Below are 55,890 nucleotides of genomic sequence, written 5' to 3' on the forward strand. Positions count from 1 at the left end.
AGGTGAGGGGGCTGCGTCGGAGGAGCCTCTTCCGGATTCGCCCCCTCACCTTCGGCTGCCGCCTCGACGCGCTCCCCGACAGGGGGGAGACGCGTCCCTCTCCCCGCAGGCGGGGCGAGGGGATGCGCACGGGGGGCGCTGCTTCGACGACGCCATTCGGCGGCGGCTTCAGACCGCGACCCTCGTCCGCGATCACCCTCTCCTGAAAGGCTACCGGATTCACACAAGTGCGAATGGGCCGATTCCATGCAGCGGCAGGCATCCGGATGCGGGCGGGAGGCGCACCGGGGCTCCCTCTCCTGGAAGGAGAGGGTTGGGGTGAGGTGTGTGAACTCTCCGGATAAGTCCCACACCTCACCCTGTCCCTCTCCTTCCAGGAGAGGGGACCCGAGCATCCCGCGAGATGTGTGAATGTCGTAGCCTGGACGGAGGGGGTTGGGGTCAGAGGCCTTTCGGCCGTCTCACACGGGCGGGGCCGTCCCGCGAGGGACAGCCCGTCATCGGATGTCAGAGTGCCTTGCTAAACGCCCGGCCCCGCCGGTTCTCGCCCTGGGCACGACGGGGCCGCGGGAGTTTCGTGAGGGACACTCAGTACGGCAGGATCTTGACGAACAGGCCCCACAGCACGAGCAGGATGCCGACCACGGAGACGCCCCAGAGGATCGACCGGACCTTGGGGATTCCGAGGCCGTAGACCGGCAGGTAGGCGAGGCGGCCGAAGAAGTAGAGGTAGGAGCCCAGCACCACCGCGGTGTTGTGGCGGCCGGTGGCGACGCAGGCCAGCACCAGGGCGGCGAAGATCGGGAACGTCTCGAAGAAGTTCTTCGAGGCCTTCTCCAGGCGCGACGCGGCCCCGGTCACCTCGGGCGTCCTGCCCTCGCGGTTGCCGGCGGCCCAGGTGAACCCGCCCCGCTGCTGCAGGCCGCTGTAGGAGGCGGCGATGATGTGGACGAGGCCGAGGAAGCAGGACCAGGCGAGGAGGCGGATTTCGACGGGCATGTGTGCGGTGTGTCCTTCGTGAACGGTGATCTCCCGTCCCTAAAGCATTGCGCCGACGAGGGGCACCCGCCGGTGCGAAACGTGAAACCGCCCGTGACTTGAGCCGGAACCCTCCGTATGAGACGCCTGCGCGGTCGGCTCGCCTTGCGGCGAGCCGTTGCGCGGGCGCTCCGGCCTTCGGGGCGGCCCGCACCGACCCGGCAGGGCCAACCGACAGAGTCATTACAGCGATGAGCGGCGTCAACGAGATCCGGTCGACCTTCCTCGACTACTTCGCAGCGGCGGGCCACACGGTGCTGCCGTCCTCGTCGCTGGTGCCGCGCAACGACCCGACGCTGATGTTCACCAATGCCGGCATGGTGCAGTTCAAGAACGTCTTCACCGGCGTCGAGAAGCGGCCCTACGACCGCGCCACCACGGCGCAGAAATGCGTCCGCGCCGGCGGCAAGCACAACGACCTCGACAATGTCGGCTACACCGCCCGCCACCACACCTTCTTCGAGATGCTCGGCAACTTCTCCTTCGGCGACTACTTCAAGCCGCAGGCCATCGAACTCGCTTGGGATTTGATCACCAAGGAGTTCGGCCTGTCGAAGGACCGCCTGCTGGTGACGGTCTATGCCGACGACGACGAGGCCGCGACGCTGTGGAAGAAGATCGCCGGCTTCTCCGACGACAGGATCATCCGCATCGGCACGTCGGACAACTTCTGGCAGATGGGCGACACCGGCCCGTGCGGCCCGTGCTCGGAGATCTTCATCGACCAGGGGCCGGGCCTGCAGGGCGGGCCGCCCGGTTCCCCCGACGAGGACGGCGACCGCTTCCTCGAATTCTGGAACCTCGTGTTCATGCAGTACGAGCAGGTGGAGCCGGGCAACCGCCTCGCCCTGCCGCGCCCCTCCATCGACACCGGCATGGGCCTGGAGCGCATGGCCGCCATCCTCCAGGGGGTGACGAGCAACTACGACACGGACCTGTTCCGCGCCCTCATCGACGCCGTCAGCCATGCCGTCGGCCGCCCGCCCGAACCCGGCACCGTCGCCTCCTACCGGGTCATCGCCGACCATTTGCGCGCCGCGTCCTTCCTCGTGGCCGACGGCGTGCTGCCGGGCAACGAGGGCCGCGGCTACGTCCTGCGCCGGATCATGCGCCGGGCCATGCGCCACCTCGAACTGCTCGGGTCCCGCGAGCCGGTGATGTACCGCCTCGTCCCGACCCTGGTGCGCGAGATGGGCCAGGCCTACCCCGAGCTCACCCGCGCCGAAGCCCTCATCGGCGAGACCCTGCGCCTCGAGGAGACCCGGTTCCGCCGCACCCTGGAACGGGGGCTCGCCATCCTCGACGCCGAGACCCGAACCCTCGCGCAAGGCCAGAACCTGTCGGGCGAGACGGCGTTCACCCTCTACGACACCTACGGCTTCCCCCTCGACCTGACCCAAGACGCCCTCAAGGCGCGGGGCATCGGCGTCGACACCGACGCGTTCGGGGCCGCCATGGAGCGCCAGCGCAAGGCGGCGCGGGCGGCCTGGACCGGCTCCGGCGAGGCCGCCACCGAGACCGTGTGGTACGGCCTCAAGGAGCGCACCGGCGCCACGGAATTTTTGGGCTACGAGACGGAGGCCGCCGAGGGCATCGTCACGGCGCTCCTGCGCGACGGCGCCGAGGTCGAGACCCTGGAGGCCGGCCAGACCGGCCTCGCGCTGGTCAACCAGACGCCGTTCTACGCCGAATCCGGCGGTCAGGTCGGCGACACCGGGACGCTGACGGCCGCCGGCCTCAAGGCGCGGGTGACCGCGACGGAGAAGAAGCTCGGCGACCTCTTCGTCCACCACGTCACCGTGGACGAAGGCCGGCTGTCCCTGAACCAGGCCGTCGAGCTCGCCGTCGAGGGCGGCCGCCGCGCCGCCATCCGGGCCAACCACTCGGCGACCCACCTCCTGCACGAGGCCCTGCGCCAGGTGCTCGGCGACCACGTCGCCCAGAAGGGCTCCCTGGTCTCGGCCGAGCGCCTGCGCTTCGATTTCAGCCACCCCAAGCCCCTCGACGAGGCCGAGATCCGCGCCGTCGAGGACATCGCCAACGCCGTGCTGCTGCAGAACACCCCGGTGGTGACGAAGCTCATGGCCCAGGACGAGGCCGTAGCGTCGGGCGCCCGCGCCCTGTTCGGCGAGAAGTACGGCGACGAGGTCCGCGTCGTCTCCATGGGCCTGCCCGGAGAGGGCAGCGGCAAGGCGTTCTCGGTGGAGTTGTGCGGCGGAACCCACGCGGCCCGCACGGGCGAGATCGGCCAGGTCTCCGTGGTGGGCGAGAGCGCCGTCGGCGCCGGCGTGCGCCGCATCGAGGCCCTGACGGCGGATTCGGCGCGGCGCTTCCGCGCCGAGGAGGCCCGGACCCTGGCGCAGATCGCCGGCCTGCTTAAAGCCGCCCCGGCGGACGTGCCCGAGCGCCTGTCCGGCCTCATCGAGGACCGCCGCCGCCTGGAGCGCGAACTCACGGACGCGCGGAAAAAACTCGCCATGGGCGGGGCCGGCTCGGGCGGCGACGAGGTCGCCGAGGTCGGCGGCGTCAAGCTCATGGCCCGCGTGGTCGAGGGCGTCGAGATGCGCGACCTCAAGAGTCTCGCCGACGAGGGCAAGTCCCGCATCGGCTCCGGCATCGTCGCCCTGGTCGGCGTCGCGCCGGACGGCAAGGCCGGCCTCGTCGTCGGCGTCACCCCCGACCTCACCGAGCGCTTCGACGCCGTCGCCCTGGTGCGGGCGGGCGCGGGCCACCTCGGCGGCAAGGGCGGCGGCGGCCGCCGCGACATGGCCCAGGCCGGCGGCCCGGAGGGCACGGGGGCGCAGGCGGCCCTGGACGCGATCCGGGCGGCCGTGGCCGGCTCTTAACGCCTTCCGTCGCGAGATCGCGCCGCGGAACGGGGCGTCGGGCGACCGGGCTCCGGTGAGGGGCCGGGTACGCGATGGCTCGGCATGATCCCACCGGTGCATGATCCCACCGTGAATGACCCGCCACAGGGAGACCGACTCCCTGGTCTCTTTCAGGGGGGCCGGGCTCTCAGGCACGGTGATCGACGCTGCGGTCGGCGCGGTCGCGGGGCCGAGCCGGACCGCGCGCTGATGCCCGGCGCAGCCGCCCGGCTACCCCGCGGCCGCCTCGGCGATGGGGACCCCCGCGCGGAGGCCGGCCGAGTCCGTATCCGCCTGAATCGTCCCGGATCGAGCGAGGCCAGGATGGTATCCGGAGGCCCGCGCGGCGTCCGGCGAAAGTCGAAATCCGTATCGCGGGGGGAGCCGCCAAACATCAAATGATAAAACCATCGGGCCTGACCGTGCCCGATGACGACACGTTCTGCGGGAAAACCGGGGCGGCGGTCCGGTGGAGCGCGCTTTAGCGTGCCATTAGGTTTCGGCATGCCAAACATCGGGTCACGACGACGAAGCCCGGAACGCTCGCCGATGGTCCTCCCGCCGCGCCTCGCGCGTCACGTTCACTCGGCGCGCACCTGGATCGTCCTCGGCATCCTGGCGCCCCTCGGGATGCTGGCCGTGTCCGGTCTGATGCTGCTCGACCTGCGCCGCGATGCCTGGGACAAGGCCGAGCAGACGTCGCGCAACCTGCTGCAGGTCATCGAGCGCGACATCGCCCGCAACGCCGAGATGTTCGACCTCTCGCTCCGGGCCGTCGTCGAGAACCTCCACGCGCCCGGCCTCGGGGCCCTCGACCCCGCCCTGCGCCAGCTCGTCCTGTTCGACCGCGCCGCCACCGCGCGGGACATGGGCGTGATGCTCGTCATCGACGAGAACGGCCAGGTCACCGAGGACATCGGCGCCGTGCCGCCGCGCAAGGGCAGCTACGCCGACCGGGAATACTTCCGGGTCCACCGCGACCGGACCGACCTCGGCCTGTTCGTCGGCGCGCCCATCGTCTCGCGCCTCACCGGCGAGCCGATGCTGCCGTTCAGCCGGCGCGTCGCCAAACCGGACGGCACGTTCGGGGGCGTGGTGCTGGGCAGCCTGAAGCTCAGCTACTTCGCGCACCTGTTCGACCGGATCGGCCTCGGCCGCGACGGCGCGATCAACCTCTACCTGCGCGACGGCACCCGCGTCATGCGCTATCCCTACGAGGCGACGGACATCGGCGTGAACATCGCCGGCGCCCCGACCTTCCGGCGGTTCCTCGCCGCGCGCAGCGGCACGTTCGTCGGCACCTCGGTCCGGGACGGGATCGAGCGCCACTACGCCTTCACCCAGGTCGGCGACCTGCCGCTCGTGCTCAACGTCGCCCTGGCGACGGGGGATATCGAGGCGCAGTGGCGGGCCAAGGCCCTCGTCCTCGGCGCGACGGTCCTGGCCCTGTGCGGGCTGACCATGGGCCTGTCGCTGCTGTTCGGGCGCGAGCTGAACCGGCGGGCGGCGATGCAAGCCGAACTCGCCCACCTGTCGTACACGGACGCCCTCACCGGGCTGCCGAACCGCCGCCGGTTCGACGAGGTCTTCCAGCGGACCTGGAAGAGCGCCCGCCGCACGGGCCGGCCCCTGGCGCTCCTCATCGTCGATGCCGACCACTTCAAGCGCTACAACGACCGCTACGGCCACGCCGTCGGCGACGCGGTGCTGAAGGGTCTGGCGCAGGGCCTCGCGCAAAGCGTGCATCGCCCCAACGACCTCGTGAGCCGGGTCGGCGGCGAGGAATTCGCCCTGCTCCTGCCCGAGACCGACGAAGCCTCGGCCCTCCGCATCGCCGAGGCCGTGCACGCCCGGATCGCCGGACTCGATGCCCGGATTCCGGGGCTCGCGGCCGGGACCGCCGGGACCGACGCCGTCACGGTGAGCATCGGCCTGGCCGCGACGGGCGGTCCGGCGTCCGCGGGCGATGGCGACGCGGAGGCCGCGGACCTCTACGGCCGGGCCGACGCGGCCCTCTACGCCGCCAAGGCCGGCGGCCGAAACCGCACGGTGCGGGCCCGCGGCCCCGACCGTGCCCGTCCGGGCCCCCTGAGGTCCATTCCCGTCGGCAGCACGGTCTTCCTGTAGGCCGGTGCGGGGGCGTCGCGGAGGCACCGCGACGCACGAAACGCGGACCGGCGGGACACCGCCCGTCCCCGCGACGGCCCCCTGCCCCGCGACCCGCGGCGGTTCAGTTCACCCGCTTCCACGTCTGGGTCTTGCAGAACACGCTCATGACGCAGCCGGAGACCTCGACCACGTCCGCGCCCTTGAGGGTCAGGCTGCCGGCGTAGGTCTTGCCGTCCTTGGGGTTGTAGAGCGCGCCCTCGAAGCCGTCCCCCTTGGCGCGGTCGGCGGTCATGATCCGGACGCCGACGAGGCTGCGGCCCCGCAGGGCGGCGTCGGGGTTCTGGGTGTCGAGGCCGGGGCCGGACACGCTGGCGAGGGTGCCGCAATAGCCCGCGCCGCAGCGGGCGATGCGGACCCGGGAGCCGCCGGTCTCCGTCAGCCACAGGCCGCTGGCGTCGGGCGTCGTCTGGGCCGCGGCGGACCCGGCGAGGCCGAGAAAAACGGCGCCCGCCCAGGCGCAGGCCGTCCGGTTCGTCGTCGTCATCGTGCGATCTCCCTTGAAACGCCCTGCGCGGGCGGGCGGCATAGCGCGGGCCCGACGCCCTCGGCAAGCGCGCCGCGAAACCGCTCAAGTCCTGTCCCAGCCTTGACAACCCGGCGCGAACCCCGGCCTAGGACGGTTCGATTTTGCGGAAGGCATTCACCATGCGGGTGATCGAAACGGAGATCGCCGCGGTCAAGCGCGTCGTTCCCAAGCGCTTCGGGGACGAGCGGGGCTGGTTCTCGGAAACCTACCGGGCCGATGTCCTGGCCGCGGGCGGCATCGACGACGTCTTCATCCAGGACAACCAGTCCTTCTCCGCGCCGCAAGGCACCGTGCGCGGACTGCATTTCCAGCGTCGCCCCATGGCCCAGGCCAAGCTCATCCGCGTCCTTTCCGGCGCCATCCTCGACGTCGCCGTGGATCTGCGCCGCGAATCGCCGACCTACGGCCGGCACGTGGCCGTCCGGCTCGATGCCCAGAACAGTGAGCAGCTGTATGTTCCGATCGGATTCGGGCATGGTTTCTGTACCCTCGTGCCCGACACCATGGTGGCCTACAAGGTCGCGGGCGGGATCTACAGTCCGGAGCACGACGGCGGCCTTCTCTGGAACGATCCCGATCTCGGCATCGACTGGCCCGTGGGCGAGGCCGACGCGCACTTGTCGGCCAAGGACAGGATCGCACCGCGGCTGGCCGAGCTTCCGCCCCTGTTCTGAGATGTTCTGAAACCGGGCCCAGCCCGATCCGACTCCGCGAGAGAGCGTTCCATCCCATGCGCATCCTGGTCACCGGCGGCTGCGGCTTCATCGGCTCCGCCCTCGTCCTGCATCTGGTTCAGGATCTGGGCCACGACGTCCTGACCCTCGACGCCCTGACCTATGCGGCCAATCCCATCTCCCTGCAGCCCCTGGCCGAGGACCCGCGCCATCGCTTCGCCGAGGCCGACATCTGCGACCCGCAGGCGGTCCACGCCCTCTACGCCGAGTTCCAGCCCGACGCCGTGATGCATCTCGCCGCCGAGAGCCACGTCGACCGCTCCATCACCGATCCGGGCGCGTTCATCCGCACCAACGTGGTCGGCACCCAGGTGATGCTCGACGGCGCCCGGACCTATTGGGATACGCTCCAGGGCGCGGCGAAATCCGCCTTCCGCTTCCTCCACGTCTCCACGGACGAGGTCTACGGCTCGCTCCCGCCCGACGGGTTCTTCACCGAGGAGAGCCGCTACGACCCGCGCTCGCCCTACTCGGCCTCGAAGGCGGCGTCGGATCACCTGGCGCGGGCGTGGCACGAGACCTACGGCCTGCCGGTGCTGATCACCAACTGCTCGAACAACTACGGCCCGCGCCACTTCCCCGAAAAACTCATCCCGCTGATGATCCTCAACGCCCTGGAGGGCAGGAACCTGCCCGTCTACGGCGACGGTCTCAACGAGCGCGACTGGATCCACGTGGAGGACCACGCGCGCGGCCTCGTCGCGGTGCTGACCAACGGGCGCCTCGGCGAGACCTACCTGCTCGGCGGCCGCTCCGTGCGCAACAACCTCGCGGTGGTGAAGGGGCTGTGCGCCGCCTTCGACCGCCTGCGCCCCGAGCACGCGCCGCACGACCGCCTCATCACCTACGTGGCCGACCGGCCGGGCCACGACCGCCGCTACGCCATCGACCCGTCGAAGGCGGAAGCCGAGGTCGATTGGGCGCCGACGAAGAACTTCGAGACGGCACTGGAAGAGACCGTGCGCTGGTACCTCGACAACGAGGCGTGGTGGCGCCCGATCCGCGAGGGCCGCTACACCGGCGAGCGCCTCGGCCTCGGCGCCGCGCCGGCGTCTGCGACGCAATCATCCGCCGCGAAGACGTCCTGAATGGATATCCTGATCCTCGGCGGCGCCGGCCAGGTCGGCACCGAGCTGCGGGCCCATGCCTGGCCCGACGGCGTGCGGGTCGATGCGCCGGACCGCGCGGCCCTCGACATCACCGACGCCGAGGCCGTGGCCCGCGCCCTCGACGCCAAGCCCTACGCGGCCGTGATCAACACGGCGGCCTACACCGCCGTGGACAAGGCCGAATCCGACGTGGTCGCGGCCTGGCGCCTCAACGCCCTCGCCCCGGCGATCCTCGCCGCCGCCACGCACTTACGAAAGATTCCCCTCGTTCACGTCTCGACGGATTACGTCTTTTCCGGCGACGAGGCGGGCGACTACGCCCCCGACGCCCCCGTGAACCCGCGCAGCGTCTACGGCGCCAGCAAGGCGGCGGGCGAGATGGCGGTGCGCACGGCCAACCCGCGCCACGCGATTCTCCGCACGGCCTGGGTGGTGAGCCCGCACCGGGGCAACTTCGTGAAGACCATGCTGCGCCTCGCGGCCGAGCGCGACGCGCTCACCGTGGTCGACGACCAGCACGGCTGCCCGACCTCGGCGACGGATCTGGCCGAGGCCTGCGCCGCCATCGCCCTGCGACTCGCGTCGGACGCCGATGCGCCCACCGGCACCTTCCACTGCGTCAATGCCGGCTCTACCACGTGGCGCGGCTTTGCCGAAGCCATCGTGGCGGGCTCCGCCGCCCGCGGCGGCCGCGCGATCCCCGTCACCGGTATCCCGACCAGCGCCTATCCGACCCCGGCCCGGCGCCCGGCCAATTCCCGGCTGTCGACGGCGAGCCTGACGGCGGCCTACGGGATCGCGCCGCGCCCCTGGGAAGCCGCCCTCGACGACATCCTCGACCGGCTCGTCGGGCCGTCCACCCAGAACACGGAGACCCGGGCATGAAGGGCATCGTCCTTGCCGGCGGATCGGGCACGCGCCTGCACCCGGCCACCCTGTCGATCAACAAGCAGCTGCTGCCGGTCTACGACAAGCCGATGATCTACTATCCGGTCTCGGTGCTGATGCTCGCCGGCATCCGCGAGATCCTGATCATCTCCAGTCCCGAACACCTCGACAACTACAAGCGCCTGTTCGGCACCGGCGAGCAGTTCGGCCTGCGCTTCTCCTACGCGATCCAGCCGCGCCCCGAGGGTCTGGCCCAGGCCTTCGTCATCGGCCGCGACTTCGTCGGGACCGACGACGTCGCCCTGGTGCTCGGCGACAACCTGTTCTTCGGCAACGGCATGAGCGAACTCCTCGCCCGCGCCCGGACCCGCACGAGCGGCGCCACGGTGTTCGCCTACCACGTCGACAATCCGGCGGCCTACGGCGTCGTCACCCTCGACAAGGCCGGGCGCCCCTTACGCCTCGTGGAGAAGCCGCCGGAGCCCGAGAGCCCGTGGGCGGTGACCGGCCTGTACTTCTACGACAACCAGGTCCTCGACATCGCCGCCGCCGTCACTCCGTCGCCGCGGGGCGAGCTCGAAATCACGAGCGTCAACCAGGCCTACCTCGAACGCGGCCAGCTCCACGTCGAGCGGATGTCGCGCGGCTACGCCTGGCTCGACACCGGCACCCACGACAGCCTGCTGGAGGCGGCCGAGTTCGTCCGCACCCTGCAGCACCGCCAGGGCCTGCAGGTCGCCTGCCTCGAGGAGATCGCCTACCTCCAGGGCTTCATCGACAAGGAACAGCTCATCGCCCGCGGCAACCTGTTCGCCAAGACCGCCTACGGCCAGAACCTCCTGCGGCTGGCCAGGGACGACGCCTACGCGGAGTTCGCGTCGCGCTGAGGCTTCGCGGACGATTACGGGCGGTTTCGCGAGGGGTGCGGGTTCCGTCCCGCGACGGGTAATCCCCACCCATCGCAGCGCGATGCGGCCCCCCCTTGTGGGGAGGAGTGGGAGGTGGGGGGGGTTGGGAGACCCTCAGCGCCCACGAAGGGATCGCGGGAGCGAGCCCGTCACCTGCGGAGGCTGGCGGAGCCACCCCCACCCCTAATCCTCCCCACAAGGGCAGGGCGATCGCAGATGACCACCGGTGTCATTCCGGGGCGCCGCAGGCGAACCCGGAATCCAGAACCGCCGAAAGCGCAAAACCTTGCAAAACCGGTGGTTCTGGTTCCCGGGTTCCGCTGCGCGGCCCCGGGATGACACAGCGTTGCGGGACGTCAAACGGTCCCCAAATGCCATCTGCGATCGCCCTCCCACAAGGGGGGGAAACCCGTGCTGTCTCGGACAGTGTCGCCGGTCGTCGGAGGTGCCATGCTGCCGATTACAGCGCGCTCGTCAGGTCCGTGTGGGTAAAATCTCGTCCCTTGAAGAGGATCGGGGCCCGTGCGGCGCGGGCGCAGGCATAGGAGAGACAATCGGCGAGATTGAGCTGCGCGGGGTGGCCGCGGCCCTTGCCGTAGCGCCGGAACGCTTCGACGGCGCCTCGGCCGATGCCGTCGTCGATGGGCAGGACGGTGATGCCGGCTTCCGTGAGGAACGCATCGAAATCCGCCTGGACCTCGACGGGGTCGCGATCGAGGCGGGTCGCCAGGACCATGCAGGTTTCGAGGCGCACCATCGGCGAGGTGCAGCGTCGCTCGGCGCGCTCGATACAGGTGGCCAGGATGTCGGCATCGGACTCGCCGCAGAAGATGGCCACGAACGCCGATGTGTCGATGAACACTCAGCGCTCCCAAAGGGCGTCGCGATCCGCCTCCGTGACGGGACGTGGATTCGGGCCTGCCTTGGACCGTGCGCGATCCGCGAGGGCCGTGAGGCGATGGGCGAGCGGGGTGGTGGAACGCTCGCGCTCGAGTTCATGCTCGAGGGCCTGAATCACGACCTCGGTGATGCCGGTCCTGCGGCGCTGGGCGAGTTCCCGGGCGAGTTCGTGGGCCCGCGGATTGCGGACGTTCAAGGTGGTCGCCATCTCAGCCCCTCATTACATGAGTATGATGATGTAATGATCGTCGCGTTCGATCAAGGCTTATCGTCTGGGCGCCGGGCAATGAACGTGAGGTCGGACGCCACTGCAGGTCGTTGAGGTCTGAACAAACAAAAAGCCGCCGGGTCACGGACCCGGCGGCTTTTCTCATTCAAGCGACATGCGGCAGGAACTCAGGCCTCGCCCTCGTCCAGATCGTCCTCGGTGGGCTTGGCCGTGTCGAGGATCTTGTCGGCCAGGACGCCGGAATTCTGGCGGATCGCGGCCTCGATCTTGGTGGCGATGTCCGGGTTGTCGCGCAAAAAGCCCTTGGAGTTCTCGCGGCCCTGGCCGAGGCGCTGGCTGTTGTAGGAGAACCAGGCGCCCGACTTCTCGACGATGCCGGCCTTGACCCCGAGGTCGATGAGCTCGCCGACCTTCGACACGCCCTCGCCGAACATGATGTCGAACTCGACCTGCTTGAACGGCGGGGCGACCTTGTTCTTCACCACCTTGACGCGGACCTGGTTGCCGATGGCCTCGTCGCGGTCCTTCAGGGTCGAGATCCGGCGGATGTCGAGGCGCACGGAGGCGTAGAACTTCAGGGCGTTGCCGCCCGTCGTCGTCTCCGGCGAGCCGTACATGACGCCGATCTTCATGCGGATCTGGTTGATGAAGATGACCATGCACTTGGAGCGCGAGATCGAGCCCGTGAGCTTGCGCAGGGCCTGGCTCATGAGCCGGGCCTGGAGGCCGGGCTGGCTGTCGCCCATCTCGCCCTCGATCTCGGCGCGGGGCGTCAGCGCCGCCACGGAATCGACCACGAGGACGTCGATGGCACCCGAGCGCACCAGGGTGTCGGTGATCTCCAGCGCCTGCTCGCCGGTGTCGGGCTGCGAGATCAGCAGGTCGTCGAGCTGGACCCCGAGCTTGCGGGCGTAGATCGGGTCGAGGGCGTGCTCGGCGTCGACGAAGGCGCAGACGCCGCCCTTCTTCTGGGCCTCGGCGATGGTGTGCAGCGCCAGCGTGGTCTTGCCCGAGGATTCCGGCCCGTAGATCTCGATGACGCGGCCGCGCGGCAGGCCGCCGACCCCGAGCGCGATGTCGAGGCCCAGGGACCCGGTGGAGACCACCTCCACCTCAGCCACCTGGGCGTTCTTGCCGAGCCGCATGATCGAGCCTTTGCCGAAGGCCCGCTCGATCTGCGACAGCGCGGCGTCGATCGCCTTCGCCTTGTCCTTGTCCACCATGGGAGCGTCCACAACTTTCAGCGCGGGCTGGGCCATTCGTCGGCATCCTTATGCATGGGGTGGGAGCAAGGCTCAATGCGCCCTGGATGACGATTGATGTACCTGTTTTGTTCTCATTGTGCAAGGCCGGCGCCCACGGATTCCCGCGAACGCCGGCAAAAAGCCCCGCAAAAGATCAGCGGGCGATGGTCTCCTTCACCGTCTCGACGAGCTGCTTCAGGCTGAAGGGCTTGGGCAGGAAGTTGAAGTCCTCGCCGTCGGGGAGGTTTTTGCGGAAGGCATCCTCGGCGTAGCCGGAGACGAAGATCACCTTGAGGTCGGGGTGGTGCTTGCGCAGTTCGCGGAGCAGCGTCGGCCCGTCCATCTCGGGCATCACCACGTCGGAGACGACGAGGTCGATGACCTGCGTCTTGTCCTCGATGATCTTGAGGGCGTCGAGGCCCGACGCCGCCTCCAGCACCGTGTAGCCGCGGGCCGACAGGGCGCGGCTGTTGACGGCGCGCACGGGGTCCTCGTCCTCCACGAGGAGGATGACGCCCTGGCCGGTGTGGTCGGGCGCCGGCTTGCGCGGGGACGGGCCGGCGAGTTCGGGCGTGCCCTTGAGGCGCTTGGCGGCGACCTCCGCCGTGGTGTTGCCCGCCACGAGGTCCGGCGCGGGCTCCGGCTCCGCCACCGGCTCGTGGCGCGGGAAGTAGATGCGGAAGGTGGTGCCCTCGCCCACCGTCGAGCGCACGTCGATGGTGCCGCCGCTCTGCTTGACGATGCCGAACACCGTCGAGAGGCCGAGGCCGGTGCCCTTGCCGATCTCCTTGGTGGTGAAGAACGGCTCGAAGATCTTCTCCATGACGTCGGGCGGGATGCCCTGGCCGGTGTCGCTGACCTCGATGAGGACGTGGTCGCCGGCCGGCATGCCGAGGCGGGCCTCCGCCGGGGTGGCGTCGTGGACCACGTTGGCCGTGCGGATGAGCAGGCGCCCGCCCTCCGGCATGGCGTCGCGGGCGTTGACGGCGAGGTTGACGATGACCTGCTCGAACTGGTTCACGTCGGCCTTGATCGGCCAGATCTCGCGCCCGTGCTTGAGGTCGAGGTCGACGCGCTCGCCGAGCAGCCGCTTCAGCAGCAGGGTGAGGTCGGACAGGGCCTCGCCGACGCTCATCACCTCGGGCCGCAGGGTCTGGCGGCGGGAGAAGGCCAGCAGCTGCCGCACCAGGCTGGCGGCCCGGTTGGCGTTCTGCTTGATCTGCATGATGTCCTGGAAGGCCGGGTCCGTGGGCCGGTGGCTCGCCAGCAGCAGGTCCGAGTAGCCGATGATCGCCTGCAGGACGTTGTTGAAGTCGTGGGCGATGCCGCCGGCGAGCTGGCCCACCGTGTCCATCTTCTGGGCCTGGGCCACCTGCTGCTCGAGCTGGCGCTGGGCGGTGGTGTCGAGGGCGTAGAGGATCACCCGCTCGCGGTCGCCGGATTCGTCCGGGCGGCCGCCCTCGGCGGCGCCCTCGACGCCGGCCGGGCTGAGCCAGACCCGGGCCGAGCGGTTGCCGGGCCCCGTCAGCATCACCTCGATGGGCTCGATGGCGGCGAGGCCCTCGGCGGCCTTGGCAAGCGCCGTCTCCAGGGCGGCGCGGTCGCGCTCGACCAGGGCGTCGCAGACCGTGGGTTCGGCCTCCAGGCTCCCCTGGCCGTCCGGCATGGCCTGGCGCGGGGTGCCGCCGAACAGGCGCGCGAACGAGGCGTTGGCCCGGGCGATGTGGCCGCCGTGATCCACGGTGGCGATGGCGATGGGGCTGTTGTTGAGGAAGCGGGCGAGGCGCACCTCCGCGGCGCGCTGGGGCTCATCGGTCTCGGCCCCGGCCGAGCGGTTGAGGACGATGGTGCGCGACGGGCCGGGCCGGCCGTCCTGGCCGAAGGCGACGCGGTGGTAGAGCCGGGCCGGGAGCGGATGGCCGTTGCGGCGGCGCAGATCGAGGTCGAACCGGTCGGTGCGGACCTCCCCGGGCAGGCCGCCCGTGGCCGTGAGCACGTCGGCGCCGGGCGCGATCTCGGGCAGGCGCAGGCCGCCGGAGCCCACGGTGGCGAGGTCGTAGCCGAGCCAAGCCGCCAGCGTCGCGTTCATGTAGACGACGGACCCGGCCGGATCGATGGAGAGGAAGCCCGCCGGCGCGTGGTCGAGGTAGTCGATGGCGTGCTGGAGCTCCTGGAAGACGTTCTCCTGGCGCTCGCGCTCGTGGGTGATGTCGGAGACGCTCCACAGGGCGGCGGACCGGCGCGGCCGGTCGATGGGCCGCACGGCGATGCGGTACCAGGCGAAGGCCCGGTCGCCGGCCCCGTCGGGGGGCGGCGCCATGCGGATCTCCTCGCCGTGGCCGAGCCCCTCGCGGGCGGCCTGGGCCAGGCGGTACACGGCCTCCGACACCTCCGGCGAGCCGACGAAGACCCGCTCCACGGGGCGCAGGTTGGCGAAGGTCTCGCCGCCGGCGATGCGCAGGTAGGCCTCGTTGGCGTAGATGAGCCGGCCGCCCTCCTCCACCACGATGGTGCCCTCGGGCGAGGCGTCGACGATGGCCTTGGTGATGTCGTCGCGCCCGGTCTGGCCGGCGAGCTGAAGGGCGCCGATGGCCAGGGCGAACAGGCAGAACACGCCCGCCATGGCCAGCAGCGCCAGGAGGCCGAGGATCAGCGGCTGGGCCTGCTCGTTGGCGACGAAGGACAGGCCGACGGCGGCGCCGACGAGGAGTCCGGCGAGAACGAGGAGCAGCCCGACGCGGCCGGGCCGCTCGGACCGGTCGATCGCGTTCGGCGCGGCCTTGGTTGGTCCGCTGAACTCAGCCATCCCGGGTCGATCCACCTGTCTTGTGACACCCGGTTAGCGCCCGGCCCGCCCGTGCGGCAAGGGTCATCCCGCCACGGCTTTCGAAAGATTACGGTGAAAGAGGTGCATAAACCGTGGCGTTCGTCCTACGCCGCCCGGCGCCGCAGGCGCATGACGAAGCCGATGACCTCGGCCACCGCGCGGTAATGCTCGGCGGGGATTTCCTCGTCGATGTCGACGGTGGCGTGGAGGGCGCGGGCCAGCGGCGGGTTCTCCAGCACCGGCACGTCGTGCTCCTTGGCGATGGCGCGGATGCGCAGCGCGAGGGAATCGACGCCCTTGGCGACGCAGATCGGCGCCTGCATCCCGGCCTCGTAGCGCAGGGCCACGGCGTAGTGGGTCGGGTTCGTGACGATGACGGTGGCGGTGGGCACGGCGGCCATCATGCGCTTCTTCACCCGCTGGGCGCGGATCTGCTTCATCCGGCCCTTCACCTCGGGGTTGCCGTCGCTCTCCTTGTGCTCCTGCTTCATCTCCTCCTTGGACATGCGCAGCTTCTGGCGCCACTTGAAGCGCTGATAGACGGCGTCGCCGAGGGCAATGGCGACGAACACCGCCAGCATGCCGCCCATGAGCTTCAGGCACAGGGACAGGATCGCCGCGAGGGTCGCCGACGGATCGAGGCGGACGAACACTTCGAGGCGGTCGCGCTCGCCCCACAGGATGGTGCCGCCGACGATGCCCACCATGGCGAGCTTGGCCAGGCCCTTGATGAACTGGAACAGGGCCTCCATGCCGAAGATGCGCTTGGCGCCGGCCATGGGCGAGACCCGCTCCCATTTCAGGCCGATGGCCTCGGTGGAGAACACCAGGGGGTGCTGGATCAGGCCGGCGGCGAGGCCCGCCACCACCACGAGGCCGATGGGGACGGCCAGGGCCTGGGCGTAGATCATCATCGTGCGCAGGCCCATGGCGGCATAGACGTGCGGGTCCGACGGGACCGCGTGGGCGTTCATGAGGAAGCCGCGCATGCCGGCCACGAGGTCGCGGGCGATGGACCCCGACGCCATCACCAGCGCGAGGGTGAAGGCCGCCAGGATGAAGAACGTGTTGATCTCGATGGAGTTGGGGACGTTGCCCTGCTCGATGGCCTTCTCGATGCGCCGCGGGGTCGGGTCCTCGGTCTTGTCTTCCTGCTCCGCGCCCTCGGACATGGCTCAGACCGTTTCGCGATGGATTGGCGGGTTCGCGCGGGCACGACGGGCCGCCCGCGCAATCCACGGGGAACCGTCGTCCGGCATGGCCCGCGACGGGCTCGCTCTCCTGGAAGGAAAGGGAGCCGTGCTGCCCGCCCGATCGACGAAGCCCATTGCCAGGGGCGGAAACACAAGCCCCGTCACCGCCCGGCCAGATCCGAGAGGTAGCGGCCGATATCGTCGAGAAACACGCCCATCATCACGCCGAGACTCCCGAGCAGGACCAGCATGCCGATGAGGACCGAGGCCGGCACGGCGACGAAGAACACCTGCATCTGCGGCATCAGCCGGGCCAGCACGCCGAGGCCGACGTTGAACAGGATGCCGAAGGCGATGAACGGCGCCGCAATCTGCACCCCGAGGGCGAAGCCCCGCGCGACGGCCTTGAGGGCGAGGGTCGCGGCCTCGCCGAGGCCCGGCACCCCGTCGGGCGGCAGCAGCACGTAGCTGCGGCCGATGGCGTAGAGGGCGACGTGGTGCAGGTCGGTGGCCACGATCAGGGTGACGCCGAGCAGGGCCAGGAAGTTGCCGATGGCGGTCTGCTGGCCGCCCTGCGTCGGGTCCACGGTCATGGCGTAGGACAGGCCGAGCTGCTGCGACACCACCACGCCGGCGACCTGCAGGGCGGCCAGCACCATCCGGACGGTGAGCCCGAGCATCAGGCCGACCAGCACCTCGCCGAACAGCAGCGCGATGAGTCCCGGCCCGGCGATGGCCCCGCCCTGCATCGGCAGTAGGGGGCGCACCACGGGAAACAGTACGAGGGACAGCAGCAGGGCGAAGGCCAGCCGCAGGCGCGGCGACACCAGCTGCTCGCCGACGCCCGGCATCAGCATCACCAGGGTGCCGACCCGGGCGAAGGTGAGCAGGAAGGCCGCCGCGATGCCGGGCAGGAGCAGGTTCATGCCCCGTCATAGCAGGCTTCACCCGCCGGCGACGATGCGGGCGGCGATGCGGGTCATGTAGCCGCCCATGGCGTCGCCCATGAAGGGCAGCATGAACAGCAGGGTGGCGAACACGGCGACGATCTTGGGCACGTAGATCAGGGTCTGTTCCTGGATCTGGGTCAGGGCCTGGAGCAGGGAGATCACGAGGCCGACCACGAGGGCGACGAGCATGATCGGCCCCGCCACCTTGAGGAACACGAAGATCCCGTCGCGCGCGACGTCGATGATGGCGAGGCCGGTCATGCTGTTTTCGATTCTCGTGTCCGAGGGATCATGGATGCCTTCCCTCCGCCGAGGGCGACCGTTTTGACGTCTCCCGCGGGTAGCGCGGGTCCCCTCTCCTGGAAGGAGAGGGACAGGGTGAGGTGTGCGAACCTTTCGGAGATGTCCCACACCTCACCCCAACCCTCTCCTTCCAGGAGAGGGGGCCTTTCGCGCTTTACGCCGACCCATCGGGGCTTGCGAAGGCAGTCGGCGAGCGCGTGTGTCACCCCGACCATGCCGGTGGGAGGGAAGCGGAAGGCGCAACGCGCAATGCCAAAAAACTAGATCTGCATCCGCATGATTTCCTCGTAGGCCGAGATCATGCGGTCGCGCACGGCCACCATGGTCTGGAGGGCGGTCTCGCTCTCGGCCACCGCCGTGACCACGTCGACGACGTTGGCCTTGCCGCCCGCCACCGCCAGGGCCTGGGCATCGGCCCGCTGGCCCGCGGCACCGACGGAATCGAGGGTGGAGGACAGGAGCGAGCCGAAGTTGATGCCCTGCGGGTTGGCGACGGGCGCCGCCTTCGCCATGGCGCCCTTAGCGCCGATGTTCTGGATCGCGGCGTAGGCGCCGGCGGCGAAGGCGTTGGTGGCCATGGCGGAGGGTCTTTCGGGCGCGGGGTCTTGTGGGCAAGGGGTGCGGAGGCGGATCAGGCCTTGAGGATCTCGAGGGTCTTGGCCACCATCCGGCGGGTGGCGGTGACCATGTTGAGGTTGGCCTCGTAGGAGCGCTGGGCCTCGCGCATGTCCATGTTCTCGATGAGCCCGTTGACGTTGGGCAGGCTCACGTCGCCCTTGGCGTTGGCGGCCGGGTTGCCCGGATCGTGCTTGACCCGAAACGGGGAGGAATCGCGGCGGACCCGACCGGTCTCGACCAGGGTCGCCCCGGTCTCGCGGTCGACCTGCTGGGTGAAGGTCGGGATCTTGCGGCGATAGGGGTCGCCGCCCGGCGTGGTCGGGGCCGATTCGGCGTTGGCGATGTTCTCGGCGATGACCCGCATGCGGCTCGACTGGGCCTTGAGGCCCGAGGCGGCGGTGGTGAGGGATTTGAGGAAGTCCATGGCGCTCTCGATGGTTCGGGCGACGATCCGCGGGGGGGCGCGGGTCAGCGCTTGCCGATGGCGATCTTCAGGGTCTCGAGGCTCTTCTGGTACATGGACGAGGCGAGCTGATAGTCGGCCTGGTTGTCGCCGGCCTTCATCATCTCCTCCTCCAGGTTCACGCCGTTGCCGCTCGGGCGGATCTCGAAGCCCTTGACCCGGCGCGGATCGGCGCCCGGCCCCTCCCCCGCCTGGGCCAGGGCGATGTGGGACGGGCTCGTCACGGCGAGGCCGGAGCCCGACGCCTCCACGGGCTGGGCCAGCGCCATGGCGCCGAAGCTCGCCGCCCCTCCCATGCCGGCGCCCGCACCCGCGCCGGCGCCGCGACCGAGATCGGGGTTCGCCAGATCGCGGGGCTTGAAGCCCGGCATGTCGGCGTTGGCGACGTTCTCGGCCAGGAGCTTCTGGCGGGTCTGGTGCCACTGCATCCGGGTGCGCAGCATGCCGAGGATGGGCAGGTCGGTGACGGACACGGTGCGGCTCCAGACCCCGCACCCGGTCGGATGTGCCGGGCGATGGGCAAAATCTGCCGCCTCCATGGTTAACGTCGCGTTAAGATCCGGCCTGCACCGGCCGTTGCGCTCGCCCGTCAAGGAGCTGTTAACGAAGTCTTAACGTTATTGCCCCTGGCCGGCCGGGGCGTGATAGTGCTGAGATCAGCGTTGCGTCGGGCCGGTGGCCCCTAAAAGCGAGAGACCCCGGTCTTGCCTTCGTTCTTCAGTTCAGACGGTTCCTCGACGATCCAGTTCGCGATCATCTTCCTCGTCATCTTCGCGGTGCTGGCGGCCGTGGTGTTCGCCTTCCGCCGCCTGACCGGACGGGGCCACGTCCTGTCCTCGAAGCTCGGGGCCCGCGGCCGCCAGCCGCGCCTCGGGATCGTCGACATCTACGAGCTCGACCGGCAGCGCCAGCTCATCCTGCTGCGCCGGGACAACGTCGAGCACCTGCTCCTCGTCGGCGGCCCCAACGACGTCGTCATCGAGCGCAACATCTCGCGCGGCGTCGGCGCCCGCCTCGGCACCGACGAGGCGGCCCGGCCGGAGCCCGAGGCGGAGCCGGCCGAATCCCTCGAGCCGCCGCGGTTCCAGCCGGCCTTCGAGCCCGCCTTCGAGATGCCCGTGGTGGTGGCCCCGCCCCTGCCCGGCTCGACGACGCGGCCGGCGAGCGTCGGCCGGCGCCTCGACCTGTCCGGGCCCGATGGCGATCGGACCGACCCGGTGCGGGCCCCCGACCCCCTGGAGATCTACGAGCCGCAGCCGGACTTCGAGGCGACGCGCGACTTCGCCGCCGCCCGGTCGTCCCACGCGCCGGTGCCCCCGCGCCCGCCGGCCGAGCCCGCCGCGCCGTCGCGCCCGGCCCGGCGCCTGCCGCCGTCCCTGGCCAACCTCGTCCCCGGCGCAGCCAAGCGCGCCCGCGCCGCCGAGGAAGCCTCGGCGCCGGAGGCCCCGCCGGAGCCCCGCCCCGAGGCGGCGCCCATCACCGCTTCCCCGGTTCCGGGATTTCCGGCTCGGGAGGCCACGGTCCGACCGCTGGCGGACCCTGTGGCCGCGCCGGCGCGCAGCTTCGACGCCGCGATCCTGTCCGACATGGCCCGCCAGCTCGAAGAGGCGGTGCGCCGTCCGTCGTCGGCGGTGATGCCGGCCCGCCCCGCCCCGGCCGAGACCCCGCCGCCCGAGCCGACCGCGACGGCCCCCGTCGCCCCCTCGGCCGCCCCCGTGCCGACCCCGCCGCCGGCCTCGCTGGCCGAGACGGCCCCGCAACCCGAGGTCGCTCCGGTCGCCGAGGTGGCGACCGCCGAACCGGCGTTCGTCGAGCCCCCGGTCCCGACCGCCGTTCCGGAGGAGCCGGCGCCCGCCGCCTCTCAGGTCGATTCGCAGGCCGACTCGCAGGCGGACTCTCATGTCGATCACCAGGTCGATCCCATGGCCGCCGCCATGGCGGCGACGGCGGAGGAGCCCGGCCCCGACCCGGTCCCGGCCGACGACCTGTTCGAGGCGGACCGTTCCACCCCCCCGGTGGACCGTTCCATGAACCAAGCGGACCGGTCCGCGCCTGCACCGGACGGACCGGCGCCCGACGTCGCGATTCCGGCGCCGCCCGACCCGGCGCCGGCCCGTCCGGCCCGACCGAACCCGGCGCCCAATCCGTTCTCCGTCGAGGAGATCGAGGCCGAGTTCGCCCGCCTCCTCGGCCGGCCCCTCGACAAGAAGAACTGACCCGAGGCCCTCGGCTCCGGACATATCCCCGGCCATCACGCCGACAGGTTTCCGGCGGAAGACGGTTCGCCCTGGAGCATCGCCCCACCCGATTCTCCAGGCTATCCCCGTCGGAAACCAGATGATTCGTCCTCCGCTCCGCCTCCCGCGCCTCGCCGCTCGTGCGATCCTCGCGGCCCTCGGCCTGACCCTGGCGGCGGGCGGGGCCGCGGCCCAGAGCCTGTCCGTCGATCTCGGGGCCGGCGGCGTCACGGAGCGGGCGCTGCAGCTCGTCGCGCTCATCACGGTCCTGGCGCTGGCGCCCTCCGTCCTCGTGATGGCGACCTCGTTCACCCGGATCGTGGTGGTGTTCTCGATCCTGCGCTCGGCCCTCGGCACCCAGAGCGCGCCGCCCAACGCCGTCGTCACGAGCCTCGCCCTGTTCCTCACGGCCTTCGTCATGGCCCCCGTCGGACGGGAGGCCTACCGCACCGGGATCGAGCCCCTCATCGCCGGCCAGATCACCCAGAGCGTCGCCTTCGAGCGCGCCTCGGCCCCGTTCAAGGCGTTCATGCTGAAGAACGTCCGCGAGAAAGATCTCAAGCTTTTCCTCGACATGGCCAAGGTGCCCACCCCCTCGGGGCCGGAAGCCATCGGCCTGGAGATCGTCACCCCGGCCTTCATGATCTCGGAGCTGCGCCGGGCCTTCGAGATCGGGTTCCTGCTGTTCATCCCCTTCCTGATCATCGACCTCGTGGTGGCCTCGATCCTCATGGCGGTGGGCATGATGATGGTGCCGCCCGCCACCGTGGCCCTGCCGTTCAAGCTGATCTTCTTCGTCCTCGTCGACGGCTGGACCCTGGTGGCCGGCTCCCTGGTGCAGAGCTACGGCACCTGAGCCTCAGCCGGGCGGCGTCGCCGGGCCGCCCTCCGCGTCGGCCCGGGTCTCGCCGTCGCGCCCGGCCCGCTCGGGCACGGCGCTGTCGGGATAGCGCTTGCGGTACTCCGTGAGGAACGAGCGCAGGGTCTCGGCGCTGGTGGCCTTCTGGGCGATCTCGCGGAATCCCGTGGTGCGCACGGCGTTGGGCTGGGTCAGGAGCGCGAAGGTGCGGGCGTCGACGCCCTCGGCCATGGGATTCGCGAACTTCGCCCGAAGGCGTTCCAGGCTGAGGGTCTCTTTCGCCAGGCCATACGCGATGGCGGCGCGCAGGACGTCCGTGCGGGCGGTGTCGTCCAGGGGCACGCGCTGGCGCCAGGCATCGCCCACCAGGGTCTCGTGCGCCTCGCCGGCCTCGCGCCAGCGCCGCCCGGTCCACAGGATGTCGGCCCGCAGGCGCGCAGCGTCGGCGCCGGGCTCGCCGTCGATGGTCTCCAGGGCGAGGTCCGTCCGCGAGAGGTCGGAGAGGGCGCGGGCCCGCAGGAGCGCGCGGGCGCGGCGCAGGTCCTCGGGCAGTTCGGGCAGGTAGGTCGCGTCGAGGACCTGGAGCGCGGCGAGCGGCTTCTCGTCCATGAGCCGGATGGTGGCCAGACGCGCGGCCACCTCGGCGCGGGCCGGCCCGGTCAGGCGGCGATCCACCTGATGCTGCAGGAGATCGCCGGCGGAATCGAGCAGGTCGATTTTCACGAGGCGGTCCGACAGGCGACGGACGATCTCGTCACCGCGTCGGTCGATGGGCGCGAAATCCTTGAAGTCGAAGTACAGCGCCAGGGCCTCGACACCGGACAGGTTCGCGCCGCGCTCGCCGAGGTAGAGCTCCTCGAACAGCGCCATGGCCGAATCGTGCAGGGCGCGGGCGATGGGCGACTGACCGCGCAGGACATCGGCCCGGCGCGCGGCGGTGAAGGCCTGGCGCCAGCGGCCGGCGTCCCTGTACAGGTTGGCGAGGGCCGCGATGGCCCGCGTCTCGATCTCGTCGCCGTGCCAGGTGAGCGCCAGGGCCTCGATGCGATCGATGGTCTCGGCGAGGGGCAGTTTTCCCGACGCATGGCCGAGGATCGCCGCCCGCAGGGCGGCATCGGCGGCTACGGGACCCCTGCCCGCCTCGGTGAGGCGCCGGTAGCTCTCCTGGGCGGCGACGGTCCGGCCCGTCACTTCATCGATGCGGGCGCGGAGCAGCAGGAGCCGGTCGCGCTCGGAGGCTTCGGGCGAGCGCGCACCCGCCAGGGTGAGGTGGCGGCTCGCCGAATCCCAGTCGCCGGCCTCGATGGCCGCCTCCGCCGCGGCGCTGCGCAGGAGGACCTGGAGGTCGTCTGGGTAACGCTCGAGGATACCGGACGTCTCGCGGAACGCGGCGTCCGCCTTGCCCCACCGCCCGGCCAGGGTGTCGAGGTACCCTTGCCACAGGCGTACCTCGGGATCGGATTTGAGGCCGTCGCCGTCGAGGATGTGCCGCGCTTCGGCGGTGTGCCCCATTCGGGCGGCGGCGATGGCGACGAGGAGGGCCACGTCGCGCTGCGCGGCGAGGACGGGGTCCTCGGCCACGGCCACCTTGAGAACGCCGTAGGCCTCGACGGTCAGACCATTGGCGAGGAAGCCCTTGGCCAGGGTCAGGCGCAGGGGCCCGCGCGCGACGCTGGAGGCCTCCGTGACGGCTTCGAGCTGACGGCGCAGGAGATCACGCACGTCGCCGCGGCGGGACGCTTCCCAGGGCGCGCGCTCGACGGCGAGGTCGCCGATGCCGGCAAGCGGCACGTCCACGGCGCGCGCGACGCCGGAGACCGCCATGCCGGCGTCGCGCCCGATGGCGACGCCGTCGATATCGGGCCGCACGAGCAGATCGTCGGCCCGTGCGAGGACGGCGACGCCCTGGCGGCTCGGCAGCAGTTCGAAATCGACGAATGTCTGCCGTTTGGGAATGCCGGCGGGCTTCGGGCCGTATCCGGTGACGACGGCGATGCGCTCGCCGTCGAGGTCGAGCCATGTCGCCCCGCCGGGGTTCGGCAGTTTCACGCCGACGCCGAGACGGCCGTTCGCTCCGGTCGTCCGGGTCGCCGACAGGGGCTCGCTCGCGGAGAGATCGGTCCCGGCCACCAGTTCCCAGCCCGTGGGGGCGTCGGCGGGGCCGGACGGCACGAGGTCGAGGAGGCGCTCGCGCGGCACGGGGAGGCGTATCGTGACGAAGCCGCCCGTCCGATCGGGGGACCCCAAGGGCGAGAGGACGGGATCGCCCGCCGGGATCGTGACGGATTCGGACGTCTCGAACACCAGGGTGGCGATTCCGGCCCGCTCGAACAGGGCCGCGGCCGGCATCTTCGTGAAGGGAAACACCAATCCGGGTCCGGCCGGGCGGATCACCACGGGATGCGACGCCGATGCCGGCGGTTTGACCGCCGCCGGTGCGATGGGCTTCGCCTCGGACTGGCCGGTCCCGGCCTCGCCCGCCGTCTTCCTGGCACCGTCGGGCGCGTCCGGAGCGCGCGCTTCGACCGGTTTGGTCTCGCTCGCCCTCGGCACCACGTCGAGGGTGGCACCGTCCGCGTCTCGGGCGGACCTGATCTCGTAGCCCTCGGCCGGGGTCACCAGGAGGCGCGCGCCGGTCGCGTCCTCCTCGACGGACAGGGCCGCGATGGCGGGCTTGAGGCGCCCGCGCGTGGCGGTGTCGTCGATCCGCCAGGCCCCGGGCAGGTCGAGTCGCGTGGCCGCGCCGTCGCGCTCGAATCGTGCGGTCGCGGATTCGGGTAGGCGCAGGCTGAGGCGTGCGAGGTTGGGGCGCAGGGCGAGTTCGAGGGAGAGGCGCGCGGGCTCGGGCGGCTTCGGCCGGGCGGCCCTCAGGGCAGCCTCGGCGGCCTGGGTTCGGGCGAACAACTCGGCCACCACCTCCGGCGGCAGCGGCGGCGGCAGCCCGGACCAATCGAGGGGCAGCAGATCGATGAAGGTGGTCTCGCCCGCACTCTGCACGTTGATGCGATACGGACGCTGCAGGGCGAGGCGCAGGCCCGTGCCATCGGGGTCGCGTCGGACCACCGAGACGTAGTCGGGCATCTGCGCGGCGAGCCGCTCGGCGAAGGCCGTGCTGCGCTCGGAGAAGGCGATGACGAGGACCGCCCCCGAGATGCGTGCCTTCACGGTCACGGCCGTGTCGAAGGTCAGGGTGATGCGGCCGTAGCGCTCGGCCTGGACCCCGGCGGCGGCCGTCAGGCGGGCCGCGGTGGCGGGACCGCACAGGACGAGCCCGGCGAGGATCGACGCTGCGGCGAGGCCGGCCCAGGGCCGACGCCGTCGAGTCGCGATACCGGCACCCAGACCCATCGAAGGATACGCCAAACCCGAGGGGCGCCCCGCCCGTTCGGCGAGCGAGGCACCTTACGCCACACAGTCCGGACATTGTCTTCGGTCTGGGCTAACGGGCGCTTAAGAGCCTGAACCCCCATCCGCTCGCTCGCCGCGGATGGAGTCTCGGCAGGTCGGCGCCGCCCCGAAGGACGATCGATGGCCGCCATCGCGACCCGATCGACGGGACGTCGTCCGCCTGCCGCTCTCGTCCGCGGGCCGCTAGGGTGCCGTGCGCTTGACGACGAGATTGGGAATCGTGGAGCCCGCGGCACCGAAATTGGTGTCGGCTCGGGCGCAGCTCCCGGGTGTATCCTTGGTGTAGACCTCCGTGTAGGCGCGCGAGCGCAGCAGCAGATCGCCCGCGGACAGATCCTCCAGGGTCACGCCAAGGCCGGCAACGACGTCCTTGAAGCGTGCGTAGTCGGGCTTGAGGTCCGGGCAGGCATTCTGAACGAAGTAGAGCAGGCCGGCGAGCTTTGCCGCGCTGTTGCGTTGGCGCTCGGCCTTCGTTTCGGGGGGGCGGGGCTCGGGAGCGGCGGCGGCGTCGGGCGGCGCGGTCTGGGCCAGGGCGGGCGCGGTCAGTGCGGCCACCAGCAGGCCGGCTGTCAGAAGTCTTCTCATCGGCGTTTCCTCACGGTTGGTCGTCGGTGCGGCGTCTTCGTTGATGGACGTTTCTTGGGACACGCCGCCGTTCGAGATCGGACTGCGGAACTCAGCCGGTCAGGGCGGCCGCGCGGGCGAGCGCCGGCCCGAAGCCGCCGAGTGGCACGGTGATGACCAGGGGCTCCTTCGCATCGGGTCTGGTGGCCGTCACGGTCAGGGCCTTCGCCGCCTTCATGGTGTCGGTGGCGAGGGTGGGGAAGCTGACGGGGACGATGCAGCCTTCCTGGCTGCAGCTCAGATAGGGCGCACCCTGCCCCAGGATCGCCTCGTCGAGCTTGAACTGGACGCCGCCCTCGATGTTGACGCCGAGCGGCATCAGGATCAGCCCTGCCGCCCGGCCCTCGGCCGGGGCGCGCAATTCGATGGCGAAGGAGCGGCGTCCATCGGTCTTCGAGCCCTGCGCCTGCATCAGGGTACAGGTGACCGGCCCGGCTCCCTCTCGCGCGCAGACCACGGTCCAGTCGCCGTAGACTTCGCTCACCGAACTGGCACCGACGGGCCAGACTGCCGCCGGGGCCGATGCCGGGGCCGGGGCCGCCGTCGTGGCGGCAGGCTTCGCCGCCGGCGCGGGCTTGGCGGCGGGAACGGGTTTCGGCCTGGGCTTCGGCTTCGGGGCCGCTTCTGCCGGCGCTTCCGGCTCAGCGGCGTCCTGGGCGAAGGTCGGCGCGATGGCGGCTGGCAGGAGGGTCAGGAGCAGGCCGAGCGCGGCGGCGGGGAGCGGTCGGAGCGGGCAGGGTAGCGGCAAGCGGGGCCTCCAGGGATATCTCGAGCATCGGAGACTCTCACGCGGCGCCCCACCCGCTGTCGATCGGGGGCGTCACACCTGATAACCTCTGAGCCTGCCGCCTAACCCCGACGCACCACGCGCGCAACCGTAAGGGTTTGCTGAGACTGGGTCGTCAGCGCTTCGGGTCGAGTCTGCCCGTGGATTCGATGGCCGGGAGCTCGTTGGGGCCGAGACCGGCGACCGACGGAGCCTGTGACGGCGGTTGGGTCCCGCGCGCGCGGTTCGCGAGGGCGATGGTGAGCTTCTCGGCGGGCTCCGACTGCATCAGCGCCAGGACCTCCGCCATCTTGCGCGGGTTCATGGCCAGGACGATGGGGACCAGCACCTCGAGGGTGAGGCGATCGAACACCCGTGCGGCGTCCTTGGGCTTCATCGTCTCGTACATGGTGACGATGTTCTTCAGGGCCGCCTTCTCGGCCTCGGCACGCTGATTGGCGCCCCCCTCGGCACTTCCCTCGCCCTGTTTGAGCGCATCGATGCCGGTCTCCAGCTTGCGCTCGGCGGTGCCGATGAGCTGCTCGCGCAGGTCGAGGGCGTCGCTGCGCTGCTTGAGGGTGTCGCGGCGGCCCGCCAAGCGCTCGAGGATCGCGCGCTCGGATGCGGGCATCGCCTCCGGCGGCGGAGGGGGGCGGAGTGCCGGCTTCTCGGGCTCGGGCGCCGGCTTCTCCGGCTCCTTCGCCGTGACCGAGCCGGTGGTGGCCGGATCGGACGGCTCGTAGCCCGTACGGGCCTTGGCCAGCACGCGGGCGAACTCCGGCAGGGGTGCGTCGGGCGCGGGTTTCGAATCCTCGATCGTGATCGCCGCGAGCTTCAGGACGAGAAGGCCGACGGCCGCGAGGGTGACGGCATCGATCAGACGCAGCTTGAGCGGGCGCGGTTGTGGAAGTCGCGCGCGCAGACCCGGCTTCCCGGTCTTCTTGGCCGGTCCCGGAAGCCGTGGGGAGACCGGACCGGTCATGCGGCCTTGCTCCGCAGGCGTTCGAGGGCCCGTTCGGACATGGCGAGCGCTGCAGCCGCGGCGGCTCCGAGGCGCTCGCCATTGGGGGTGCTCGGACCCTCCGGCGGGTTGCGGGCCTGGGGTTTTGCAGCCTGCGGGGCGCTATGGACGGGCCCGTCCGCGAGGCGCGGTGCCGGGCGGGCGACGCCGCCGTGAGCGCCGCCGGCCTGTGCGACGATGGCCGAAATCCGTCCGATCACGGCCTCGCCGGCCGTCACGTGGGCGGAGAGATCGGCGGCGTAACGCTCCGCGGTGGCGAGGCGGTCGGCGAGGGTCCGGTCGCATTCGTCGAGGGTGGCGCGCAGGCCTGCCACGGCGCGCTCCGCCGTGGCGCTGGCCACCACGAGGTCGCCGATGGTCTGGCGCATCCCCGCCTCGTCGGCCTTCATCCGGGAGATCCGCCGGCTCAGCCGCACGGATGAGACGATCGTGGCGACGAGCAGGATGGCGACGAGGATATCGGCGCCGAGGGTGGCGAGGAGACTCATGCGGCTCACCCGTCGTTGCGGTTGTTCATGGAGGCCTCGAAAGCCTGGAACGTGGTGCGGGACCGGCGCAGCGGCCGCGTCAGCTGCACGGCGATACTGTCGTCCACCCGGCCGATCCGCCCTTGAGTCAGGGCCCAGTCCCCGCAGCGGACGGAGATGAGGTCGGAGGGCTTGGTGTCGAACATCAGGGTGTCGCCCACCTTCAGGGACAGCACCTTCTTCAAGGGCAGCATCGTCTCGTGGAGTACGGCCTCCATGGTCGCGTCGGCCTGCCAGATCTCGGTGGCGAGGTGGCTCTCCCAGACGTGGTCGCGGCCGAGCTTCTCGCCCATGAAGCTCTGCATGAGCAGTTCACGGATCGGCTCGATGGTGGCGTAGGGGAACAGGATCTGGAGCAGGCCGCCGCGCCCGTCCATGTCGAGCTTGAGGCTGATCAGGATGGCGGCATTGGCCGGACGCGTGATCGTGGCGAAGCGCGGGTTGGTCTCGATCCGGTCGATGGCGAAGCGCACCGGCGAGAGCGGCTGGAACGACAGTTCGAGGTCGGAGAGGATGATCTCCACGAGGCGGCGGACGAGCTGCATCTCGATGGTGGTGAAGGGCCGCCCGTCGAGGCGCGTCGAGCTGCCGCCGCGCTTGCCGCCGAGCAGCAGGTCCATGGTCGAATAGGCGAGGTTCGATTCGACGGTGACGAGGCCTGAATTCTCCCAGGCATCGGCCCGGAACACGCCGAGCAGGGTCGGTAGGGGAATTGCGTTGAGGTAGTCGCCGAACCGCACCGACGTGATGTTGTCCAGCGTCACCTCGACGTTGTCCTGGAAGAAATTGCGCAGGCTTGTCGAGAGCAACCGGATCATCCGGTCGAAGACGATTTCCAGCATCGGCAGGCGTTCGTACTGGACGACGCCCGAATCGACGATGGCACGCACGCCGCCGGCCCCGGAGGCCGACAGCTCGCGTAAGGAGAAGCCGAGGACGCCGTCGATCTCGTCCTGGTTCAGGATGCGGTCGTTGCCGCTGAGCTCGGGAAGGTTGTCGGTCTCCCCGTCCTCGATCATCGTCGCCCATTCGGCGGCGACGTCGCTGGCGTGCGTGGTCGTACCCTGTTCGGCCAGGGCCGCGCCCCACTCGTCGGCGAGGGAGGAATCACCCCCGGCCTCGTTCTGCGCGATGAGGGCTGCGGCCCAGTCGTCCTCGTCGGCGTCGGCCATGGAAGTTCCGAATGCGGGTGTGAAAGGGGTCGGCGAGGGCTACTGGACGATGACGTCCTTGAAGAGCACCGCCTCGGCCCGGGCCGGGTGGATCGCGACGTTGACCCGCCGCAGGAGTTCCTCGCGCAGGCGGTAGAGGCCGGCGGAACCCGCCAGATCGCTGGCGCGCAATTCACGCATGTAGACCTGGAAGGCGTCCTCGATACGCGGCATCAGGGGCTTCACCTCCTGCTCCACCTTCGCGTCCTTGAGTTCGATGGAGATCTTGATCTTGGCGACGCGGGCCTTCTCCTGACCGGCTTCGCTCGACAGGTTGACCATCATTTCCCGCACGTCGAGGAACACGATGGGCGCCTTGACCTCGGCGACGGCCGGCGCGTGACCCTCACCGCCGGCTTTCTTCTTCATCAGGAAGACCCCGCCGCCGCCGAGCGCCAGGACGGCCACCGCCGCGATGATGATGAGCTTCTTCTTCGAGCCGGCCGGGGCCTCACCCTCTTCGCCCTCTACGGCAACCTTCTTGGGCTTCTTCGCCATCGATTCTGCCCTGACTGCGACGCCGTCGTCGGGTGCGATCGCCTCACCGCGATGCCCGTGCGATCGAGATATCGGCCGCGAGGGTTAACGCGCCGTTAAGGCGGCAAGAACTGCCGGGTCGGACTTGCCGCGCGGACCGGGCGTCGGCCGATGGTGCCGGTCGGATGTATCTTTAACCTACGGAAAAGACAAACGAAATTCCGGTTGCTCGGGGTGGCACGGCCTATGCGGATCTGTTCCCCAGTTACCGCTCGTCGCAGTTGGGTCGTGTCATGCAGAACGCAATGTTCGTGGGGGTCTCGAGCCAGGTCGCGCTTCAGCGCGAGCTGGAGGTGATCGCCAACAACATGGCCAACGTCTCCACCAACGGCTTCAAGGCGCGCAACTCGCGCTTCCAGGAATACCTGATGCCGGTGGCGAGCGCGGATTCGTTCCAGAAGCCGGATCGGCGCGTGTCCTACGTCATCGACCAGGGTACCGCCCTCGATCTCGGCCAGGGGCCCATCGAGCAGACCGGCAATCCCCTCCACATTGCGGTGCGGGGCGAGGCCTTCCTCGTCGTGCGGACGCCTTCGGGGGACCGCTACACCCGCAACGGCGCCTTCGAGACCGATGCGCAGGGCAACCTCGTCACCAGCGACGGCTACGCCGTGCAGGGCGATGGCGGCCCGATCCAGATCAGCCCGCAGGAGACCGGCATCGCCATCGGCCCCGACGGGACGGTCTCGACCAACCTCGGCATCCGCGGCCGGGTCCGGCTCGTGACCTTCGCCAACCCGCAGGCCCTCACCAACGAAGGCGCCAACCTCTACGCCTCCACCGCCGCGCCGACCCCGGCGGGTCTGGCCGGTCGCGTCGAGTCGGGCGCCCTGGAGCGCTCCAACGTCAAGCCGGTCATCGAGATGACCCGGCTGATGGACGTGAATCGCACCTACACCATGGTTTCCGGCGTGATCTCGCGCCTCGACGAGTTGCGCGGCACGGCGATCCGTCGCCTCGCCGACGTCGCTTAAGGATCAGCACCCATGCGCGCGCTCTACGCCGCCGCCACCGGCATGGCGGCCCAGGAACTCAACGTCCAGGTCATCTCCAACAACATCGCCAACCTTCGGACCACCGGCTACAAGCGCCAGCAGCCGCATTTCCAGGATCTGCTCTACCAGAACCTGCGCCGGGCCGGCTCCTCGACCTCGGACCAGAACACCCAGCTCCCGGCGGGCCTGGCCATCGGCTCGGGCGTCAAGACCACCTCGACGGCCCGGGTGATGTCGCAGGGCACGCTCACCTCGACGGAAAAGGACTACGACGTCGCCATCCGCGGCGAGGGCATGTTCCGCGTCACCATGCCGGACGGGCGCACGGCCTATACCCGCGACGGCTCGTTCGACCTGTCCGCGCAGGGCCAACTCGTCACCCGCGACGGCTACCTCGTCGATCCCGGCATCACGGTGCCGAACAACGCCACGTCCGTGACCATCAGCGCGCAGGGCGCGGTGCAGGCGACGGTGCCGGGACAGACGGCGCCGCAGGCCCTAGGGCAGTTCCAGTTGGCGCGCTTCGTCAACAAGGTCGGCCTCGAATCCATCGGCGACAACCTGTTCATCGAGACCGCCGCGTCGGGACCGGCCATTGCCGCGACGCCGGGGTCGGAGGGGTTCGGCAACCTGCAGCAGAGCTACCTCGAAGAGGCCAACGTCAATGCGGTCACCGAAATCTCGTCCCTGATCGCGGCCCAGCGCGCCTACGAGATGAATTCGAAGGTCGTCACCGCCGCCGACCAGATGATGTCCACCACCTCGCAGATGTTCCGCGGTTGATCGGGAGCGCTCCAGCCATGTACGCCCTGAGATGTGTTCACCCGACCATTCGACCCCGTGTCGCGCCGGTCAATCCGGCGATGGTCGTTCGCGCTCTACTCGCGCTCCTGGCGCTTGGACTTCTCACCCTGCCGGTGCTGGCGGAGGGGCCGGCGCAGCGCCTGCGCCTGCGCGGCGACGTCACGGCGCGCGGCGACGTGCTGACATTGGGCGATCTCGTGGAGGGTGCGAGCCCGGATCTCTCGGCGCGCCCGCTGTTCCGCGCGCCGTCACTCGGGGCCAGTGGAACGATCCAGGCCCGGCGCATCGCCGAGGCCGTAACGGCCCTCGGGCTCGGTGAGATCGAGACCGGCGGGCGCGTTCAGGTCGCGGTCCAGCGCGCGGCCCGGCGCGTCGCCCAGCCCGAGATCGAGGCCGCCCTGAAACGGTCCCTCGAGACGGCCTACGGACTCGACGGCCGCACCCTGGCGATCCGCCTCGACGGCGATGCCCCGGTGCTGCTCGCCCCCGTCGACCTCGACGGCCAGGCCACCGCCCTCGACCTCACCTACGATCCGCGCTCGCGGCGGCTCGCCGCCCTGGTGACGCTCGGCGAGCGCCAGGCGTCGCTCCGGGTCACCGGCCTCGTCATGGAGATTCGCGAGGTCGTCGTCCTCGGCCGGCAGCTCAATCGCGGCGAGGCCATCACCGCCGCCGACTTCACCCTCGAGCGCCGGCCCAGGGAAGCGGTCCCCACCGATGCCCGGACGGGTGCGGCAGACCTGCCCGGTCAGGTGGCGCAGCGGGCCTTGAGCACCGGCGCGATCCTGCGCGGCGGCGATGTCGCGCCCCCGGACCTCGTCCTGCGCGGCGAGGCCGTCACCATCGTGTTCGACGCACCCGGCCTCGCCCTGTCCCTGCGGGGGCAGGCCAACGAGAGCGGCCGCCTCGGCGCCACGATCACCGTGACCAATCCGGTCTCGAAGAAGGTGCTGCCCGCCACCGTCACCGGACCGGGCCGGGTCTCCGTCGGCCCGGCCCCCGCACCGGTCCAGCGGCAGGCCAACGCCGCCCTCGACGGCGCCCGGTGATCGCCATGGTCCACAACGCTTCCAGCACGGTCCCGATGACCCACCGCGTTCGCCCCGCCCTCGCCGTCGCGCTCCTGTGCACGGGCCTGGCCGCCTGCAACACCGCCGACCGGCTCTCGCAGATCGGCGCGACGCCGGCCCTGTCGGCCATCGAGGACCCGACGTCCCAGGCCGGCTACAAGCCCGTGCGCCTGCCGATGCCCGAGGTCCAGCCGGTCTCCTACGCGCCGAACTCCCTGTGGCGCACGGGATCGCGGGCGTTCTTCAAGGATCAGCGCGCGGCCCGCATCGGCGACCTCGTGACCGTGAAGGTCAACGTCACCGACAAGGCCAACCTCAACAACGAGACCAAGCGCTCGCGCTCCAACGCCGAGGGGTTCGGCCTGCCCAACGCCTTCGGCCTGGAGAAGAGCGCCGGCATCGCCGCCGCCGGCATCGCCGCCGACAAGCTCCTCAACGCCACCTCGACCACGTCGAGCGACGGCACCGGCTCGGTCCAGCGCAACGAGACCGTCACCACCAGCATCGCCGCCATCGTCACGCAGATCCTGCCCAACGGCAATCTCGTGGTGGAGGGCAAGCAGGAGATCCGCATCAACTTCGAGGTGCGCGAGCTCATCGTCGCCGGCGTGGTCCGGCCCGAGGACATCGAATCCGACAACACCATCGAGTCGTCCAAGATCGCCCAGGCCCGCATCGCCTACGGCGGAAGGGGCCAGATCACCGACGTCCAGCAGCCGCGCTACGGCCAGCAGATCGTGGACGTGCTGCTGCCGTTCTGAGGCGCTCGTCGGGACCGGCTCTCCAGTGCCGAGGGCGGAGCCGGTTTGCGGCCGGACGCTCCGCCGGGCTGCTCAGTGCTCCGTACCCGGACGGTTCGGGCGCGGGGCCTCGCCGTGATCCTTGACGAAGGCGGAGCGCTCGGGATCGTTCTTCTTCGCCGCGACGCGGGCGCGCTGCCACAGGGCGACGCCGATGACGAGGCCGAGGGTCACGACGGCGAGGACGAGGACGAGCACTTCATTGTTCATGGCGTTGTCTCCCGGACGATTCTGTTGTCGTCGGGAAGCCGGCTGGAAGTCCTAAGGTTCCACCGCCCCTGCGTCGGGCTTCGTCAAGTCACCGGATTGCGTCGAGGAAGTGATCGCGTTGCGCCCGATCAAAAGGGATCTCACGCAGCGCCAAGTGTTTGATGGGGACTGAATTCCGGCGCCGCGCCGCCTTCGGCCCTGTCCGACGAAAGCTCAATCGTCGCGGTAGACCCGCTCGCGGCGCTCGTGCCGTTCCTGGGCCTCCAGGGACAGGGTGGCGATGGGACGGGCGTCGAGGCGCTTCAGGGAGATCGGCTCGCCCGTCTCCTCGCAATAGCCGTAGGAGCGGTCCTCGATGCGGGCCAGGGCGGCGTCGATCTTGCCGGTGAGCTTGCGCTGGCGGTCGCGGGCGCGCAGCTCGATGGCGCGGTCGGTCTCCGACGAGGCGCGATCGGCGAGATCGGGATGGTTCTCGTTCTCGCTCTGGAGGGCGACGAGGGTGTCCTGCGCCTCGCGCAAGATGTCGGATTTCCAACCCAAGAGTTTCCGGCGGAAGTACTCGCGCTGCCGATCATTCATGAAAGGCTCGCTCTCGCTCGGTACGTAGCCGTCCTCGAGTGTGATCTTCGCCATTCGCGCCCCTCGCAAGTCCGTCGCGGTCAGTCTGCGGCGATATTTTGCGTGGCTATAATGCAGGGAACGGTCCACGACAACGCGGGGATACCACAGGGAGGCAGGATCGTAACAGATGGAGCGTGCGCTGCGGCAAACACGCAACGGCTGTAGGGCGTGCCGGCGCCTCCCGGCCAAGGGTCCGGGCGGTCGGATCAGAACTGAAAGTAGATGAAGGCGTAGTTCGCGTCCTCGCCGATCCGCAGCAGCAGGGCGACGAACAGCAGGCCGAAGCCAAGGGCCGCGAGGCGGCCGGGCGGCGTGCGCTGCACGACGGTCCAGGCCGTGGGGCCGAGGCAGGCGAGGGCCGCCGCCGGCGCCAGGGTGCGCCAGGACAGCCCGGTGCCCAGGGGCGCCTGTCCGACGAGACCGCCGAGGATCCGGAGCGCCGTCGGGAGATCGGGGGCGCGGAACAGCACCCAGGTCACGGCGACGAAGCCGAAGGTGAGGCACCAGCCGAGGGCCGCCGGCATGGCGAGCCCCGCCCGCCGCCACAGCAGGCCGAGGCCGAGGCCGAGGCCATGGGCGGCGCCCCAGGCCACGAAGGTGAGGCCGGCGCCGTGCCACAGGCCGCCAAGGGTCATGGTGGCGCCGAGGGCGAGGAGCTGGCGGGCGAGGCCGCGGCGGTTGCCGCCCAAGGGAACGTAGAGGTAGTCGCGCAGGAAGCGCGACAGGGTCATGTGCCAGCGCCGCCAGAACTCCCGCAGGGAGGTGGCCCGATACGGACGGTCGAAGTTCGGCGGCAGGACGATCCCGAACATCAGGCCGAGCCCCAGGGCCATGTCGGTGTAGCCGGAGAAGTCGAAGTAGATCTGGAAGGTGAAGCCGAGCGCCGCCTGCCAGGCCTGTGCCACGGTCACGGTGGCGCCGGACGCCGCCAGTTCGAAGACCGGATTGACGATCCCCGCGAGGGGATCGCCGAAGAACACCTTCTTCGTCAGCCCGAGGCAGAGCAGCATCAGCCCCTGCCCGACGCGCTCGGGCGCGACGGGCGCGCGCTCGGCGAACTGGTGCATCACCTCGCGCCAGCGCACGAGGGGCCCGGCGAGCACCTGCGGGAAGAACGCGATGTAGAGGGCATAGGCCCTGAGGCCGAAGGCGGGGGCCCGGCCGGCCCGGAGGTCGGCGAGATACATGCAGTGGTGGAAGGTGAAGAACGAGATGCCGAGCGGCAGGGCGAGGCCGGCATGGCCGAGGTCCACCCCGGGAATCCAGGCGACGAGGTCGGCGAGGAAATCAAGGTACTTGAAGACCGCCAGGGCCGCGAGGTTCAGCGCGATGGCGAGGGGGATCAGACCGTGCGGGCGCTTCCGGAGATAGGCCCGGGCGACCAGCCAGTTCGCCAGGATGGACACGGCCAGCAACGGGACGAAGCGCGGGTCCCACCATCCGTAGAACACGAACGACAGGAGAAGCAGGCAGTCGGGCCGCGCGGCCGGGCGCCACCGCAGCACCACGGCGTGGAGCCCGAGGGCGACGGGCAGGAAGCCCAGCAGGAAGACGATGGAGTTGAACAGCATGTGCGCCGGCCCACGGGTGCGACGGATCGCAGCCCGTCCGCGTGTCCGGGTTCAGGGATGGTGCGGCTTGTCGGGGATCGACGCGGGGGCGTCAACGGCAGGCCCCGCCGGGATCTCGTTTCAAGCCCCGCCGGGGTCCCGTTTCAAGCCCCGCCGGGGATCTCGTTTCAGGCCCCGCCCAGGATGCCGATTCAGGTCGGGCCGGGATCTTGTTCAAGCCTGCCGGACACATCGGTTCAAGCCCCGCCGGGGAACGCGGCCATGCCGTCCTGCGACAGAATCCGCCCATCCCCCGTCATCCGCCGGCGGCCAGGAACCATGCCCGATGGGCCACGTTGGGCTCGGCTGAAACAGAGTGGTGATCATGAGCACCGAAGACATTCGCGAGCACATGCCCGTCATCGGATCGGATGATGTCCACGTCGGAACCGTCGATCATCTTGAGGGACAGCGTATCAAGATGACGAAGACTGACGAAGATGCGGGCGGTAAGCACCATTATCTTCACATCGATTCCATCGCATCGGTCGCGGACGGGCGCATCACGCTCAATCGCACGGCGGCGCAGGCCAAGGACGAGTGGGCCACGGCCGACTGAGTTTCCCTCGTCTTTCGGTGATACGCACGAAGGATCGCACTGATCTATAAAACTCGGTAGCAAGCTTGTGTCTTGTCGTGCTCTGGTGCGACGAGCCGGCATTCCCTTCGCCGGAGGGCAGGTCAGATCCGGCGCCGCAATCCATCGCTCCAACCTCAGAGAGACCGAACCCATGGCCGCCAAGCAGAAGACCCTCGCGGACGCCTTCTACGAGACCCTGAAGGACGTGTACTACGCCGAGAAGCAGTCCGTCCGCGCCCTCAAGAAGTCCGCCAAGGCTGCGGAGAACGACGAGCTGCGCCAGGCCTTCACCGCGCATGCGGAAGAGAGCGCCCATCAGGTCGAGCGGCTCGGCCAGGTGTTCGAGATCATCGGCAAGCCGGCCCGTTCCAAGACCTGCGAGGCGATGCAGGGCATCACCTCGGAGATGGAAGAGGATCTTGAGGATTTCGGCGACAGCCCTGCCGCCGACGCCGTGCTCATCGGCTGCGCCCAGGCGGTGGAGCATTACGAGATCGCCCGCTACGGCACCCTGAAGACCTGGGCGCGCCAGCTCGGCCACGAGGACGCGGCGAAGCTCCTCGAAGAGACCCTCGAGGAGGAGAAGAAGACCGACGCGCTCCTGAGCGAGATCGCCGAGCGGATCAACACGGAGGGCTCGGAGACGGATGCGGCCGACGGCGACGCGCCGCGCGGCAAGGCGGCGAAGGGCAAGGCCAAGGCCGACGAGGCCGATGACCTGGAAGAGCCGGCCAAGGGCACGAAGGCGAAGACCAAGGGCTGATCCTCGGTTCGCAGCACGACGAGACGCGGCTTCAGGCCCTACCCGATCCGCGAGGATCGGGTAGGGCCTTCGTGTGTCTGCGGGCGTCGCGGGTTTCAGGCGGCGCGGGAGGCCGAAAGCTTGGCGAGCTCCACCGCCGCCCGCAATTCGATGTCGGCGATGAGGCCGTCGAGGCGGGGGTCGCCGCTGTCGCCGCTCCGCTGCGACAGGCGCCCGGCGATGGCCTGGAGGTCCCGGGTCGAGACCCGGCCCATGATGAGGGAGGCCTTCAGGCGGTCGAGGCCGTCGAGGAGGTCGTGACCGCGCCGGGTCGCACGGCGGCGGCGCTCCTCGGGCGTGTCGGCGTTGGTCTGGAGGGTGAGGATGGCGTCGAGGCCGGCCAGCGACGCGGCCGGTGTCGCGGCGGCGCTCGTGGTCGTGGCCGGGGCCTGTCCGAGGGCGAAGGCCGGGCCCCCTTCCGGGCGGCGCGGCGCGGCGGCCGCACCCGTGGGCGCCGCGGCGAAGCGGGGGTCGATGCGCATGGTGGGACGACCGTTCCGAACCCGCGCGGCCCCTCCATCCGCCCCGGACCCGCGCGGCACCGGAGGGCGGCCGATCCGGTCCCCGCGAAGCGGGAACCCAGGATCGGTGCGAGACGGCAGAATCCGGCCGGGATGGTTAAACATCCGTGAACATCCCGGCAGAACCTGCCGGGTCGACACGGAGCGTGCCGGGTCGGATCGATGGCGTGCGCCGCAGGGCCTGGAATAATTCGTTCAATTCCAAGGGTTTACAGAAACCCCATGGTTGGCACGCTCCTGGCACGTTGGGGGAACTCGACCCCTCATCGAAGCGCACCATGCGAATTCAGATGCCCTCCTCGACGTTTCGGCCTGCCTGGCGGTCGCCTCGCCGCCTGGCCCGGTGCCTCCTGGCCCTGGCCTGCGTCCTGACGCTGGCGGTCCCGGAGCGGGCCTTCGCCCTGTCGCGGGTGAAGGACATGGCGAGCATCGAGGGCGTGCGCCAGAACCAGCTCGTCGGCTACGGCATCGTGGTGGGCCTCAACGGCACCGGCGATACCCTGAACAACATCCCGTTCACCAAGCAGTCGCTCCAGGCCATGCTGGAGCGCCTCGGCGTCAACACCCGCGGCGCCACCATGCGGACCCAGAATCTGGCCGCCGTGATGGTGACGGCGAGCCTGCCGCCCTTCGCCACGCAGGGCAACCGCATCGACATCACCGTGTCGTCGCTCGGCGACGCCAAATCCCTCCAGGGCGGGACCCTGCTGGTGACGCCCCTGCTCGGCGCCGACGGCGAGGTCTACGCCCTGGCCCAGGGGTCGGTGGCCATCGCGGGCTTCTCGGCCGAGGGCGACGCCGCCAAGATCACCCGCGGCGTGCCCACCAACGGGCGCGTGCCCAACGGGGCGATGATCGAGCGCGAGATGGCGTTCAAGATGAACGACATGCGCTCCCTGCGCCTGTCCCTGCGCAACCCCGACTTCACGACCTCGAAGCGGATCGCGGCCGCCATCAACGACTTCATGGGCGCCGACACCGCCGAGCCGACGGACCCCGCCACCGTCACCCTGCAGATCCCGCCGAAGTACAACGGCAACATGATCCGCCTCGTCACCGAGATCGAGCAGCTCAAGGTCGAGCCCGACCAGACCGCGCGGGTCATCGTCGACGAGCGCTCGGGCATCATCGTCATGGGCCGGGACGTCCGGGTCTCCACGGTGGCCATCGCGCAGGGCAACCTGACCGTGACCATCACCGAGCAGCCGCAGGTGAGCCAGCCCGCCCCCTTCTCCAACGGCCAGACCACGGTGGTGCCGCGCACCGGCGTGAAGGTCGATACCGGCGAGGGCAACAAGCTCGCCCTGGTCAAGGAGGGCGTGACCCTGCGCGAGCTCGTCGACGGGCTCAACGCCCTGGGCGTCGGGCCCCGCGACCTCATCTCGATCCTCCAGGCGATCAAGGCCTCGGGCGCCCTCCAGGCCGATATCGAGGTGATGTGATGCTCCCCCCCTCCCCCAGCCCGAGAGGTTGACCATGCTGTTCGCTCCCCTCGCCGCCTCCGCCGCCCTCGGCGTCGGCAAGGCCATCGTCGGCGACATCGCCAAGACCGTGGCGGGTGCGTCGAAGACCGCCGCCGCCACGGCGGCCCCGAAGAGTGCCGCCGAGGCGAAGGCGCGCAAGGCCTCGAACGAGTTCGAGACCATGTTCCTCGAGCAGAGCCTCGACCGGCTCGCCCAGTCCGAGGGCACCGAGGGGCCGCTCGGCGACAACGGCACCGGCGGCGGCGTCTACCGCTCGATGCTCACCAAGGAATATGCCGGCCAGATCGTGAAGAGCGGCGGCGTCGGCATCGGCGATCAGGTGTTTCGCGAGATGATGAAGATGCAGGAGGGCAGCCATGGCGGCGTCAACTGAGAGCCCCTTGCGCATCGTCGACCGGGCCGGGGCCGGGGCCCTCGTCGCCCGGGTGATGGAGAGCCTCCAGGCCCTGGAGGGCGTGCTGGTCCGGGAGAGCGATCACATCCGCGTCGGGCGCCTGCGCGAGGGCCTGGCCGAGGCCGAGCGCAAGACCGGCCTGTCGGCGGCCTACCTCCAGGGCCTCGAGACCATCAAGGCCAACGCCATCGCCCTGGCGCGCTTCGCCCCCGAGGGCCTCGAGGCCCTGAAGGCGGCCCACCGGCGCTTCACGGCGGTGGTCGAGGCCAACCAGATGGTGCTCGCCACCGCCCGCGCCGTCTCGGAGGGGCTGGTGAAGTCGCTGGCCGAGGAAGTCGGCCGCGCCCGCGCATCGACCATCTACGGCCGCCCGGCGCATGCCCCCTCCCCCTATGCCCGCCCCGGCATGGGCGCCGGCCAGTCCCTGGTGCTGTCGCGCAGCCTGTGAGGGGTCAGGGCCGGCCGGTCCCCATGCGCACGAAGGCGCGGACGGGGCCGTAATCCGTGGTGGTGCGCGTGTCGACGGACAGGCGGCCCAGGGACAATGGCGCGGGGTTCCGCCGCTCCGCCGCGGGTCCGGCTGCAAGTCCGGCTGCAAGTCCGGCCGCGACCCGCCCGGACAGGCGCAGGCAGGTGGTGGTGCCCGGCACCCGGACGAAGCCGGCGCCCTGCGACGGGCACGGCCGGACTTCCCCGGCGGGCGCGACCGCCCGGTCGCGGGCCGAGACCGGTCCGGCGAGGCCGATCCCCAGTCCGAGGACGACGCGGAACCCTGTGGCCGACGCTCCCGGCATGAAATCCCCCCGAACGGGTCGCAGGATGAACGGTGTCCGCGCCCCCGGGTCTTTACGCCCCGTTATCTCACTTCTGTCTAGGCTCGGGGCGCGGACATCACGGGCCACGATCATGCGCGCCAAGCGGACGACTCTCGTCCACCTCATCTACTTCTCCCGGCTCAACCTCGCGGCCGATGCGCCGACGCGCGCCCGTCAGCTCAACGAGATCACCCGGCACGCGCAGAAGAAGAACGAATTCTCCGTCATCACCAGCTTCCTCGTGGTCGAGCAGAACGTCGCCGCCCAGATCATCGAGGGCGAGCGCACCTCGGTCAACGACACCTTCAACCGGATCGCCGCCGATTCGCGCCACCGCGACGTGCAGATCGTGGAGTGGCGCGAGATCGTGAAGCGGGAATTCGTGCACTCGTTCTCCACCGGCGTCCGCGGCCCGGCCAACGACGCCATCTTCCTGAAGGCCAACCTGATGCCGATGTTCCAGCGCGGAACGCCGAAGGCCGGCGGCATCCACGCGCTGGCCATGCAACTGCAGACGGAATCCATGTCGAAGCAGGGGATCGATCACCTGTTCGTCTGAGCGCCTCCCACGAAACGCCCGTCGCACCCGCGCGCCCGGAGCGCGAAGCCGCGGTGACCGGGCGCTTCGCGAGAGACGCCGATTCCCGTCCGGACGACCTGTCGCCGCCACGGCCTGAGATCCACGATTCATGAGCGAGACGCCTCCGATCCTCATCGTCGACGACCAGGACAAGCTCCTGAAGCTCGTCGTCCTGCTGATGAACCGCCTCGGGTTCCCGGATGTGGACGGCGTCAACGACGGGGCAACCGCCCTGGAGCGCCTGCGCAGCCGCAAGTACGCCCTGGTGATCTCCGATCTCGACATGGAGCCCATGGACGGCCTGTCCCTGCTGCGCGAGATCCGCGCCGACGATGCCCTGATGAACACGCCCTTCATCCTGACCGAGGCCTCGTTCGACTTCGAGGACATCAACCTCGCCCACCAGGCCGGCGCCGACGCCTTCATCCTGAAGCCGTTCGACATGTCGGTGCTGAAATCGAAGCTGAAGCAGGTCATCAACCGCAAGCCGCGCCGGCGCGAGGCGCCCCTGGCCGCCGAATCGGCGCTCAGCGTCGATTTCCCCATGCTGGGCAAATTCTGAACTCGGCGCGTTCTGACGGACGGCTTCCGGCTTGAAGGCCGCTCCGGGACGGGACGCCGTCAGGCCGCCACGAGGCGGCGGTAGAGGTGCCAGGTGGCGTGCCCGAGGATCGGCATGACCACGGCAAGGCCGATGAAGAGCGGCAGCGATCCCATCACCAGCAGCCCGGCGACGACGAAGCCCCAGGCCACCAGGGTGCGCGGATTGCGCCGGAAGGCCGCAAGCGAGGTCTCGACGGCAGTCAGGGCATCGACGCGCCGGTCCACCACCATGGGCACCGAGACGAGGCTGACGGCCAGCACCAGCACCGAGAACGCGAAGCCCACGAGGTTGCCGAGGACGATCAGCGCCCAGCCGCGCGGGGTCGTGAGGATGTCGGCGACGAAGCCCAGCACCGTATCGGGCTGCGCCGTGCCGTAGAGCGCCCAGTACAGGCCCTGCGCGGCGATGAGCCAGGCGACGAAGATCACCGCCAGGATGAGGCCGAGGATACCGAGGGCGAAGGCCGAGTGCCGACCCAGGCTGGCGAAGGCGCGGCGCCCGTCCGTGGCGAGGCCGGCCGCGCGGCGGCGGCTGAGCTCGTACAGGCCGACCGCCGCGAACGGTCCGATGAGGGCGAAGCCCGCCGCCAGGGGAAACAGCATCGGTAGGACGTTGTTGCCGAAGGTGAGCCCGGCGAGGAACACCCCCGCCAGGGGATAGATCAGGCCGAGGAAAAAGACGTGGCTCGGCATGGCGAGGAAATCGTCCAGGCCGTGCCGGAGCGAGGTCTTGAGATCCGCGAGGCCGATCTCACGGATCGCCGGATGGGTCACGTCGCGCCCATGCGTGAATGTCTGAAGGGTCGCCATGGCTGTTCGCCCTCGATCGGGGTGACGCTCGCGACCGTCCACAGGCGAGACACACGAACCACGCTCGCAGATGTCGAGAGCAGATGGCCGGTAGACTACACCCGGAGCGGCGAGTTGTCCGCCCCATTCGATGGACGGAAACTTGGCTATACGGATGCGGCGCGCCGAAGATTGGAGTATCGGCACTGCAAAGCGGGCGCCGGATTCGGGGCAAGCCGATGCCTCGGGGCGGCGTCGCCGGACACGCCCTGCCGACCCGTCAGGCCTCCGCCCGCGTCCGGTCATCCTCGCTGTCGGTGAACTGCACGGCCTGAGCCCGCTCTTCCTCGCGGCGTAGGGGAAAAGCGGTGGTGACCATGGCGGCTGCGACGTTTCGGTCCGATCCAGAACAAAAACGGAACGGTACACCCGGTCGACGTCCCGCCCGAGACCCGTTGCCCATGTCCACCTCCGCCAAGTCCGCCCCCATCGTGTCCGCCCTTCCCTCGTCCGCCCCCGGCCCGTCCGTCCTCCGCTTCGTCCTCGGCGACCAGCTGACCCGCACCCTCCCGACCCTCGACGGCCTCGATCCCGGGACCGACACGGTGCTGATGGTCGAGGTGATGGAGGAAGCGACCTACGTTCCGCACCACAAGCAGAAGATCACCCTGATCCTCTCGGCCATGCGCCACTTCGCCGAAGACCTGCGCGCCGAGGGCATCCGGGTCGACTACGTGGCCCTCGACGATCCCGACAACACCGGGTCGTTCACGGGCGAGCTCGAGCGCGCCGCCCGCCGGCACCTGCCCGACGCCATCGTGGTCACGGAGCCCGGGGAAGCGCGGGTCCTGGCCGCCATGGACGGCTGGCGGACCCGTCTCAACGTCCCCGTCGAGATCAGGCCCGACACCCGGTTCTACTGCTCCCGCGCGGATTTCGCCGCCTGGGCCGGGGGCAAGGCGAGCTACCGCATGGAAACCTTCTACCACGCCATGCGCACCCGGACCGGCCTGCTCATGGAGGACGGGGCGCCGGTGGGCGGCCGCTGGAATTTCGACGCCGACAACCGCAAGCCCTGGCCGGCCGACCGGGCGCCGCCGCAGCGCCTGCGCTTCGCGCCGGACGCGACCACCCGGGCGGTCATGGCCCTGGTGGCCGCCCGCTTCGCCGGACATTTCGGCGATCTCGACGGCTTCACCTGGGGCGTGACCCGCGCCGACGCCCTGGCGGCCCTCGAGGATTTCACCACCGGCTGCCTTCCGGCCTTCGGGGACTACCAGGATGCCATGCGGTCGGGCGAGCCGTTCCTCTACCACGCCACCCTGTCGCCCTACCTCAACGCCGGCTTGCTGACCGCCCGCGAGGTGGTCGACCGGGCCATGGCCGAGTACCGGGCGGGGCGGGTGCCGCTCAACGCCATCGAGGGCTTCGTGCGCCAGATCCTCGGCTGGCGCGAGTTCGTCCGCGGGGTCTACTGGCTGCGCATGCCGGACTACGCCGACGGCAACGCCCTTGGGGCGGAGCGCGGGCTGCCGACCTTCTACTGGACCGGCGAGACGGGGATGAACTGCCTGCACCAGGCGATCGAGAACACCCGGCGCCACGCCTACGCGCACCACATCAACCGGCTGATGATCACCGGGAACTTCGCCCTCCTCGCCGGCATCCGTCCCGCCGAGATCGAGGAATGGTACCTCGTGGTCTATGCCGATGCCTACGAATGGGTCGAGCTGCCGAACGTCCACGGCATGGCGCTCTTCGCCGATGGCGGGGTGATGTCGTCGAAACCCTATGCGGCGGGCGGCGCCTACATCGATCGGATGTCGAACTACTGCGACGGCTGCGCCTACGGCCCCAAGATCAAGACCGGCCCCAAGGCCTGTCCGTTCAACTACCTGTACTGGGCGTTCCTGATCCGCAACGCCGACACCCTGTCGCGGAACCAGCGCATGGCGATGCCCTACCGGACCCTGGCGACGTGGGACGGGACACGCCGGGCCGCCCTGGTGGCGGAGGCCGACCGCTTCCTCGACGGGCTGGCGACGGGCTACCCCGCGGGGCCGGGGCACGGCTGATCGCCGCCGCACGGAACCGGGATCGGCCGGGTCTCTTGTCGAAGATCATGCCCACATCCATGCCTGATTCGCCGGTGTCCCCCGCCGCTTCCCGCCTGTGGCGGCCCGGCACCGTCCTCATCACCCGCGCGGCGCGGGGTTTCCCGCACGGGCGGGCCATCGCCGAGCGGGCCGCCGCCCTCGGGGCCGATGTGGTCGAACTGGCCGGTGACCGGCTCGCCAATCCGAAGCACGACGACCCGCGCGCCGCCTACCGCGCGGCCAAGGGAACCCTGGCGGTGGTGGTCGCGCCCCCGAGCAAGCGCCGGCTGCAGCCGATCCCGCCCTCCGCCGACTGGCGGTTCGACCTCGCCGAGGGCTGCCACGCCCATTGCCAGTACTGCTACCTCGCCGGTTCGCTGGGCGGTCCGCCGATCACGCGGGTCTACGCCAACGTGGACGAGATCCTCGCGGGCCTGCCGGCCCATCTCGGCACCGGCCAGGTCACCTCGGCCTCCCCCGCGCGGGCGCACGAGGGCACCACCTTCGAGGGGTCGTGCTACGCCGATCCCCTCGGCATCGAACACGTCACCGGCAGTCTCGCCGAAGCGGTGCGCTTCTTCGGAGGCTGGGAGGCGCCGGTCCAGCTCCGGTTCACCAGCAAGTTCGGCAATGCCGCGCCGCTGCTCGGCCTGCCCCACGGACGGCGGGTCCGGGTGCGCATGTCGGTGAACGCGCCGGCCCTGATCCGCTACGAGGGCGGCACCAGCCCGCTCCAGGCCCGCCTCGATGCCCTCGGGGCCCTGGCCCGCGACGGCTACCGGATCGGGCTCACGGTGGCCCCGATCCAGCCGTTCCCCGACTGGCCGGCAGGCTACGACGACCTGTTCGCCCGAACCGCCGCCGTCCTCGCGGACATCCCCGACCTCGACCTGACGGTGGAGCTCATCACCCACCGGTTCACGCCCGCTTCGAAGGCCGTCCTGCAGGATTGGTATCCGGGCAGCGACCTCGACCTCGACGAGCAGGCCCGCTCGCGAAAACTCACGAAATTTGGCTCGACCAAGTTCGTCTATCCCGCCGAGACCATGCGCCAGTTGCGGACATCCCTCACCGGCCTGGTGGAGCGGCACCTGCCCATGGCCCGCCTGCTGTACTGGACCTGATCGGGCCGGCGCGTCGATCTTCTGGAACGATGGTCGTACCGGGTGGTCGCGCTCCCGGACGGTCCGCATTCCACCGCCGAATGCGGCGCGCGAAGCCCTTGCCCCTTTTCGAGTACGCCATATTACGGGAACAGACAGTGAACGCTTAGGTCTCCGCAGCTTTCAGGAACCGGACGACCGCCCCATGGCCCGCTACTTTACTGGCAGAGCGTGTTCCTCTCCCCAGCGGACCTCGGGCTTGCCCGAGATCCGTCGAGCTTGCGGGGAGAGGTTAGGAGTGGGGGTGGTTGGGTGACCCTCGGGGTTCGGAGGCCAGCGGAGCCACCCCCACCTCCAACTCCTCCCCGCAAGGGGGAAGAGAGCCGCGTCGCGCTGACAATGTGTGAAATCCGGTAGCCTTCCGGGAGAGGGAGCCCCGATGCGCCTCCCGCCTCCGGATGCATGCCGCTGCACGGAATCGGCCCGTTCGCACTTGTGTGAATCCGAAAACCCCGACAGTGCGGGTTTGCGGAGCGGTGGAGGATCGTCGTCGGCGGGTTCGCAGGCCATGTCGAACGCGGCAAACTGAGCGTCCGTCGCTCGGGACACGCCCCATGCGGCATCATGGAGACCGGTCGGCAGCGAACCCGGGATCGCATCGGCCGGTTGGGGTGCCATGAGCCAGCCAACAACCGAATCCGACCCGCAGATCGTCGACGCCCGTCGTCGCGAGATGGCCATCGAACATCTGCTGTTCGGCACCCTGCGCTTCCTCGCGCAGCGCCATCCCGAACTGCTCGACGACCTCGACGCCAGCGTCGATCACCTCTGGGACAAGGGCCCGGACGCGGAGCGCGACGACGAGGCCGTGCGCCACGTCGCGCGCCGCTTCATCGGAAGCCTGCGGGCCGAGCGCTAGGACCGCGTCGCGCGCGCGTCTCAGGCGGCGCGCTTCTGGTAATCCTTGATGTCGGTGAACCGCACGGCCGGCGCCCGCTCCTCCTCGTAGCGGAGGGAGAAGGCGGTGGTGGCCATGAACACCGGCGCGCCGTCGAGATCGCTCGCCATGGCCGAGCCGTGGGTGCCGATGAATTTGTCGAGGTCGGTCTCCGCGTCGGATTCGATCCAGCGGCAGATGGAGAACCGGGTCGGCTCGTAGTCGATGGGCAGGCCGTACTCGGCCTGGAGCCGCTCCTTCAGCACGTCGAGCTGGAGGGCGCCCACCACCCCGACGATGGCCTGGGAGCCGTCATGGGGCCGGAACACCTGTACGACGCCCTCCTCGCCCATCTGCTGCAGGGCCTCGCGCAGCTTCTTCGCCTTCATGGCGTCGGTGAGCTTGATCCGGCGCAGGATCTCGGGGGCGAAGCTCGGCACCCCGCGAAACACGATCTCCTCGCCCTCCGTCAGGGTGTCGCCGATGCGCAGGGTCCCGTGGTTCGGGATGCCGACGACGTCGCCGGCGAACGCCTCGTCCGCGATGGCGCGGTCCTGGGCGAAGAAGAATTGCGGGGCCGAGAGCGACATGGGTTTGCCCGTGCGCACGAGCTTGGCCTTCATCCCCCGGCTGAGCCGCCCCGAGCACACCCGCATGAAGGCGATGCGATCGCGGTGGTTCGGGTCCATGTTCGCCTGGATCTTGAACACGAAGCCGGTCATCTTCGCCTCCGTCGGCTCGACGAGGCGCTTGTCGGCGTCCTGGCCGCGCGGCGGCGGCGCGAAGCGGGCGAGCCCGTCGATGAGGTCGCGCACGCCGAAGTTGCGCAGCGCCGAGCCGAAGAACACCGGCGTGAGGTGGCCCTCGCGAAACGCCTGCAGGTCGAAGCGCTTGAGGCCGGTCTCGGCGAGCTCCGCCTCCTCGCGCCAGGTCTCGACCTCGCCCTGCTCGGTCAGGAGCTGGTCGAACAGCGGATCGTCGACGCCCGTCACCGCCACGGTGCCGGCATCGTCGGCGGCGTCGAGGCGGCGGACCCGGCCGTTGCCGAGGTCGTAGGTGCCGGCAAAGCTCCGGCCCCGGCCGATGGGCCAGGTGACGGGGGCCACGTCGAGGGCCAGCACCTTCTCGATCTCGTCCAGGAGCTCGAACGGGTCGCGGGCCTCGCGGTCGAGCTTGTTCACGAAGGTGACGATGGGAATGTCGCGGAGCCGACAGACCTCGAACAGCTTTCGCGTGCGCGCCTCGATGCCCTTGGCCGCGTCGATGACCATCACGGCCGAATCGACGGCGGTGAGCGTCCGGTAGGTGTCCTCCGAGAAGTCCTCGTGGCCCGGGGTGTCGAGGAGGTTGAAGACGCAGTCGCCGTACTCGAACGTCATCACCGAGGTGACGACGGAGATGCCGCGCTCCTTCTCGATGCCCATCCAGTCCGAGCGCGTCGAGACGCGGTTGCGCTTGGCCTTGACCTCGCCGGCGAGCTGGATCGCGCCGCCGAACAGCAGCAGCTTCTCCGTGAGCGTGGTCTTGCCGGCATCCGGGTGCGAGATGATCGCGAAGGTACGCCGCCGGGCGACGGGGTCTCTTTTCGCGTCGGTCGGCTTGGCGTCGGTCTGCATCAGCATGGCGGGCAACGGTGTTCCGGGTCCGCGGCGGGCGGACGATGGCCGCCGGACGGCGACCTGCGCGAGGGGGCTGTGTAGGCGTTTCCGGGGGGAAGCGCAAAGCTGCGGGGTGCCGTCAGCCGCGGCCGATATAGGGCATCTTGGTCGCCAGCACGGTCATGAACTGGACGTTGGCCGAGAGGGGGAGCCCGGCCATGTAGACCACGGCCTGCGCCACGTGGGCGGCGTCCATCACCGGCTCCGGCTTGATGCTGCCGTCGGCCTGCCGCACCCCGTGCGAGAAGCTTTGCGTCATCTCGGTCTCGGCGTTGCCGACGTCGATCTGGCCGCAGGCGATGTCGTGGGCCCGGCCGTCGAGGGACGTGGCGCGGGTCAGGCCCGTCATGGCGTGCTTCGTGGCGGTGTAGGGCGCGGAGTTCGGCCGCGGCACCTGGGCGGCGATGGAGCCGTTGTTGATGATGCGTCCGCCCCGCGGGTCCTGAGCCTTCATCAGCCGGAACGCGCCTTGCGTGCACAGGAAGGCGCCCGTGAGGTTGACGTCGAGGCTCGCCCGCCAGTCGGCCAGCGTCACCTCGTCGACGGGCACCCCCGGCGTGAACACGCCGGCGTTGTTGAACAGCACGTCGAGGCGGCCATACGCGTCCCGCGTCCGCCCGAACAGGGTGGTCACGGCGTCGGGATCGGCGACGTCGGCCGCGACGGCCAGGGCCTCGCCGCCTCCGGCCCGCACCGCCTCGGCCACGGCGTCGAGCCGGTCCCGCCGCCGCCCGGCCAGCACCACGGCGTACCCGGCCCCGGCGAGCCCGAGGGCCACCGCCCGGCCGATCCCCGACCCGGCCCCCGTCACCATCGCGATCCGTCCCGTCATCCGCCCACCCGCTCCGGTTTCCGCCCGCTCATAAAGCCGCCCCACCCCTGTTGCCAGCCTCCCCCACTCCGTCTAGACACCACCCGGCCTTGCGCCGATGGGGCGTCGCCAAGTGGTAAGGCAGCGGTTTTTGGTACCGCCATTCCCAGGTTCGAATCCTGGCGCCCCAGCCAATTCTTCACCTAACCCATTCAGAACGCTCACGATTTCGCGTAGGTGCCCTGCGGAGTGAGCCGGTTGCTACATTCCGCTGCTACACAGGCCGCCCGCCCGGGCGGCGAGGGAGCGGAGTGGGGTCCATCGCCAATGTCGTCCTTCGGGGACGAATCTTCCATTTTCGGCGCCGTGTGCCGGACGGTCTCAGACCGACGCTGCGCCTGAAGGAACTGGTGCGCAGCCTTGAGACGACCGACCTTCGTGCTGCCAAGGCGAGATGTTGTCGGGTATACCTCGCCTCAGAAAGCCTGTTCACGGCCCTGTACGCGATGCCGATGCTGACCGACGACCAACTCGCCCGCCTCGTGCAGGACTTCTACGGAACGATCCTCGACGGGGATGAACAGGGACGACTGACGTACGCAGCGATCCCGGCCGATATGCGGGAGCGGCGCGTCACCCAGTACGAGATGATGGCAGCGCAGGCACGCGACGCTCTCGCCTGCAACCGGCTGGAAGAGGCAGGGTTCGTCACCGTCGCGATGCTCCGCAAGCAAGGCATCGCTGCAGCCGATCTCGAGCCGCGTGCAGTCGCGAAGGCACGGCAGGCGATGCTGCGGGCCGGCATCGACGTCGCCGAGGCACTCAAGGCCCGTTACGAGGGTGACTTTAACTTCGAGCCCCGCGACCGCCTGCTCAAAATGCAGCTAGCGGCACTCCACGAGGCTCCGAAAGCCCCGCGCACGGAGAACACGGCACCCCACCCGGCCAAAAAGGAAGCGGTGCTGCCGCACGCCACCGAGCTTTTTTCGGCAGTCGCTGCCGCGTTCCGAAACACGCAGGCCGCCACCAACACCTGGGACAACCAGACCGCGTCGCAAGCAGGCGCAACCTTCCGCCTGTTCGTCGACACCTGCGGAGACCGCCCCCTCGCCGCCTACACCCGCAAGGACGCCGGCTACTTCCGCAGCCTCGTGGAACGGCTACCGAACGACTACGGCAAACATCCCCGCTACCGAAACCTCACGGTGGACGAGATCCTAGCTGCACACGAGGCGCTGCCCGACAAGCAGCGCACACAGCCGATCACGCAGCGGACCGTGAAGCGGCACTTCTCGGCCCTGTCGGCGCTCTGGACGGCCGCGGTCGCAAGAGACGAGGCGGCAGCGAACATCTTCCTGGGCTTCCGCTTCAGCAATACCCGTAAGGCGAGCGAGCAACGCGCCATGTGGGAGCGGGACGAGCTCGCCCGCCTCTTCGCAACACCAATCTGGACAGGCTGCGCCTCCCCCGGCCGGCGAACCACACCGGGAACCCTCATCCTACGCGACGAGAAATTCTGGCTACCCCTGATCGCCGTGTTCTCCGGCATGCGCCAGGAAGAGATCTGCCAGCTGCATGCCGAGGACATCCGACAGGACGAGGGCATCTGGTTCATCGACATCAACGACCGACCTCCGCGGAAGCTCAAGAACGCGACGGCGGTCCGGCGCGTACCGATCCACTCGCAGCTGATTCGCCTGGGCTTTCTCGCGCATGTCGACGCGCAGCGGCGCCGCCGGCAAGACCGCGTCTTCCCTCTGCTTGAACCCGGAGGGGCCGACGGTCGACTGGGCCACGCCTTCACCAAGTGGTTCACCCGCTACCGACGCGACGTGAAGCTCTACCGGCAAGGGCTCGACTTCCACTCGTTCCGGCACACGGCGACGACGCTGATGCACCAAGCCGGCACAGCGACCGCCGTCATCGACCACGTGACAGGACACGTCACGCCGGGCGAGACCGCGCGGTACACCAAGCGTTCTTCCTTATCCCAGCTGAAGGCAGCCATCGAGACGATTGTGATCGAGCTCGGCCTGGCCCATCTGCTGCCAGAGACCGGCAACGGGTCGCGGTCCACCTCAAGCCGACCCTCCGCGGCAAAAGCCTAAAAATCGCTGCCACGAGACTCGACACGTCTGTAGTACGTATCTAAGGTCTCTGAGACCCTTGTACGGTGCAAGCATCAGGAGATGAACGTGGCTGCGTACTCTATGAAGCAGCGCGCGAGGCAGCTTTCCCGCTCCTCACCTACGCACGCTCAGCTTCAGACACTCATATCCGGGAAGCTTCTCGAAGCTGCACTCCTGGCGGCCGTGTCTGAGGGCAAGCCACCCGTCGGCGCCATAAGCGGGCACCTAATCGACCAGTTCGGCCTGGATACATTCAAATCGCCGCAGACTAAGCAATTCGTCGGAGTTGCGGTCGCAGCCAAGCTCGAAACACTTGCGTACGCTGCAACCGGCAAGCGCATCCGCATCACCAACGACCCAATCTTCACAACAGGCGGCCTCTTCCGGAAGGTGGCCGCTTCGCCGAGATCCTCGTCCCATGAACTGCTCGCGCGGTTCGTGGCCGCTCTGACCGAGGACGAAGCTCTGATCGTCGCGGAACTACTCGCACGCAGGCGCGAACGGGCTGAACTTTCGCGTAACCCGGAAGACTGAGCCGAAGACGGGCGCGCCTCCGCGCTGAACTGCGGTACAGGGCGGACGACATTGCGTCGATCCGCACAGACTTTCACTGCGGTCACTCACCCACCCTGACGCCCACACCGTGGTTCGTCGGTCGACGACCTGCGCCGCAAACTCATCGGGAGCGAGCCGACATGTCGAATGATCTTTCCAGTCTCGCGTGGCAACCACCTACCCCCGCACAGCCCACGGTCCTCGGTCGGCCACGCCGCTTTGAGGACGTGTCCGGTCAAGAGGACGCCGACAGAGACATCCAGGCTTTCCTCGAAGACGCGCTCGACCCAGCTCGTCAGAAGCCGCGCTGCCGGACACTGCTTCTCAGCGGCGTCGCGGGGATCGGCAAGACGACGATCGCGCGCATCCTGGGGAACATCGCTCTGTGCTGGAATCCGACTGAAGGCCATCAAGCTTGTGGCACCTGCGCCATCTGCAAGGCCTTCCAGGAAAACCCTCCGCGCGGCATCGACGACTACTTCGAGATCAGTGCAGCCGAATACTCCGGCGTCCACGCGATGTCGCACCTCGTGGCACTGATGCGCCGCGCGCCCCTAGGTCGCTTCAAGGTGGGCTTCGCAGACGAAGCGCATCGCGCTTCCCGCATGGGAAAAGACGCACTCCTGAAGGACCTCGAAGAGCCTTCCCCCTACGCAATCTACATCCTTGCCACCACAGAACCGGACAAGCTCGGCGCCGCCCTCCTATCGCGCTGCCACCACGTGCGTCTGCGGCCACCCTCTATGACGGACCGCCTGCACTTCCTCCGCCGGCGATGCGAGGTTGGATGGGGCTTGCCCCCCGAGAATTACGAACCAGCGGCACTCGAGCGCCTCGCCGTCCGAGTCGGTGCCAACTACCGCGAACTCGCGGCGGCACTCGACCGCTGTATCACCGCCGGCCCCCTGACGACCGACACGGTCGACCGCCTGTTCCCAGACCCGCTCGCCGCGTGCCTGAGTAGCGCCGAAGCCCTTCTCGACGACGATCTGTCCGGCGCCATCTCCGCCCTGGTGGAGGCGCCTGGTACCCCCGACGAAAAGCGGGCCGCGATGCAGAGCCTCCTATTGGGGCTCAGCCTCGCCTGCGTCCGAGGCGTCGTGACACCCTACGACCCGCTGAGCGACGTTCCTCTGGAGCGACGGCAGGCGTTGGTGGCGCGCTTCGACGCTCGACGCCCCCAGTCCGTGTCTCTCGCAACCTACCTAGAGGACTGTGCGCGATTCTGGGGGGCATCCCGGTGACTCAGGACGAACTCATCCTCCGCATAACCGCTTTCTATGACCTACTCGGCGCGATACGCGACGGATCGGAGCAGATCGGGCCTTCTGCTAACCGTGATCCCCCGCCGAAGGCATCGCGTATCCTCCCCCGGTGTCGTCGCAGTCTCGCGGCGCACGAGCGCGCGAACGCACGCTCGCACGACGGACGGCGGCATCTGTATCTCAACGCTGCGCAAGCCCATGCCCTGTACCGAGCCGCCTCCTTTCTCGCGCAGGGAACCGGACGCCTGCTCAACGTCCGAGTGACGTTCGACCATGGGCTCGACAAGCAGGATGCAGGTGCCGACGCGAGTAAGGCCGTCACGGACTTCTGCCGTCGCGCTCGGGCTCTCCTCCACCGCCGGGGCCAGGACGACTTTCCGTTCCTCTCCGTTCATGTAGTGACCGCCGAAGGGCACTTCGTCACCGAACTCACCGCGCATGTCGCCCCAGACCAGCGCCTCGCCCGCTTCACGACATGGGCAGAGGAAGACTTTATGACGACCCGCCGCCGCACCGCACCCAGGGTTCGAGTCGGAGCTTGCCGCGCAACAGCGCGGGCCGAGAGGGTCGCCTACCATGCCACGTCGCTCCGGCGGCTCCTGCGTGGCCTCGATCCAAACATCTACGACTGGGACGAGCAGAATGTCCGGCAGCCGCTGATCGACCTACTCGGTGTGCCCGTGTCGGAGCGTCGGACGATCGGCACGATCGACGCCGCGCAGCGCATCAGTACCTCGGACTCGCTCGCCCAAGGAGCAAGACGTACAGCGGAGGCGGATGGCATGGGCCTCCTCGACCCAATGCAAGACCGCGCTTGGTCCTGGCTCTTTTCCGGATGGGAACTCGACGAGTACCACGCCCGAACGGCGGAGCGCGTGGCACGCGTTGAGGCCCGCGCTCGCATAGACGCCCTGTACCCCGTTGAACCCAACACCCTCGTGTCCGCGCGCCGAGCCGCAGAATTGGCCGATCTTGAGGCCCGCTGCCGCTGGTCAGCTGAATACCGGCCCCGATTCTGGGGCGGACGGCTGCAGCCGGCGATCGAACTACCCGCTCTTGACGACAGGAGCCCTGCACGATGACTCTGCTGCATGGAGCAAGATCATGACTGACGCTGATCACTACACCACGGCAGCGGCGGTCCCAGTCGCCGCCTCCGCAACTAGTCCCACCCCGGTAGACATAGCACCTGTGCATCAGCCCGGGCCGTCATTCGTACCCCTGCACGCTTCCGAATCGCTAGGATCGGGTAGGTCGGTAGAGCTTAGCCCTACCTCTAACGCGATCGACGCACCGACCGATCAATCGGCACCAGCCCTCCCCACCAGGGAAGGTTTACGAGGCGGACGAGACGGCGGTCCGCGAGAGGCCGTACTGCTGGCTGGAGAACCGGGGGAAGCGATCCACTTCCAAACCTACTACAGCGACTTGCTGCTACTGCGCGATATCACTGCCACGATGCTAGCTACACCGATTGCAGCCGAACCGGGCGCGAATACCGTGGGCGACACATTACCATGCGAAGTCGCGCCGGACGGGCTGCGCGTCACGTTCTGCAACGGTTCCATCAGCTGCGAGCTTCGAGTTCCATACACCCTAGGCACGTTGTCGAGCGGCAATGGGCGTTTTCAAATCCCTTCGCAGATCCTTCGACTGGCAGCACTGCAGGTTGTCAAGAACAAACCGAAGACAAAAACGGCTCTCGCACGACTTCAAGCAACAAGCCGTAGTCTTGCGCCGCGCGCCATCTATCAGGGTGTCCCGGACGAACCAGCACACTGGACATTCCTTCCGCGGACATCGGACGGCAAGCTACTGTATGACGGCGCGAAGCTTAATTTTTCTGCTTCTGCTGATACGAGCACTCCGCTGGAAAAAGATCCCGGACTGAGTGACCCAGTCCAGATCTTCCCTGATCGGATCCGCACCGCCCTGCTCGCCACCAAGCCTGCGGCAGCTACGAAGATCGACGCTCTGCCCAAGCTAAGCCAAGTCGCGATCGAAGATGGGGTCGGCTGCGCGTCTAACGAACGAATGTACGCCTACCACAGCGACATTGCCCTCGCCGGACTATCCTTCCGCGTTGCAGCGACAGACATCTCAGTGCTCACCTCGCTCATGCGCCATTTGGACCGAACCGCAACGACGCTCCGCACGGCGGGCCGGATGTGCGTGATCCAGGACGCGCGGCTCACCATCCGCTTCACGCAGCCCGTCGACACCCTCCCCGTAATCAATCTCCGCTCGTCTTTGCAGCCGACGCTGGCAATGCAGTGCGAGCACAAGGAGCTCATAGAGTTAGTTAATAAAGCCTTCCTCACCGCTCGAACGGATCCGGACGCCCAGAGGCGCCTTCAGCTTCATCTCCGTGTCGCCCTCATCGACGGTGAGATCGCTCTCACGGCCGATGCGACGTGGCGTCATCCCAAGAGTGGTATGGATCGATTCAGGGGTAACCTTCGCAGTATCATGATAGAGCGTGAGCAAGCCCGCAGTCTCTGC

At 69.6% G+C, this 55,890-nt stretch carries 54 protein-coding genes and 1 tRNA gene (1 of these 55 only partly in view); 28 read left to right on the plus strand and 27 right to left on the minus strand.

The annotated features are described in order from the left end of the window. Nucleotides 1-588: 588 nt before the first annotated feature. Nucleotides 589-999 carry an MAPEG family protein gene (locus ASF28_RS13095; protein WP_056093073.1) on the minus strand — a complete coding sequence of 137 codons (411 nt, stop codon included), beginning with the start codon at nucleotides 997-999 and terminating at the stop codon, nucleotides 589-591. Between the two features lie 230 nt (nucleotides 1,000-1,229). On the opposite strand from ASF28_RS13095, the gene alaS reads away from it, so the two are divergent. Next, a complete protein-coding gene (gene alaS, locus ASF28_RS13100) occupies nucleotides 1,230-3,884 on the plus strand; it encodes an alanine--tRNA ligase (protein WP_056093076.1) in 2,655 nt (884 codons plus the stop codon). A gap of 570 nt (nucleotides 3,885-4,454) precedes the next feature. Further along, the gene (locus ASF28_RS13105; protein ID WP_056093078.1) at nucleotides 4,455-6,032 is read left to right on the plus strand and encodes a sensor domain-containing diguanylate cyclase; all 1,578 of its coding nucleotides are present in this window, start codon (nucleotides 4,455-4,457) and stop codon (nucleotides 6,030-6,032) included. A 103-nt stretch (nucleotides 6,033-6,135) separates the two neighbouring features. Here ASF28_RS13105 and ASF28_RS13110 read toward each other — a convergent pair whose 3' ends face one another. Further along, nucleotides 6,136-6,558: a DUF2147 domain-containing protein gene (locus ASF28_RS13110; RefSeq protein WP_056093081.1), complete on the minus strand. Its 423-nt coding sequence runs from the start codon at nucleotides 6,556-6,558 to the stop codon at nucleotides 6,136-6,138. A gap of 161 nt (nucleotides 6,559-6,719) precedes the next feature. Here ASF28_RS13110 and rfbC point away from each other — a divergent pair, with 161 nt between their 5' ends. The 4 genes from rfbC to rfbA are packed head-to-tail and all read left to right on the plus strand — an operon-like array spanning nucleotide 6,720 to nucleotide 10,218. Then, nucleotides 6,720-7,274, plus strand: coding sequence for a dTDP-4-dehydrorhamnose 3,5-epimerase (gene rfbC / locus ASF28_RS13115; protein WP_056093084.1), 555 nt, complete (start codon nucleotides 6,720-6,722; stop codon nucleotides 7,272-7,274). A 56-nt stretch (nucleotides 7,275-7,330) separates the two neighbouring features. Next, complete coding sequence (rfbB, locus tag ASF28_RS13120; protein WP_056093087.1) at nucleotides 7,331-8,422, plus strand: dTDP-glucose 4,6-dehydratase; 1,092 nt, start codon at nucleotides 7,331-7,333, stop codon at nucleotides 8,420-8,422. Then, a complete protein-coding gene (gene rfbD / locus ASF28_RS13125; protein WP_056093090.1) occupies nucleotides 8,423-9,328 on the plus strand; it encodes a dTDP-4-dehydrorhamnose reductase in 906 nt (301 codons plus the stop codon). Continuing rightward, nucleotides 9,325-10,218: a glucose-1-phosphate thymidylyltransferase RfbA gene (rfbA, locus tag ASF28_RS13130; RefSeq protein ID WP_056093092.1), complete on the plus strand. Its 894-nt coding sequence runs from the start codon at nucleotides 9,325-9,327 to the stop codon at nucleotides 10,216-10,218. Before rfbD ends, rfbA begins: the two co-directional genes overlap by 4 nt. Before the next feature lie 481 nt (nucleotides 10,219-10,699). Here rfbA and ASF28_RS13135 read toward each other — a convergent pair whose 3' ends face one another. The 10 genes from ASF28_RS13135 to flgB form a co-directional block, all read right to left on the minus strand. Then, nucleotides 10,700-11,101 (minus strand): type II toxin-antitoxin system VapC family toxin, encoded by a 402-nt coding sequence (locus tag ASF28_RS13135; RefSeq protein ID WP_056093094.1) that lies wholly within the window; start codon nucleotides 11,099-11,101, stop codon nucleotides 10,700-10,702. Continuing rightward, nucleotides 11,102-11,347, minus strand: a complete 246-nt coding sequence (locus ASF28_RS13140; RefSeq protein ID WP_056093097.1) for a type II toxin-antitoxin system VapB family antitoxin — start codon at nucleotides 11,345-11,347, stop codon at nucleotides 11,102-11,104. It lies immediately after the preceding gene. Nucleotides 11,348-11,535: 188 nt separating this feature from the next. Continuing rightward, entirely contained in the window at nucleotides 11,536-12,627 is a 1,092-nt protein-coding gene (recA, locus tag ASF28_RS13145; protein ID WP_056093099.1) for a recombinase RecA, read from the minus strand. Between the two features lie 139 nt (nucleotides 12,628-12,766). Further along, on the minus strand, nucleotides 12,767-15,418 hold the full coding sequence (gene cckA / locus ASF28_RS13150; RefSeq protein ID WP_056093102.1) for a cell cycle histidine kinase CckA: 2,652 nt from the start codon (nucleotides 15,416-15,418) through the stop codon (nucleotides 12,767-12,769). Nucleotides 15,419-15,543: 125 nt separating this feature from the next. Next, nucleotides 15,544-16,611 carry a flagellar biosynthesis protein FlhB gene (flhB, locus tag ASF28_RS13155; protein WP_056093104.1) on the minus strand — a complete coding sequence of 356 codons (1,068 nt, stop codon included), beginning with the start codon at nucleotides 16,609-16,611 and terminating at the stop codon, nucleotides 15,544-15,546. A gap of 182 nt (nucleotides 16,612-16,793) precedes the next feature. Then, a complete protein-coding gene (gene fliR / locus ASF28_RS13160; RefSeq protein ID WP_056093109.1) occupies nucleotides 16,794-17,558 on the minus strand; it encodes a flagellar biosynthetic protein FliR in 765 nt (254 codons plus the stop codon). A gap of 18 nt (nucleotides 17,559-17,576) precedes the next feature. Further along, a complete protein-coding gene (gene fliQ, locus ASF28_RS13165; RefSeq protein ID WP_056093112.1) occupies nucleotides 17,577-17,843 on the minus strand; it encodes a flagellar biosynthesis protein FliQ in 267 nt (88 codons plus the stop codon). Nucleotides 17,844-18,145: 302 nt separating this feature from the next. Beyond that, the gene (fliE, locus tag ASF28_RS13170; protein ID WP_056093115.1) at nucleotides 18,146-18,463 is read right to left on the minus strand and encodes a flagellar hook-basal body complex protein FliE; all 318 of its coding nucleotides are present in this window, start codon (nucleotides 18,461-18,463) and stop codon (nucleotides 18,146-18,148) included. Between the two features lie 53 nt (nucleotides 18,464-18,516). Further along, entirely contained in the window at nucleotides 18,517-18,927 is a 411-nt protein-coding gene (flgC, locus tag ASF28_RS13175) for a flagellar basal body rod protein FlgC (RefSeq protein WP_056093117.1), read from the minus strand. A 44-nt stretch (nucleotides 18,928-18,971) separates the two neighbouring features. Then, a complete protein-coding gene (gene flgB / locus ASF28_RS13180) occupies nucleotides 18,972-19,439 on the minus strand; it encodes a flagellar basal body rod protein FlgB (RefSeq protein WP_056093120.1) in 468 nt (155 codons plus the stop codon). A 231-nt stretch (nucleotides 19,440-19,670) separates the two neighbouring features. Here flgB and ASF28_RS13185 point away from each other — a divergent pair, with 231 nt between their 5' ends. Continuing rightward, a complete protein-coding gene (locus ASF28_RS13185) occupies nucleotides 19,671-21,182 on the plus strand; it encodes a hypothetical protein (protein ID WP_056093123.1) in 1,512 nt (503 codons plus the stop codon). 121 nt (nucleotides 21,183-21,303) lie between these two features. Beyond that, nucleotides 21,304-22,059 carry a flagellar type III secretion system pore protein FliP gene (gene fliP / locus ASF28_RS13190; RefSeq protein ID WP_056093126.1) on the plus strand — a complete coding sequence of 252 codons (756 nt, stop codon included), beginning with the start codon at nucleotides 21,304-21,306 and terminating at the stop codon, nucleotides 22,057-22,059. Between the two features lie 3 nt (nucleotides 22,060-22,062). Here the strand turns inward: fliP and ASF28_RS13195 are convergent, their stop codons facing one another. The 7 genes from ASF28_RS13195 to fliL all read right to left on the minus strand — a co-directional run bounded on the left by ASF28_RS13195 (nucleotide 22,063) and on the right by fliL (nucleotide 30,117). Continuing rightward, nucleotides 22,063-25,410, minus strand: a complete 3,348-nt coding sequence (locus tag ASF28_RS13195) for a hypothetical protein (RefSeq protein ID WP_056094172.1) — start codon at nucleotides 25,408-25,410, stop codon at nucleotides 22,063-22,065. Between the two features lie 243 nt (nucleotides 25,411-25,653). Then, nucleotides 25,654-26,055: a hypothetical protein gene (locus tag ASF28_RS13200; protein ID WP_056093129.1), complete on the minus strand. Its 402-nt coding sequence runs from the start codon at nucleotides 26,053-26,055 to the stop codon at nucleotides 25,654-25,656. 91 nt (nucleotides 26,056-26,146) lie between these two features. Then, nucleotides 26,147-26,842: an invasion associated locus B family protein gene (locus ASF28_RS13205; protein ID WP_056093132.1), complete on the minus strand. Its 696-nt coding sequence runs from the start codon at nucleotides 26,840-26,842 to the stop codon at nucleotides 26,147-26,149. 154 nt (nucleotides 26,843-26,996) lie between these two features. Next, a complete protein-coding gene (locus ASF28_RS13210; protein ID WP_056093133.1) occupies nucleotides 26,997-27,842 on the minus strand; it encodes a MotE family protein in 846 nt (281 codons plus the stop codon). After that, nucleotides 27,839-28,369 carry a DUF6468 domain-containing protein gene (locus tag ASF28_RS13215; protein WP_056093137.1) on the minus strand — a complete coding sequence of 177 codons (531 nt, stop codon included), beginning with the start codon at nucleotides 28,367-28,369 and terminating at the stop codon, nucleotides 27,839-27,841. Before ASF28_RS13215 ends, ASF28_RS13210 begins: the two co-directional genes overlap by 4 nt. Nucleotides 28,370-28,374: 5 nt before the next feature. Beyond that, complete coding sequence (gene fliM / locus ASF28_RS13220; RefSeq protein ID WP_056093140.1) at nucleotides 28,375-29,580, minus strand: flagellar motor switch protein FliM; 1,206 nt, start codon at nucleotides 29,578-29,580, stop codon at nucleotides 28,375-28,377. A 39-nt stretch (nucleotides 29,581-29,619) separates the two neighbouring features. Then, the gene (fliL, locus tag ASF28_RS13225) at nucleotides 29,620-30,117 is read right to left on the minus strand and encodes a flagellar basal body-associated protein FliL (RefSeq protein WP_056093142.1); all 498 of its coding nucleotides are present in this window, start codon (nucleotides 30,115-30,117) and stop codon (nucleotides 29,620-29,622) included. A 272-nt stretch (nucleotides 30,118-30,389) separates the two neighbouring features. Between fliL and flgF the strand changes: the two genes are divergently transcribed. The 4 genes from flgF to flgH are packed head-to-tail and all read left to right on the plus strand — an operon-like array spanning nucleotide 30,390 to nucleotide 33,786. Then, on the plus strand, nucleotides 30,390-31,130 hold the full coding sequence (flgF, locus tag ASF28_RS13230) for a flagellar basal-body rod protein FlgF (RefSeq protein WP_056094175.1): 741 nt from the start codon (nucleotides 30,390-30,392) through the stop codon (nucleotides 31,128-31,130). Between the two features lie 12 nt (nucleotides 31,131-31,142). Then, nucleotides 31,143-31,934 carry a flagellar basal-body rod protein FlgG gene (gene flgG / locus ASF28_RS13235; protein WP_056093146.1) on the plus strand — a complete coding sequence of 264 codons (792 nt, stop codon included), beginning with the start codon at nucleotides 31,143-31,145 and terminating at the stop codon, nucleotides 31,932-31,934. 17 nt (nucleotides 31,935-31,951) lie between these two features. Continuing rightward, entirely contained in the window at nucleotides 31,952-33,004 is a 1,053-nt protein-coding gene (gene flgA / locus ASF28_RS13240; RefSeq protein WP_056093148.1) for a flagellar basal body P-ring formation chaperone FlgA, read from the plus strand. A gap of 35 nt (nucleotides 33,005-33,039) precedes the next feature. Further along, entirely contained in the window at nucleotides 33,040-33,786 is a 747-nt protein-coding gene (gene flgH, locus ASF28_RS13245) for a flagellar basal body L-ring protein FlgH (protein ID WP_056094178.1), read from the plus strand. A gap of 72 nt (nucleotides 33,787-33,858) precedes the next feature. Here the strand turns inward: flgH and ASF28_RS23000 are convergent, their stop codons facing one another. From ASF28_RS23000 to ASF28_RS13255, 3 genes are all read right to left on the minus strand, one after another. Further along, a complete protein-coding gene (locus ASF28_RS23000; protein WP_187273062.1) occupies nucleotides 33,859-34,035 on the minus strand; it encodes a hypothetical protein in 177 nt (58 codons plus the stop codon). Nucleotides 34,036-34,248: 213 nt separating this feature from the next. After that, nucleotides 34,249-34,668 (minus strand): RNA polymerase-binding protein DksA, encoded by a 420-nt coding sequence (gene dksA / locus ASF28_RS13250; RefSeq protein WP_056093152.1) that lies wholly within the window; start codon nucleotides 34,666-34,668, stop codon nucleotides 34,249-34,251. Between the two features lie 194 nt (nucleotides 34,669-34,862). Continuing rightward, on the minus strand, nucleotides 34,863-36,227 hold the full coding sequence (locus tag ASF28_RS13255) for an MBOAT family O-acyltransferase (RefSeq protein WP_056093155.1): 1,365 nt from the start codon (nucleotides 36,225-36,227) through the stop codon (nucleotides 34,863-34,865). A 364-nt stretch (nucleotides 36,228-36,591) separates the two neighbouring features. Here ASF28_RS13255 and ASF28_RS13260 point away from each other — a divergent pair, with 364 nt between their 5' ends. Both ASF28_RS13260 and ASF28_RS13265 read left to right on the plus strand, forming a co-directional pair. Beyond that, a complete protein-coding gene (locus ASF28_RS13260) occupies nucleotides 36,592-36,825 on the plus strand; it encodes a DUF2171 domain-containing protein (protein ID WP_056094181.1) in 234 nt (77 codons plus the stop codon). Between the two features lie 172 nt (nucleotides 36,826-36,997). Further along, complete coding sequence (locus tag ASF28_RS13265; protein WP_082476546.1) at nucleotides 36,998-37,609, plus strand: YciE/YciF ferroxidase family protein; 612 nt, start codon at nucleotides 36,998-37,000, stop codon at nucleotides 37,607-37,609. Nucleotides 37,610-37,704: 95 nt separating this feature from the next. Here ASF28_RS13265 and ASF28_RS13270 read toward each other — a convergent pair whose 3' ends face one another. Next, nucleotides 37,705-38,130: a flagellar assembly protein FliX gene (locus tag ASF28_RS13270; RefSeq protein WP_056093158.1), complete on the minus strand. Its 426-nt coding sequence runs from the start codon at nucleotides 38,128-38,130 to the stop codon at nucleotides 37,705-37,707. A gap of 317 nt (nucleotides 38,131-38,447) precedes the next feature. Here ASF28_RS13270 and ASF28_RS13275 point away from each other — a divergent pair, with 317 nt between their 5' ends. The 3 genes from ASF28_RS13275 to ASF28_RS13285 are packed head-to-tail and all read left to right on the plus strand — an operon-like array spanning nucleotide 38,448 to nucleotide 40,495. After that, complete coding sequence (locus ASF28_RS13275) at nucleotides 38,448-39,611, plus strand: flagellar basal body P-ring protein FlgI (protein WP_244475005.1); 1,164 nt, start codon at nucleotides 38,448-38,450, stop codon at nucleotides 39,609-39,611. A 34-nt stretch (nucleotides 39,612-39,645) separates the two neighbouring features. Continuing rightward, nucleotides 39,646-40,026 carry a rod-binding protein gene (locus ASF28_RS13280; RefSeq protein WP_056093164.1) on the plus strand — a complete coding sequence of 127 codons (381 nt, stop codon included), beginning with the start codon at nucleotides 39,646-39,648 and terminating at the stop codon, nucleotides 40,024-40,026. Next, nucleotides 40,010-40,495, plus strand: a complete 486-nt coding sequence (locus tag ASF28_RS13285) for a hypothetical protein (RefSeq protein WP_056093167.1) — start codon at nucleotides 40,010-40,012, stop codon at nucleotides 40,493-40,495. The genes ASF28_RS13280 and ASF28_RS13285 overlap by 17 nt, the downstream gene beginning before the upstream one ends. A 4-nt stretch (nucleotides 40,496-40,499) precedes the next feature. Here ASF28_RS13285 and ASF28_RS13290 read toward each other — a convergent pair whose 3' ends face one another. After that, a complete protein-coding gene (locus ASF28_RS13290; protein WP_056093170.1) occupies nucleotides 40,500-40,841 on the minus strand; it encodes a porin in 342 nt (113 codons plus the stop codon). A gap of 112 nt (nucleotides 40,842-40,953) precedes the next feature. Between ASF28_RS13290 and ASF28_RS13295 the strand changes: the two genes are divergently transcribed. Both ASF28_RS13295 and ASF28_RS13300 read left to right on the plus strand, forming a co-directional pair. Next, complete coding sequence (locus tag ASF28_RS13295) at nucleotides 40,954-41,421, plus strand: BLUF domain-containing protein (protein WP_056093173.1); 468 nt, start codon at nucleotides 40,954-40,956, stop codon at nucleotides 41,419-41,421. A gap of 130 nt (nucleotides 41,422-41,551) precedes the next feature. Continuing rightward, nucleotides 41,552-42,004, plus strand: a complete 453-nt coding sequence (locus ASF28_RS13300; protein WP_056093176.1) for a response regulator — start codon at nucleotides 41,552-41,554, stop codon at nucleotides 42,002-42,004. 59 nt (nucleotides 42,005-42,063) lie between these two features. Here the strand turns inward: ASF28_RS13300 and ASF28_RS13305 are convergent, their stop codons facing one another. Beyond that, on the minus strand, nucleotides 42,064-42,855 hold the full coding sequence (locus ASF28_RS13305) for a DUF2189 domain-containing protein (RefSeq protein WP_056093179.1): 792 nt from the start codon (nucleotides 42,853-42,855) through the stop codon (nucleotides 42,064-42,066). 440 nt (nucleotides 42,856-43,295) lie between these two features. Here ASF28_RS13305 and ASF28_RS13310 point away from each other — a divergent pair, with 440 nt between their 5' ends. From ASF28_RS13310 to ASF28_RS13320, 3 genes are all read left to right on the plus strand, one after another. Then, entirely contained in the window at nucleotides 43,296-44,909 is a 1,614-nt protein-coding gene (locus ASF28_RS13310; RefSeq protein WP_082476547.1) for a cryptochrome/photolyase family protein, read from the plus strand. 59 nt (nucleotides 44,910-44,968) lie between these two features. After that, nucleotides 44,969-46,054, plus strand: a complete 1,086-nt coding sequence (locus ASF28_RS13315) for a spore photoproduct lyase family protein (RefSeq protein WP_157085582.1) — start codon at nucleotides 44,969-44,971, stop codon at nucleotides 46,052-46,054. Between the two features lie 655 nt (nucleotides 46,055-46,709). Next, nucleotides 46,710-46,952, plus strand: coding sequence for a hypothetical protein (locus ASF28_RS13320; RefSeq protein WP_244475006.1), 243 nt, complete (start codon nucleotides 46,710-46,712; stop codon nucleotides 46,950-46,952). A gap of 20 nt (nucleotides 46,953-46,972) precedes the next feature. On the opposite strand, the gene ASF28_RS13325 is transcribed toward ASF28_RS13320, so the two are convergent. Together ASF28_RS13325 and ASF28_RS13330 are read right to left on the minus strand one after the other, a co-directional pair. After that, nucleotides 46,973-48,592 (minus strand): peptide chain release factor 3, encoded by a 1,620-nt coding sequence (locus ASF28_RS13325; protein ID WP_056093184.1) that lies wholly within the window; start codon nucleotides 48,590-48,592, stop codon nucleotides 46,973-46,975. A 115-nt stretch (nucleotides 48,593-48,707) separates the two neighbouring features. Beyond that, a complete protein-coding gene (locus ASF28_RS13330) occupies nucleotides 48,708-49,460 on the minus strand; it encodes an SDR family oxidoreductase (RefSeq protein ID WP_056093187.1) in 753 nt (250 codons plus the stop codon). Between the two features lie 98 nt (nucleotides 49,461-49,558). Between ASF28_RS13330 and ASF28_RS13335 the strand changes: the two genes are divergently transcribed. From ASF28_RS13335 to ASF28_RS22580, 6 genes are all read left to right on the plus strand, one after another. Next, nucleotides 49,559-49,633 (plus strand) — tRNA-Gln (locus tag ASF28_RS13335). A 117-nt stretch (nucleotides 49,634-49,750) separates the two neighbouring features. Next, nucleotides 49,751-51,547, plus strand: coding sequence for a site-specific integrase (locus ASF28_RS13340; RefSeq protein ID WP_082476548.1), 1,797 nt, complete (start codon nucleotides 49,751-49,753; stop codon nucleotides 51,545-51,547). Between the two features lie 87 nt (nucleotides 51,548-51,634). Beyond that, entirely contained in the window at nucleotides 51,635-52,102 is a 468-nt protein-coding gene (locus ASF28_RS22575; RefSeq protein ID WP_157085583.1) for a hypothetical protein, read from the plus strand. 161 nt (nucleotides 52,103-52,263) lie between these two features. Next, nucleotides 52,264-53,367 carry an AAA family ATPase gene (locus tag ASF28_RS13345; protein ID WP_082476549.1) on the plus strand — a complete coding sequence of 368 codons (1,104 nt, stop codon included), beginning with the start codon at nucleotides 52,264-52,266 and terminating at the stop codon, nucleotides 53,365-53,367. Beyond that, a complete protein-coding gene (locus ASF28_RS13350; RefSeq protein ID WP_157085584.1) occupies nucleotides 53,364-54,470 on the plus strand; it encodes a hypothetical protein in 1,107 nt (368 codons plus the stop codon). Before ASF28_RS13345 ends, ASF28_RS13350 begins: the two co-directional genes overlap by 4 nt. A 346-nt stretch (nucleotides 54,471-54,816) precedes the next feature. Further along, a protein-coding gene (locus ASF28_RS22580) for a hypothetical protein (protein WP_157085585.1) crosses the window boundary here: on the plus strand, nucleotides 54,817-55,890 show its 5' portion. It continues 318 nt past the right edge of the window; the window shows 1,074 of its 1,392 coding nt (coding positions 1-1,074); it begins with the start codon at nucleotides 54,817-54,819; its stop codon lies beyond the right edge, outside the window.

The sequence above is a fragment of the Methylobacterium sp. Leaf99 genome, assembly GCF_001422375.1.
Taxonomy (GTDB): Bacteria; Pseudomonadota; Alphaproteobacteria; order Rhizobiales; family Beijerinckiaceae; genus Methylobacterium.

Coding starts and splice junctions, on each gene's coding strand:
- ASF28_RS13095 (WP_056093073.1), bottom strand. CDS start 999: ATGCCCGTCGAAATCCGCCTCCTCGCCTGGTCCTGCTTCCTCGGCCTC.
- alaS (WP_056093076.1), top strand. CDS start 1,230: ATGAGCGGCGTCAACGAGATCCGGTCGACCTTCCTCGACTACTTCGCA.
- ASF28_RS13105 (WP_056093078.1), top strand. CDS start 4,455: ATGGTCCTCCCGCCGCGCCTCGCGCGTCACGTTCACTCGGCGCGCACC.
- ASF28_RS13110 (WP_056093081.1), bottom strand. CDS start 6,558: ATGACGACGACGAACCGGACGGCCTGCGCCTGGGCGGGCGCCGTTTTT.
- rfbC (WP_056093084.1), top strand. CDS start 6,720: ATGCGGGTGATCGAAACGGAGATCGCCGCGGTCAAGCGCGTCGTTCCC.
- rfbB (WP_056093087.1), top strand. CDS start 7,331: ATGCGCATCCTGGTCACCGGCGGCTGCGGCTTCATCGGCTCCGCCCTC.
- rfbD (WP_056093090.1), top strand. CDS start 8,423: ATGGATATCCTGATCCTCGGCGGCGCCGGCCAGGTCGGCACCGAGCTG.
- rfbA (WP_056093092.1), top strand. CDS start 9,325: ATGAAGGGCATCGTCCTTGCCGGCGGATCGGGCACGCGCCTGCACCCG.
- ASF28_RS13140 (WP_056093097.1), bottom strand. CDS start 11,347: ATGGCGACCACCTTGAACGTCCGCAATCCGCGGGCCCACGAACTCGCC.
- recA (WP_056093099.1), bottom strand. CDS start 12,627: ATGGCCCAGCCCGCGCTGAAAGTTGTGGACGCTCCCATGGTGGACAAG.
- cckA (WP_056093102.1), bottom strand. CDS start 15,418: ATGGCTGAGTTCAGCGGACCAACCAAGGCCGCGCCGAACGCGATCGAC.
- flhB (WP_056093104.1), bottom strand. CDS start 16,611: ATGTCCGAGGGCGCGGAGCAGGAAGACAAGACCGAGGACCCGACCCCG.
- fliR (WP_056093109.1), bottom strand. CDS start 17,558: ATGAACCTGCTCCTGCCCGGCATCGCGGCGGCCTTCCTGCTCACCTTC.
- fliQ (WP_056093112.1), bottom strand. CDS start 17,843: ATGACCGGCCTCGCCATCATCGACGTCGCGCGCGACGGGATCTTCGTG.
- fliE (WP_056093115.1), bottom strand. CDS start 18,463: ATGGCCACCAACGCCTTCGCCGCCGGCGCCTACGCCGCGATCCAGAAC.
- flgC (WP_056093117.1), bottom strand. CDS start 18,927: ATGGACTTCCTCAAATCCCTCACCACCGCCGCCTCGGGCCTCAAGGCC.
- fliP (WP_056093126.1), top strand. CDS start 21,304: ATGATTCGTCCTCCGCTCCGCCTCCCGCGCCTCGCCGCTCGTGCGATC.
- ASF28_RS13195 (WP_056094172.1), bottom strand. CDS start 25,410: ATGGGTCTGGGTGCCGGTATCGCGACTCGACGGCGTCGGCCCTGGGCC.
- ASF28_RS13200 (WP_056093129.1), bottom strand. CDS start 26,055: ATGAGAAGACTTCTGACAGCCGGCCTGCTGGTGGCCGCACTGACCGCG.
- ASF28_RS13210 (WP_056093133.1), bottom strand. CDS start 27,842: ATGACCGGTCCGGTCTCCCCACGGCTTCCGGGACCGGCCAAGAAGACC.
- ASF28_RS13215 (WP_056093137.1), bottom strand. CDS start 28,369: ATGAGTCTCCTCGCCACCCTCGGCGCCGATATCCTCGTCGCCATCCTG.
- fliM (WP_056093140.1), bottom strand. CDS start 29,580: ATGGCCGACGCCGACGAGGACGACTGGGCCGCAGCCCTCATCGCGCAG.
- fliL (WP_056093142.1), bottom strand. CDS start 30,117: ATGGCGAAGAAGCCCAAGAAGGTTGCCGTAGAGGGCGAAGAGGGTGAG.
- flgF (WP_056094175.1), top strand. CDS start 30,390: ATGCAGAACGCAATGTTCGTGGGGGTCTCGAGCCAGGTCGCGCTTCAG.
- flgG (WP_056093146.1), top strand. CDS start 31,143: ATGCGCGCGCTCTACGCCGCCGCCACCGGCATGGCGGCCCAGGAACTC.
- flgA (WP_056093148.1), top strand. CDS start 31,952: ATGTACGCCCTGAGATGTGTTCACCCGACCATTCGACCCCGTGTCGCG.
- flgH (WP_056094178.1), top strand. CDS start 33,040: ATGACCCACCGCGTTCGCCCCGCCCTCGCCGTCGCGCTCCTGTGCACG.
- ASF28_RS23000 (WP_187273062.1), bottom strand. CDS start 34,035: ATGAACAATGAAGTGCTCGTCCTCGTCCTCGCCGTCGTGACCCTCGGC.
- dksA (WP_056093152.1), bottom strand. CDS start 34,668: ATGGCGAAGATCACACTCGAGGACGGCTACGTACCGAGCGAGAGCGAG.
- ASF28_RS13255 (WP_056093155.1), bottom strand. CDS start 36,227: ATGCTGTTCAACTCCATCGTCTTCCTGCTGGGCTTCCTGCCCGTCGCC.
- ASF28_RS13260 (WP_056094181.1), top strand. CDS start 36,592: ATGAGCACCGAAGACATTCGCGAGCACATGCCCGTCATCGGATCGGAT.
- ASF28_RS13265 (WP_082476546.1), top strand. CDS start 36,998: ATGGCCGCCAAGCAGAAGACCCTCGCGGACGCCTTCTACGAGACCCTG.
- ASF28_RS13270 (WP_056093158.1), bottom strand. CDS start 38,130: ATGCGCATCGACCCCCGCTTCGCCGCGGCGCCCACGGGTGCGGCCGCC.
- ASF28_RS13275 (WP_244475005.1), top strand. CDS start 38,448: ATGCGAATTCAGATGCCCTCCTCGACGTTTCGGCCTGCCTGGCGGTCG.
- ASF28_RS13280 (WP_056093164.1), top strand. CDS start 39,646: ATGCTGTTCGCTCCCCTCGCCGCCTCCGCCGCCCTCGGCGTCGGCAAG.
- ASF28_RS13285 (WP_056093167.1), top strand. CDS start 40,010: ATGGCGGCGTCAACTGAGAGCCCCTTGCGCATCGTCGACCGGGCCGGG.
- ASF28_RS13290 (WP_056093170.1), bottom strand. CDS start 40,841: ATGCCGGGAGCGTCGGCCACAGGGTTCCGCGTCGTCCTCGGACTGGGG.
- ASF28_RS13295 (WP_056093173.1), top strand. CDS start 40,954: ATGCGCGCCAAGCGGACGACTCTCGTCCACCTCATCTACTTCTCCCGG.
- ASF28_RS13300 (WP_056093176.1), top strand. CDS start 41,552: ATGAGCGAGACGCCTCCGATCCTCATCGTCGACGACCAGGACAAGCTC.
- ASF28_RS13305 (WP_056093179.1), bottom strand. CDS start 42,855: ATGGCGACCCTTCAGACATTCACGCATGGGCGCGACGTGACCCATCCG.
- ASF28_RS13310 (WP_082476547.1), top strand. CDS start 43,296: ATGTCCACCTCCGCCAAGTCCGCCCCCATCGTGTCCGCCCTTCCCTCG.
- ASF28_RS13315 (WP_157085582.1), top strand. CDS start 44,969: ATGCCTGATTCGCCGGTGTCCCCCGCCGCTTCCCGCCTGTGGCGGCCC.
- ASF28_RS13320 (WP_244475006.1), top strand. CDS start 46,710: ATGAGCCAGCCAACAACCGAATCCGACCCGCAGATCGTCGACGCCCGT.
- ASF28_RS13325 (WP_056093184.1), bottom strand. CDS start 48,592: ATGCTGATGCAGACCGACGCCAAGCCGACCGACGCGAAAAGAGACCCC.
- ASF28_RS13330 (WP_056093187.1), bottom strand. CDS start 49,460: ATGACGGGACGGATCGCGATGGTGACGGGGGCCGGGTCGGGGATCGGC.
- ASF28_RS13345 (WP_082476549.1), top strand. CDS start 52,264: ATGTCGAATGATCTTTCCAGTCTCGCGTGGCAACCACCTACCCCCGCA.